The following is a 57,671-nucleotide window of genomic DNA, read 5'->3' on the forward strand; positions in this document are numbered from 1 at the left end:
TATTAGGCCTGCCGCTAGCGTTCATCCTGAGCCAGGATCAAACTCTCCATTGTAAAGTATTTTTCTCGTATCAGACCTACTAAACTCGTGAATGATACGGGCTATATTACTATAGCTTAATGTCTGTTTGACCGCGTGACTACTCTTTTTTAATTTCTCAAAAACAAATTGACTTTGTCCTCAAGCGGTTCGCTATTCATTTCAATATTCTCAAAGAACTTTTTATCTACTCACTCTCTTTTGAGTCTCGATATTCGTCGCTAATTTCTTCTCAATCAGCTTCACTAAACCACTTCACTTAAACCCTCTCTCATTTAGCGGGTGCAAAGGTAAGAAACTTATCAACTCGTGTCAAGAAATTTTAAAAATTTATTTTACAATTCTTAAAACTCTTTATCTATTTCCGAGTTATACTTCCTTCAGTAAAATTCTCAAAAGCCTACTGCTTTTTGATCAACTCCCCACTTCCTTTCAGAAGGGAGTGCAAAGGTATATGGTCAACATCTAATTTCCAAATATCCTCAAGAAAAAAGTTAACAAAAATACAACATTTCCGTATTATACTTTTCAACAAAATGATTATCAGTCCATATAACCCCGTAAACTTTTAACAAATCACTTTTTTGCCGCCTTATAAATCGGAACAGTGCTACAAGGTTCTCCATACATCAAACTTTGTACAAAAGGCCTAAGCATTCTTGTTAATTCTCCATATGCAAATAATGGAACAGGAAAATTACTGCACCCCTTGATAATAACTTTGGCATCTTTGTAAGTAGAGGCGTCAATATTCCGAAGAGCTGCCTGAAATAATGCCTGCTCTAGATGCTCCAAATTTCCAACCATTACATAATTGGCATAAGGTTCAATTTTTGAAATCAAAAGCATATATGCCCAGGATGGCACTATTGCATCTTCACTACAAATAATAGCAACATTTTTTCCGGTATAAACGGACCAATCGTTTTCCTTTACAAAAGCTCTAAACTCCTTTTCTCTCAGAATTAATCCTTGGTAAAGATTATCTTTAATATCACAAACTACTCGTTCTCCTTTATCATAATAATCTTCAAGGTTGAGTAAAACTAAATCGCTGTTTGCGACACGATTCACAATTTCATTTCCGCTATTCTCCATAATTAATTTTGAGTTGAACCAGTCGAAATAAAGTCTTTTAAATAAAAAGGCTCAAAATATGCTACATCTTCAAATAGCCCTTCTAGGTATTTTTCTTCTGCAATTATTCCTACATACTCCGCGGATGGATTTTCATTCTGCAGAAAAATCGCGTTACATCTTGCTGCAACCAATGGAGCAAATTTCCCAGCTCCATCGCCGAGAAAGATAATTTCACTAGAGTTTAAGAAGTTACTAAAAGAGAATTCATTAAGTATAACTGCAGAGACAGGAAAAATAGTTTCATTCTCCTTATTATATAATGCACAATAAACTTCCAACCTTCTGGCATCAATCATTGGACATATTAATGAATTCCTAAGATTATATTTATTGACCTTTCTTGCCATTGCTTCAAGAGTGTCAACAGCAATTAATGGCTTATCCAACCCATAACAAAGTCCCTTTGCTGTAGAAACACCAATTCTAAGACCGGTATAGGAACCTGGCCCCTTTGAAACTGCAATGGCATCAAGGTCTGACATTTTAAGATCCAACCCTTCCATCAAAAAAGAAATGGCCTGAGTAATTAATTTTGAATGAGACCTTTCGACGCGGAATTCATATACCGACAAAAGGTTTCCATCCTTATGTATTGCGACAGAACAAACTTTCGTCGATGTTTCTAGACTTAATATTAATGCCATTAATTAAAATAATTAGAACCTAAAACCCATAAGTAAAATGGGAAGAGATGACAAATATAATTAAATGCAATGGATGATGATAAATTGAATTTTTGAAAAGGAAATTTGAAACAGACTATTCGCAGCTGGCCTATATTCAAGATCCTCAGAATTAGCAAAAAAATATGACCGGACAAGAAATTGCCCGGTCATATTTATACTACATATTTGCCTAATTCAACTATTTGCCTTGCAGCAGTTTATTAAATTCAGTAGGATTATTGAAAATCTTAATAGCTGCAGTCACATCCTCATCATCATCGAATGACGCTTCTACTACCCCTTTCTGAAGGTAGAACCTTGACACGATTTCTTCTTCAAGGTACTCTTTGATTTCATCTTTAAATGTCATCAAATCCTTTTCTTTATTATGTGAAATCTGAGCTTTCAAGGACTCTACTTGAGGTTTGATTGCATCATAATATTTTTCTTTTTTAGAGAAATTCACAAGATCCTCAAGTGTATTTTCAACTTTAGTTGAGTAATCATACTCTTTATTAGCTAACCACTTTATAAAATCCTGATATTCTGCATCTGTCATTTCATACTCTTTCGCACCTTTTATCTTTTTGTGATCCAACACATAAGCTCCGGCATAATCAAACAAAAGACCTTTGCTAATAAGACTGGTAGTGATCGGAGCAATCGTTCTGTCTTCCACTTCAATATCAGGGCTTATTCCGCCTCCGTCATACACAGTTCTTCCATTTTTAGTTTTAAATGCTACTCTCAGAGAATCTGGAATTTTACCAACGCTGCCATCTTCATTTCTGTGACTATAATCAATAGCCTGAATACATCTTCCGCTTGGAGTATAATATTTAGCCGTTGTAATTTTCAACTGACTGTTATAAGTAAGGGGTCTTGTAGCTTGAACCAAACCTTTTCCGTAAGTTCTTTCACCAATCAAAACACCTCTATCATAATCCTGAATAACTCCTGATACAATTTCTGAAGCAGATGCGCTTCTGCTAGAAGTCAATACCACTAATGGCATTTCTGTATCTACAGGAGAATTTAAGGCATTATAAATTTTATTCCATTCAGAAATCTTGCCTTTGGTTCTTACAATCTCCTTATCTTTAGCAATAAACAGGTTACTAATATTAATTGCTTCGCTTAAAAGTCCACCTGGATTATCTCTTAAATCAAGAATAATATTTTTAGCTCCTTTTTCTTTTAGTTCAACAAGCGCTTTTTTAACCTCTTTTGAAGCATTGCTTGTGAAATCGGACAATTTAATATACCCAGTGTTATTATTAACCATGCCATAGTACGGCACATTGTCAATCTTAATTTTTTCTCTGGTAAGAACCACCTCAAATTTATCAGGAGTACCAAGCCTCTTTACCACCACTTTAACCTGAGTGTTAGACTGCCCCTTCAATAATTTACTGATATCAGAAGTAGCTTTACTAGTTACTTCAATACCATCAACCGAAACGATTTCATCTCCAACCATCAGACCAGCCTTGTGTGCTGGAAAACCTTCATAAGGCATTAGTATAATAGGTCTTTCATTCCTCTTACCAATCACTGCGCCAATTCCACCATACTGGCCAGTTGTCATTGTTCTGAAGTCCTCTATTTCATCTTCAGGAATGTAGTTCGTATATGGATCCAATGACTCAAGCATTGCATCAATACCCTTTTTCATCACCTGATTAGGATTAACCTCGTCGACATAATATGCATTTACTTCTTTAAAAAGAGAGGCAAAAATGTCTATGTTCTTTGCTATTTCGAAATATTTATCGTCCGGGCGATTAAAAGCTACAAGCGTTACGGAAGCAATGAGAACAATAAAAAAAGCAATTTTCTTTACGTTTTTCTTCATGATTTTAGCTAAGACTAAATAAAATGGTGGAGTTCAAGTAGACTTTAAACGATTGAGTATTAAAATTAGTTTTTTTTCTATCGTATCAAAGTCTAATTTATCTTTTCCGATATAAATTATCGCAAGATGTGATGGCATAACAATATCCGGAGTAGAAAAGATTCCCGATTTGTTCTTTCTATAAGCTTCTTTTATTCTTCTTTTTAAGAGATTTCTGTCTACTGCCCTTTTAAAACTTTTTTTGGGGACGCTAACCAGAATTTTAGGGGGAACACAATTATCCTTACTGTCTATGAGATAGACAATTTTAAAAGGATGTAAAAAATAAGAAGAACCTTTTTTAAAAAGTTCTTCTATCAACTTAATACTTTTAAGCCTTTCCTCTGAAGGCAATGTAGCCTTCAATATACGACCATTATGTTCCTCATTCATATAATGAAATGAAGGTAGTAAGACATAAAGGTCAATATTTATTAACCTTTATGTCTTTTTTCGTCAGAAACAGTCAATTTCTTTCTGCCTCTCGCTCTTCTGCTAGCAAGCACTCTTCTTCCGTTTGCAGTAGAGTTTCTTTCCATGAAACCGTGTTTGTTTCTTCTTTTTCTTACTGAAGGCTGAAACGTTCTTTTCATTTTGAATTACAATTAAAATTGGCCTGCAAAAATACAGATTGAATTCGTCATTACCAAATCACCTCGCGAAATTATTTAAAGTATCTTACTTTTTTAAATAAAACGAGAATTATTAGACCTCCAACCGACCTTAAACGTTAATTTAGCAACTTAAAAAAATACTATAATCCGTTGATGGAATATTTCATTTCTTATACTGAACCACACAAACACTTTATTACAGTAGAACTTCATTTGGAAGAAGTTAAATCAGATATTATTGATTTACAAATTCCCGCATGGAGGCCGGGTCGATATGAGCTACAGAATTACGCAAAGAACTTCCATCAAGTAAAAGCATATTCGAAAGGCCAAACTACAGCCCTTGAAGTAAGAAAAACAACCAGAAATAGCTGGGCAATAAAAACTAACGGAGAATCAGCTATTATTTTCTCGTTCCAGTATTACTGTGCTCAAATGGATGCTGGTGGATGCTGGCTAGATGAAGATCAACTTTACTTAAACTTTATCTGTTGCCTGCCTCATTTACCAGAAAAAATAAACTCCGCTTGTATAGTAAACTTAAATCTCCCATCCAATTACCAAATAGCATGCGGACTTAAAAAGAAAGGTTTCCAGCTTCTCGCAAAAGATTATTATGAACTGGTTGACAGTCCTATGATTGCGAGCGCCAATCTGAAACACAAGCAATACACAATTGAGTCTACCAATTTTCACATTTGGATTCAGGGAGAATGCCAACCTGACTGGCAGTTGGTACTTTCAGATTTTAAGAAATTTTCCGAAGAGCAAATCAATAGTATGGGCGATTTCCCCGAAAAGGATTATCATTTCTTATATCAAATACTACCTTATAAATATCACCACGGGGTAGAGCATAGGAACTCGACAATTATTTGCCTGGGTCCGGGAGAGCAGTTTAATTCCGAATCATTCTACAATGACTTTCTTAGTATCAGTTCTCACGAGTTATACCACGCCTGGAACATTATAAAAATAAGGCCAGCAGAAATGCTCCCTTATGATTTCACAAGAGAAAATTATTTTAATTCCGGCTTCATTGCGGAAGGTGTTACCACATATTATGGAGATTATTTTCTTGTCCGCTCAAAAGCATATAGTGTCCAGCAATATTTTCTGGAAATAAATCTTTTATTTAAAAGGCATTTTGAAAATTTTGGAGATGCTAATATGTCGGTTGCTGATTCTTCCTTTGATTTATGGGTAGACGGATATGTTTCAGGAATTCCTAATAGAAAAGTTTCCATTTATGTAAAAGGTGCAATGATTGCATTGCTTTTAGACCTTTTTATAAGAAAAGAAACTAATAATAAAAAGAGTCTTGATGATGTGATGAAACAGATGTGGAAGCTTCACGGCAAGAAATCTTTAGGGTATACAACAGACGACTTTCAGAAAATCGCAGAAAATATTTCAGATAAAAAGCTCAAGAATTTTTTCAACGATTTTATATTCGGCACAAAACCGTTAACTGATGCCCTCAAAAAATCATTAACCTATGTCGGATGCCAACTTCAGGTACAGGATGCAAAGCATGAATTTGAGAAGGTTTTCGGGTTCCGAACAAGTACAAAAGAAGGTAGAACATTTGTAGAAATTTTAGAACCAGACTCTCCTGGGGATAAAGTTTTGGCAAGAGAAGATGAGATCATTGCCATTGATGGGACCAATGTCAGCGGAAATCTTAATGATTTATTAAGAGGCAAAAAAACTTCCGAATTGGTTATTCAACGTTTTGGAAAAATCAAACAGGTAACTTTAAATGCAACCGGGACAAAAACTTATTTTAAGCAATACAAAATCGCTAAAAATGAAGATGCTTCAGAGCAGGAGAAAAACAACTTTAAAAAATGGCTGAAGCATGAATTTTAATCGGGATTAATCAATAAATAAATGTTATTTAACCACTTAAAGCTTGATTTTGCAATGGTAATTGCTAATCTGGTAATAAATCCCAATTGTCAAATTAGCCATAATAAGCAAAATTCCTTCTCAGTAAAACCGGAAGGAATTTTGCTTTTATAGTAACTATCATTCTGCTAAAAATCCAACCCCTGGATATCTGCATTAATGACGCCTGTGAATAACATTACGGCTTTCAAAGATTGCTCTGTTAAATAAACATCTTTAGGCAGGACATCCTGAATCTCTCCATTAATTTCCAGATCAGGATGAACCTTATTATGAGTTAAAAATTTTTGAATTTCTTTTTTACTTTCTATTAGATCTTTTTCAAAGCTATATGAAAAGTATGGCTGAATCTTTTTCACAAATAGCTGATGAGAAAGCCAATTTGCCGATTTTAGCAATTTATTTCTGGTATCTATGTCGAAATCAAGAGACTTTACAGAAATAACTTTATTGGCGATATCAAGACTGGGTAATCCTGAAAGATAAATCGTCCCTTTAAGACTTCCGGAAATATCTACCTTCACGACTAACCTCATTTCGCTTCCGTACAGGTCTACATTTTCTATTTTAATTTTTTTCTTTCCCTCGTCAAATTCATATACCTGCCCCACCAGTCTTTTTCGTGCCAGCTCCGTTGCTTTATCGAAAGGGACCTCTGCATTAATAAGGAGTTTAAATTTACCATCATAGTTTTTCTCTTCCCTTTTATTGGGAAGACTAGACAAGGTAAATTGAGGTTTATGGCCTAAAAAGGTTTCTACTGCAGCTTTCATTCCAATAGCTGTGCGGATGATTCCCCCTCTGCCTTCAATGGGAGTCAGGAAAAGATCTTTTGGAGCTATTCTTACCCAGACTTCCGGATCTGTTGAAACAGCCATTGGTTTATGCAACTCTTCCCATGCGCTGAGTACATATTTTCTCACATCCAGATTCTTCTTTGCAAGGTCATCAATCAATACTGCAAGCTTGTTAAGCTGTCCTTTGACAATTTTATCAGCAATAAAAGTAAGTGGAATATCAAGGCCGATAAATTTCAGATCAGGTTCTTTTATCCACTGATGTTCTACAGCACTTGTTTTGGGGGCAAAATTCCAGAATGGATCCAGAGCAAAAAGCGTTTTGAATTTTAGTTTTATGGCGAAATCTGTTTCTCCGGATTCATTAAACGTGATCCCAAATTTATTAAAACCATATCCGGCTTTCAGCCATACCTTTACTGGAACTGTATATAAAATATAAGGACCATCTACTTCAATTTTAATATTCTCATACTTCCACACTTTTACAAGGAGATTGTCGTCAGCATAATCTTTATCTTCAAAGACCAGTCCGTTAATCTCCTTGTTAACTTTTGCTTCCAGGTCTTTAACTTTTAATTCGACAGGCAAAACAAGTTCGGAAACCTCTGGTGGTATTACAACTTTCTCATATGATTCAGTTGGAGCTGTGGTTTTGATTGTTTTACAAGAAAATAGAAAAATCAGTATTCCCAGATACAATGGGAATACTGTTCTACAAAAAGATTTATTAAATAACATTTAAATGAAATAATTCTATGACTCAAATGGGATTTCGAACTGTACAAGTTCCACGAAATCCTGAATTCTTTCTTCCAGTTCTCTTTCAGAAAGATTTACAATTCTTTCTACACCGAATTTTTCCACACAGAAAGATGCAAGGCCTGAGCCATATATAATTGCTCTTTTCATATTATCGAAAGAGATATCATCAGTACTTGCTATGTAACCGATAAATCCTCCTGCAAATGTATCACCTGCACCAGTTGGATCAAAGACTTCTTCTAGTGGCAATGCAGGTGCGAAGAAAACTTGCTCCTTATTAAAGAGTAAAGCACCATGCTCGCCCTTTTTAATGACAAGGACTTTAGGCCCCATAGCCATAATTTTTTTAGCTGCTTTTACAAGAGAATATTCCTTTGAAAGTTGTCTTGCCTCTTCATCATTAATAGAAAGTACATCCACAAGACTTAGTGTTTCTTTCAAATCATCGAGTGCGATGTCCATCCAAAAGTTCATTGTGTCCATTACAATAAGCTTTGGACGTTTTTTCAAACGTTTGATTAAAGTGCTTTGAACTTTTGGAGAAAGGTTGCCAAGCATCAAGTATTCGCAATCCTGATAGGATTCCGGAACGATAGGATCAAAGTCACCCAGCACATTCAGCTCGGTTACCAGAGTATCTCTGGAGTTCATATCATTATGATATTTACCAGACCAGAAGAAAGTTTTTTCACTCTCTTTAATTTGTAAACCCTGGGTATTGATTCCGTGATTCTGAAGCATCTTGATATCAGACTTAGGAAAATCGCCGCCAACAACAGCAATAAGATTTACATTTTTAGTAAAATATGAAGAAGCAATTGAGATATAGGTAGCTGCTCCACCTACGATTTTATCCGTTTTACCAAATGGTGTCTCGATAGCATCAAATGCAACCGAACCTACAACTAATAGACTCATTTCTTTAAGTTAAGATTTTTAAAAAGTTTAATTACTGGTAACCAAATATCGACCAATCAATTACAATTAGCAAATTATCTATTCAATAATAGGCGCTGGCCTGAATTCCTTGGTTGGGTCGAAGATATATCTGTATGTAATATGTGTCTTTAAGATTTTACTTCCAACAGATTCACATATCTTCATCATCTTAGGATTGAAGCTACCAATCCAGTTCATTTCAAAATCAGTATATCTTCCTGAAGGCTGAATGACTTTTGCTGCAGCCATTACAATTGCGCCCTCAAGCCCCCTTCCCTGAAATTCCGGAACTACACCGAACACCACCCCGAACATTTTCTTGCAAGCGCCTGTATATTTGTAATAGAGAAATTTCAATTTACCCAGCAGATCCATTTTGCCATTGACATGTTTGAAAATCTGATTAACCTCAGGAATCATAATGAAGAAAGCTACCGGTTCATTATCATAGTATGCAAACCAGACAAGATCTTCATCCATGACAGGTTTCATCTTATTCATCTGAGCCAAGGCCAAGGCCTTAGAAGTTTCTCTTACACCAGTATGCTTTACCCATGCTTTATTATAGATGATTCTGAAGTCCTCGGCATATTTTTCAAGCTGCTTCTTTTTAATTCGCTCAAATCTATATTTAGGATCTCTGTTTATCCTGTCAGCTTTTTCAGCGTAGAGTTCCGGAAGTGGAGAATCTACAGAACGATGGTAAGTATATTGTTCAAAATATGTCTTCCAACCATAAGCTTCAAAAAGATTTTTGTAGTAAGGAAAATGGTAAGGCATTCCGTAATTGGGTTCTACAAAACCATCCACTAATAATCCCCACCAGTTAAGTCTTTCTCCAAAATTTATAGGACCATCCATGGCTTCCATTCCTCTCTCCTCTAGCCATTTCTTGCAAGTATCAAACAAAGTGAATGCGGCCTTTTCATTGTTTATACATTCAAAAAAGCCCATGCCGCCTGTAACGTAGTCAGTAGCCTTGGCTGTCTTGTTATTAATAAATGCAGCAACCCTTCCCATTGTATTATTATGTTCATCCTTTAAAAGCCAGCGAATGGCTTCTCCATGACGGAAAAATTTATTCACCTCAGGGTCAAAAATTCCCTCAATGTCTTTGTCCAACGGACGGATCCAGTTTTTATCTTCTTTATATAGCCGGACTGGGAACATCAGGAACTCTTTCCTGGTTTGACTATCAGCAACTTCAACAATCTTCATTTTAGAGAAAACTTATTTAGACTCAAATCTACAATAAATTGGTGTTTTTATATCACAATTAAACATGCCAATGAAAGATGCGCCAATTGTGGACTTTTTCAGCAAATGCACAGATAAACTCTATTAAAGTGATGAAAATTTGTAGAAGAGGTGCATAAACGCTCCTTTTTTTCTGAATAAATACCAGAAAAACCATAATTTTACTTTTCTAATACCTACTACAATGAGTGATCTGATCGAACTTAAAGAGATAGAAAGCGCCTATAAAAGGCTGCAGGGAGTGGTAACACACACATCCCTAACCCGGAACAATAACCTTTCGGAAGAATACCAGGCTAATATTTACTTAAAGAGAGAAGATTTACAAATTGTAAGGTCTTATAAATTAAGAGGTGCCTACAACCTAATTAGTAGCCTGAGTCCTGATCAACTTAAGAAGGGTGTAATTTGTGCCAGTGCAGGCAACCACGCACAGGGAGTTGCATATTCCTGCAATCTCTTGAAGATTCAGGGCAAAATATTTATGCCTACGACTACTCCTAAACAAAAGGTAAGTCAGGTAAAACTATTCGGAAGAGAATTTGTGGAAGTTATCCTTACCGGAGACACTTTTGATGATGCCTACTTTGAATCGATGAAATATTGTAAAGACCACGGAATGGTATTCATCCATCCATTTGAAGACCGAAAGGTAATTGAAGGACAGGGCACCGTGGCAATGGAGATCATGGAAGATATTGACACAAAGATAGATTATGTCTTTGTTCCGATAGGCGGTGGCGGACTTTCAGCCGGAGTTTCATCCTACATAAAAAGTAAAAGTCCTGACACGAAAATAATAGGTGCCGAGCCACTTGGCGCACCCTCAATGTCAGAGTCAATCAAGCAAGGCAAAGTTGTAACACTTCAGCAAATAGACAAATTTGTTGATGGCGCCGCAGTGAAGCGAGTTGGAGAACTTAACTTTAATATCTGTAAGAAGCTATTAGATGATGTGGTAGTGATTCCGGAAGGAAAAGTATGTTCATTTATAATTAAGCTATATAATGAAGAAGCTATAGTTGCTGAGCCAGCTGGTGCGCTAAGCATATCTGCACTTGATTACTATCGTGAACAAATAAAGGGAAAGACTGTTGTTTGTATTGTTAGTGGCAGCAATAATGACATTGCCAGGATGGGCGAAATCAAAGAAAGGTCTCTGCTTTACGAAGGCCTAAAACACTATTTTATAGTAACATTTCCGCAACGCGCAGGAGCTTTAAGAGAATTTTTGGATGAAGTGCTAGGCCCTAATGACGATATCACAAGGTTTGAATACACCAAGAAGAATATAAAGGAAGAAGGCCCTGCCTTTGTAGGCATTGAACTCAAACACAGAGAAGATTATACTCAATTGATTGAGAGGATGAATAAGAAGAATATCAGTTATATAGAATTAAACAAAGATCCTAATCTATTTAACTACTTCTTATAAAAGTTATCCGGAATATTCCGGAAACATATTTAATAGGATTATCAGCGATGAAGATAAAGGCTTTACTTATATTAATGTTCTTTACTTTTCAAGGCCTGCGGGCTGAAAAGCTGTCTATGTTTTTCAGCAAAAGCGATAAATTATTTTCAAAATATGTAGAGAAGGGAAAAGTAAATTATCAAAAGCTCAGTCAGAATGACAAATCTCTGATTGAGCTTAGCAATCTTATTGCAAAGGCCGACCTCTCTTCTTCGGACACAACAGAAAAAAAGGCCTTTTATATTAATGCATACAATATCCTTGTTATTAAAGAAATCGCAGATAATTATCCAATTGAATCTCCACAGGATATTGATGATTTCTTTACCACCAAATTTACTGTTGCAGGAGAGAACCTGTCACTAGCTGAAATTGAAAAGAAAAAAATTTTCAGTCAATACAATGACATCAGACTGGTTTTTGTGATTTCATCAGGAATGATCGGCTCTGCTCCAATACTAAATGAGGCATTTACTCCTAAAAATCTGGAGAACCAACTGACTGAGCAAGCCAAACTTGTTTCCAATGACAACAATTACATACGGGTTAAAAAGAATTCAAACCTGATATTACTTGCAGATATCTTTAAAAGATCAGGAGCTAAGTTTAAAGATAAGGACATAGTAAAATATGTTAATGTCTACCGAGATGAAGACCTTCCAGAATCTTATAGTTTTGATTTTTATCCGGGAAACAGAAAACTCAACGACATTGAATATTAATAAAAAAGTCCTTCACAAAATGCGAAGGACTTTTTTTATCAAAGCTTCCAAACGACCTCACTCTAAATCCCTGTTCTGAAGGTTTAGTTACCTCATTACACAAGGTGAATCCTATATTTCATTATACCTGCATTAATCACCAAAATCAAAAAACTTAGGCCCATCATCTTTAGGTTGATTTTCCTCTAAAGGCTCCGGAGCATCCTCTGATATATTCTCTCTTCTTTTTGGTTTGAATATATCCAAGAACTCCCTTTTCTCTTTCTTTATGTCCTCTTTAATCTTGTTCTTAGTCCTTTTAGTATCGTAAGCAATCTTATAGTTATCTGTTGTTCCTTTTACAGTGAGGAATACAACTGACTGCCCTCTCTTGTCATCTTCAATCGCGCCAAATGCTTCATCTTTATCTTTATGCTTTCTTTTGAAGTTTTTCAAAGGCACTGTTAATCTGTAGTCCATTACATGATCAAATGTATGTGTACCAGAAACTGAAATAGTGGAAACGTTTGTAACTATCGTCATTTCTGGAATCGTGATGAGCCTGTTCTCGATGTAGATGGTATTTTTCAATTCAGAGAATCTCACATGCTCCAGCTCTTTTTCTTCAATGAAGCGTGAAAGACTTTGCATAGGTTCAAAATTATTAAGTTCGCCATTCAGGATTTTCACATCGACTTTAGCTACAACGCTTTTATCATCTATAGAAAACTTCTCGTTCATGCTCATGAACAAATCAACATTACCAGTGATTTCACCTTTCAGATTTTTATTTATAATAAATTTCTGATCAAAGTTATCACACATGTAAAAGATACTATCGACCTGAATTCCGTCTAGTACTGTTTCTGAAGTAAGTTCAATATTTGAAGGGCTTGCAAAATTAAGGTTTCCATTTACTACTAGCTTTCCTCCGGCCAATCTGCAGGAAGCTCTTTCCAACGAAATCCAAGGATCTTTCATAGTATAGATACCTTTGACTTTTTTAGCATGGAATTTCTTATAGCTAAACTTCTCTATTTCACAGTTAAGATGGACTTCATATTTTTTGAAGAAAGGAAAGACCTTTTCTTCTTTTTCCTCTCCTTCGTCTTGGGTATTATCAGAAGATTTTTTAGACTCCTTTCCGCCTGCGCTTAAGAGCTCTTCAACATCCAGATAACTTGATACAAAATCGGCATCCACAAATAGCTTTCTCTTTTTATTAAACATCCTTGCCAAGACATTCTTAAATAATCCATTGATAGCAAAATCGCTCCGTCCTATATTTCCTTTAAAGTCATTTACTGCAATATCATTGTTATTGAACAGAAAATCGCCACTGATATTCGAAAGCCTGTATGGCAGATTGTCTATCAGCACATTAATTTTACTGGCAATGATTTGTCCACCTGCATTAAACTGATCAGGATTTTTTCTTAACTCTTCAGAACTGCCTGTAAAGTTGATATCAAAATCCAAATTACCTGTAGCTTCTTTTACTTTCTCTACCGGATAAAAAGAAAATATGGACTCTAATGACAAGGAGCCTTCGGCCTTGAAGCGAATAAAAGGATTTTCAAAATTCTCAAGAAGGAAATCGCCTTTTACAGGTTTATTATTCAGAGTAAAACTGATGTCTGACAGCTTCAGAAAGGAAGTCTTTGCATGATGCTTATTTCCATTAGAAAAATATCCTACAAGGTTTACTTTTTCCAGACGGCCTTTATAATCAGGGTGAAAAATGGATGCATTACTTATCCCAAATTCCACTACTATCAATGGACTTTTAGTTTCGCTGATTTCACCTTTTACTGTTGATTTGAAAAAGATATTTCCTGAACTGGCATATGAAGAAAAATTTTCAGCGATCTTTTTCGGCATCAGGCTTACAAGCGTCTGTATTTGTCCCTGTTTACCTTTAAATTCAAAATCAATGAATTTTTTATCTTTATAGGAGAAAGAACCCGTAAGATCGAATTCCGATTTTTCAACCTTGAGATTAGAAGGGAGTACAATAAACTGATCTCTTTCATTGTCCAGAATTAATTCGCTCAGGATTTCAAGATTTTTTTCTTTGAAATAATCATGACCTGCCGCACGTATTTTATGAGATACTAATTTGCCATCCAGCCCAATGTTATATTTCTTTTGCTCCAGCTTTATTTTAGCAGCTAAATCTTTTGCCAGCAAATAATACCCTTGATTCTTAATTTCATTTACAAAAGACAGTTCAACATTATTGAGCTTTATCTTTTTCAGATTAAATCCAACTTCCTCTGACGCAGAAGACGTATCACTTTTAAATATTTCGTAATTGGCCCTTCCCTGAGCATCTGTGCGGATGGCAATTTTTCCATCTTCAATATAAAGCTGACTGATCACATATCTCTTCTGGAGCAAATCCCAAGGATCGAAAGCAAGAAAGATTTCGCCGGCTTCGGCAAGCTTCAATTCACTCCCTTCTATACTTTCTGCTATTTTAACCTTTTTAAATTCAAGAGTAATCTGAGGAAATTTTTGAAAAATTGAGACATTGACATCAGGATCTACATCAACTTTTGCCGTTAAATAAGTATTTAACTCTTTAATAGTAAGAGCTATAATTTCTTTTTTATAAAAAGCCACAATCCCGGCTACGATTCCAACCAGTAGCAGCAAAACTAGTGCAATGGCGAGCACTACCTTCCCGATTATTCTGAGTACTTTCAATTCAATTATTTGAGACTACAAATCAAAAATTTTTTTTGCGTATTTCTACGAGTATTTCCATTTTTTAGAACTGTTGAAGAAAAATATTTAATTTTTTTTGACAACCGTTTTGCTTTTATGGAAAAACCATTTAGCTTTGCACTCGCAATTCGGGAATAGGAAAAGAGATAGCAAAGAAGTTGCTTTTTCAACCCAGAAAACGAACGAATTCTAGACTTATTGGGAGCTTAGCTCAGCTGGTTCAGAGCACCTGCCTTACAAGCAGGGGGTCACTGGTTCGAACCCAGTAGCTCCCACATACTTTTAAAGTATAAAGCCTCTTCAAATGATGAGGCTTTTTTTATCTCCCAATCAGGGAAAACGAAAGCAAAGTTGTTACTTTCAAAATATCTAAAACAAAAATTCAAAATATTTTGGGAGCTTAGCTCAGCTGGTTCAGAGCACCTGCCTTACAAGCAGGGGGTCACTGGTTCGAACCCAGTAGCTCCCACATTTTCAAAAAGCCTTTAAATTTTAAATTTGAAGGCTTTTTTGTTGATTAAAGTTGGGTTGATTTGTCATTAGGGTGTGAATTCAGAGCCCCAGACATATCTGGTATTATTCTTACTGCCTCCCCTTGCAGCAAACTCCATTCTGCTTCACGTAAGCATTTGCATCTGGGTATGAAATATGAACAACGGGGTGATTCCACCTTCCTTCCAGATTGCTGTTATATATCCTGTGACTTCAACAAACTCCTTGAATTGTAAATTGGTTACTTCTGTTTCATCCATTCAGAATCCATCAACTTTTACAGCATGAGCAGGTCTTTCTGTTGTGTAAGATTTAGGATAATTGGTTCCCACCATTATGAAATCTCCCCCCTGAATCCAAACCATTCCTTTGGGGCATCTCACCACTGCAACGTTTGAAATAATTTCCTCCTTTACCCATCAATATGTTCCTCCTTTTTTCAAGTTCGCAGAAGATATAGGTGTAAGTATGAGAAAAAAAATATAAACAGGATAAAATAATCTCTTTTTTATAAAACTACATATCTACGAGTATTAAATGTTCATTATCATAACCACGTAATTATTGCCCGAGTAGCAAAAGCAAATCTTAATTGCATAACTTCTTTATGTGTTATAGGTTCTCAGGAAATAAAACATTTCGAATTCTTTGAAATTATGTTATAACATAAAATTCAAACCATAACAAACACAAAATTTAAATTAACATGAAAACTCATCTTTCTTTTTGCTGGCTTAAAAGAAAAAGCCTACTAATGAATTGTGCTTTTTTACTCTTTTGTTTTGGTTCAGGATATTCGGTATTTGCACAAAAGGATAAGCAAAAGCCGAATATAGTAGTGATTATGTGTGATGATCTTGGCTGGGGCGACTTTGGCTACATTTCTGGAGGTGGTGCCGCACTGGGACATCCAACACCTAATGTAGATCGATTAGCTAAAGAAGGGACTCATTTTACCAGTTGGTATGGGCAATCAAGCTGTACCGCAGGGCGAAGTTCATTTATTACGGGACGAATTCCAATTCGTACTGCACTTTCAGTTGTGGTAGCTCCAGCCGATAAAAACGGTTTAAAAGCGGAGACGCCAACAATTGCAGAGTTTTTCCAAAAAAATGGCTATAGTACTTATTTTTCTGGAAAATGGCATTTAGGCGACAAACCTGAGATGTACCCAATAGCTCATGGTTTTGATGAGATGAAACAATTTGCAGCCTATTATCCAGGGGTTTATTCTTATAATAATACTTCAAATGATATGCATCCTTGGTTTCCTTCTTATAATCCCGAATTTAATAAAACTTACAATGAGACAGTTAATTTGTATGAATGGGAAGGCGTTGCAGGAAAACCTGCCAACAAAGTGGCTTTAATCACTTATGATTATTTACAAGAGTTTGACATACGTCAGGCTACCAGTGCGGTAGATTACATCAATCAACACGCTAAAGATGGCAAACCTTTTTTTATGGATGTTAATTTCATGAAATTACATAATCCTAATCACCCTGCGAAAGCATTTGTTGGAAAATCACATTTAGGTAATTATTCAGATGCAGTAATGGAATTAGACCATAATATAGGTCGTATAATGGATGCCATCAGAAAAGTAGCACCTAATACAATAGTTGTTTTTACAGCTGATAATGGCGCTTGGCAAGATGCTTGGCCAGATGCGGGTGTAACACCTTTCCGTGGAGAAAAAGGGAGTGCTTTTGAAGGAGCTTTCAGAGTCCCTGGTATTATGTGGTCACCAGGTACTATTCCTGCTGGAGTACAATTGAATGAAATGATGTCACACATGGATGTTTGGCCTACATTGGCAAAAATAGTAGGATTAACTCCTCCTCCGACTGGTGAATGGAAGGATGATAATGGAAAACCCATTTACTTTGATGGAGTGGACAATAGTGAATATGTAACCGGAAAATCAAAACACTCCGCAAGAAATTCATTTATTTATATTGATGGGGAAAATTTTGGAGGTGCACGTGCTGATATTGGCGGTGATCCAAACAATCCGGAACTTAGAATTGCCTGGAAGTATTTATGGACTTCTAAAGATTCTTGGTTAGGATCAACTCAAGATTTAGGAGGAATAGGTTCCGCTTACAACTTGACTTTGGATCCTTATGAAAAATACGATATGACATTTAATGGAGCTGCGTCTATGAGAAACGTATCCACTTCTCCAGGTAAATATGCTGGTCAGGATAATGGTTGGGTTTTGGCATTGATCGAGCCCGTTGTTGTAGCTTTTGATAAATCTATCATGAAATATCCAAGTATCAAACGTATTCCTGGCGGTGCATCTTCTGATATTAGACCAAATCTACAAAGTCCTGAAAGTCCAGTTCCTGCATTGGATCCAAATCCACCTGCAATGAGAGTTGGAGGTAACTAAAAGTTATTGATCAAGAAGTTTAAAAACTAACGTTAAGCAGCAATGTATGACGTTAGTTTTTTATTAACTCACACGAATGAAATTCATAATTTTCTTTCAAAATATTGAAAAAATACAACCAATCTGAATTTAGAGGGTGGTTCTCAAACCAAGCCCCTAGCTCTCGCCACGAGAGCATGTGACATAATATAAGGACCTTTAAATTTTCCCTTTATCACGTTTTCTAACAACATAATTGTAATCGGGTTCAATGGTTTGGAGTGATTAAAATGCCAATCCAAAATATCCCTTTCCAATGAAAGTAGAACTTGTATTTTCATTTTTATGCTTTTTTATATTTAAAGCGAATGCACAGAACAGAATTAAAGAGTATAATAATATAGGCTAGTATTCTTATTTTGGCGATCACCTTTAATAAAAAATTTGGCTTGCATACAGAATACCAATGGAGAAGAATGCATTTTATCACTACCTGGCAACAATTCCTTGCAAGGGCAAGCCTCACCTATAATATTACCAATCGACTTTCTGCTGCATTAGGATATGTTTTTGTAGAGACTTATCCATATGGTGATCACCCATCTACTAAAGAACCTTATCCTGAAAACAGGATCTATGGAGATCTGAAGTTAAAAATTCATATTGGAAATTTGAATTTGAAAATCGAATAAGACTAAAACAAAGATTCGTTACTCAGTTTACTGATAGCACCCATCATAAAATTATCGGATGGGATTATAAAAAAAGGTCAGATATCAGTTGAAATTTGACTTTGCATTTAAAGGAACATACAGTAGATGCAAATGAATCATATCTGAATGCTTATGATGAAATTTTTATACGCTTTGGTGATAATACAGGAAAGAACTTCTTTGATCAAAATAGGCTATTCATCGGAGAGGGCTAAGAGAATGCCCTCCAAAAAGTTGATTTTTGTTTATTCATAAAATGGAGGACTTATGCATTAATTTAGGTAAAATGTTTAATGTTTTTCTTTCGAAAACATTTGGCCTATAAAAATGTTGGATCAATAAACGCCCGTTTTTTTTTAGATAAATCCTATATATGATGTTCCTATACTGGAGAAATGTTTTTATAAAAAGAGGATACTATTCACCTTATAATCTTTTATTAATTCTTCTATTTTTTCACGCATGCAAGCCCGAAAGATCAGATACCGAAATGATTGAATCAACTTTTGATCTCTCACAAAAAAAATCCTGTTGTGAAAAAAAGGCATCTCGATTTGATACTACTAATAGCGACAGTACTAAAGGCATGATATGGGTTCCTGGGGGAGAGTTTACCATGGGAACCAATGATCCACAATCATATGCAACAGAAAGGCCGGCACACAAAGTAAAAGTAGACGGATTCTGGATAGATGAAACAGAAGTTACTAATTTACAATTTAAAGAATTCGTAGATGCCACAGGTTATATAACTGTGGCAGAGAAAAAGCCGGTATGGGAAGAGTTGCAAAAACAATTGCCCCCGGGTACGCCTAAACCAAGCGATGATAAACTAGTGGCAGCATCATTGGTATTCAGCCCTCCAAGTTATAGTATCTCAACATCAGATTATTCACAGTGGTGGAAATGGTTACCTGGCGCCAATTGGAAGCACCCGGAGGGGCCTGAGAGTAATTTAGAAGGGCGGTGGGATCATCCTGTTGTACATATTGCATTTGAAGATGCCAATGCTTATGCAAAATGGGCGGGCAAGCGATTACCTACCGAAGCTGAGTGGGAGTTTGCTGCAAGAGGAGGAAATAATAATAACGCCAGATATGCATGGGGAGCAGTGCTAAGGCCTAATGGTATTTTTATGGCAAATACTTTTCAAGGGAAATTCCCTCATAATAACACCAAAGAAGATGGCTTCTCTTCAACTGCGCCTGTAAAAAGCTTTTGTCCTAATCAATTGGGGGTGTATGATATGATAGGCAATGTTTGGGAACTTACATCCAACTGGTTTGATCTTTATGAATATAAGAATATAGATCAAAACCTTGTACTTATAAACCCTAAAGGTCCTTCAAAGTCAAATGATCCTGAAGAACCATACTCTATTAAACTCGTCACTAAAGGTGGGTCATTTCTGTGTGCAGAGAACTTTTGTATCAATTACAGGCCAAGCGCGAGGCAAGGGACAGCATATGATTCAGGAGCTTCCCATGTAGGTTTTCGTTGTGTGAAAAGTGAGTGATAAATATATAAACGTATTCTTTACTAGTAAAATATCATCAATGATCAATAGGAATTTAATTTTGCAAATTGTGCTCATCAGCTCGTTACTGATCGGATGTAATAATGATGCAAAAGAAGAGGGAACAGCACAAGACTCCACACCTCCTGCTACTGCGCAGCAACCAATTAATGCATCTGATCCACTCCCTTCATGGGCAGATGGCAAAATAAAAGATTCAATTATAAACTTCGTTAAGCTAGTAACCAAAGAAGGACCGTCTTTTGTAAAAGAGGAAGATCGTATTACCGTATTTGATAATGATGGTACGCTATGGGTAGAGCAACCAATGTATTCTCAGGTAGTGTTTGCAATAAATAAGGTTGCACTCGACCACCCTGAATGGAAAAATAAAGAACCATTCAAATCTCTTCTGGCGGGCAATATGGAAGTTCTGGATAAAGGGGGAGAATTGGCAGTTATGGAATTAATCATGGACACACATGCGGGAATGAACACTGAAGAGTTTGAACAAGAAGTGCTTGCCTGGGTCGCTAAGGCAAAGCATCCACGTTTTAATAAGCCATATACCGAGTGTGTTTATCAGCCTATGCTTGAATTAATGACTTATTTAAGAGCAAATGGATTTAAAACCTTTATAGCATCAGGTGGGGGAATAGAGTTTATGCGTCCCTGGACTCAGCGAGTATATGGTGTTTCACCGGAACAGGTAATTGGGAGCAGCATCAAGGCTAAGTACCAAGTAAAAGATGGAAAGCCAGAACTTTTCCGTCAACGCAAAATAGATTTCATTGATGATAAGGCGGGCAAGCCAGAAGGAATTCACTCACATATAGGAAAGAGACCAATTGCAGCTTTCGGTAATTCTGATGGAGATTTTCAAATGCTCGAATGGACTACAAAAGGAAAGGGACCTACATTGGGTCTGATAGTGCATCATGATGATGCAGAACGGGAATGGGCGTATGACCGTAAGTCGCCCGTTGGTAAATTAGATCAGGCACTAGATGCAGCTCCAAAGAATGGTTGGTTAGTTGTAAGCATGAAAGAAAATTGGAAGAAAATATTTTCCTGGGATAAATAAAATTAAATTTTATAGGAAAGTGGTGGTGCTTAGGAAATTTTGTAATAATCTACCAATTAGCAAAGTGACACTATTCTGTCCTAAGTATACTAAAGATTTGAATCTAAGAGGAAAATTTTAACAATAACAGGTACACTCTGTGTAGCACTGTGTAATTCATTATTTTCTCACTAACTGCACTGAGAATTAACATAGCAAACATATATAGTACAAAGTAGGGTTAATTACCGCAGGTAAAATAGAATCTTTGTCATATGCCTTATTGGCAGCAAATCCTGAGGATAAAAGTTCGATAATTTCCTAATTGGCCCCACACAAACAAAAGACAACTTCACAAGAGTTGTCTTTTTTGTTTTAGATAACTTTAAGAATCGATTTTGAAGTGCTGATTCTGCCCCTCCCGACTTAAAGTCGGGGGGCACTGGTTCGAACCTAGTAGCTCCCACACATATAAAAAGAGATGTAGTAAAAACTGCATCTCTTTTTGCTTTTAGCTCAATTGGCTTAGAACATCCTGACATAAAAGTCGGGAGAATCACTGGTTCGGACCCAGTAACTCCCACAAGATTATCAAACAGTTAACTTCATCAGACGATGAGGTTTTCTTGTTTTTGCCCTTTTGAGTTCTTTAGATACGTGTAAAAAAACACGCACATCTTTCACAACTAACTCCAAATCAATAATTCACTGACTGTATCGGACGTTTCGGCTATTAACGGATCAAAGGGAGATGAAAATTCAGAAGCAAAAAAGGTTTTGTATAGCAACAGGAATGTGAAGATGCTTAGTAATACATCCTGATTCATTATAATGCAAAATTAGTTATTGTTGAATATGGTGTAAAAAGAAAAGCCAAGCTAAAACTGACTTTTCTTTTTGTTAAAATTATAGTTCATGTGGAAGGAGGTAGAAGGAAACTCCTTCATAGACGTAGCCAGAAGGATTTTCATTACCGTTCCTTGAGGGATAATGATCTATCCCATTGAAATATCTATGTAGAGGTACAAAATTTGCTTCACCACTATTGGGATATGCGTATCCAATAACACCACGGTCCTCGAATGGATACTTATATTCAGATTTGTATATGGTATAAAGATGATCACCGGTCTGGGTGTTATATAAGTGGTGAATTCCCATTGTATTTGGAACGGGATATTTATATATTTTACCAATAGGCCCTTCTAGGTACTGACCATTATATTCCTGATTACTATATGAGATATAGTGTCTTCCATTGATAAAATACCTATATAGGATTTGTAGCTGATCGCTTACAACACTAGGAGTGGTGGCTGCGCCAGGCTTTAAGTACAAAGCTTCTGCAGCTCTTCTGTCTCCGTTTGTAAAACCTTCCCATGGCTGACTGTACTGGTGCATTACAGACTTTGGATCAAATCCTGCCAAAGGAGTATTGGGGATCTGTGAACCGCTTGAAGCATTATATTGCTGGTTTGAGTGAAGAAAGCCAATTGAATGCCCAAGTTCATGAGTTGCGGTATACAATAAATTGGCTGACCCTAAATATAGATAATAGTTATTTACAATCAATGAGCTCCCCGGCCTTGTGTCAGTGGCTGAATACTGTTGAGGCATTGATGCACTGGCTACATCCGTGATGTTGCCATTATTGATTTCAGATACTATGATATTTGCAGTGGAGGAAGTAGTAACTTCTGAGAAATGGATTTTGGTATTTGTTAAAGTATTCCAATTGTTTATTGCCCCTCTCACAGCAGTTTGCCAGGATGGATTAATAGTGGAAGGAATAAAAACTTTTACATTGCCAATGTACGTATCAGATACAATCCATTTGTATTTTGTCTGGTTTAGCCTAAGCTGAAGACCTTCTCCACTTTGTTCTTTTAGAGATTTAAGTTCTTTTTTAGTAAATATAATATCTCCCTCTACTAAATAGTGGTCGTCCTGTTCAACTGCCTTATTTGGGTCAAATCCTAAGGAGGAAATGATATCTCTATAGGTTGTATTTTCTTCAGGAGGTCTAACATCATCTTTGTTTTTTTTACAGGCAGTAGCCAGTACAGTCAGCATAAAAATTCCAATAAAAATTTTTTTCATGATTAAATATTTAAAGTTAAAATTAATTCCCATTATGAAGTATAGTATGAAATCAGAATTAAGACGCACTAATTACAATTTGTTACATGCTTTGTCTTCAGAAAAAATTGACAAATGCTATTCATCCAGGCTCTGATATTTGTTTTATCGCTGATTCAATTTGCAAAAAGTATTTTCAGGGCTTGTTATTGAAATATTCTATAAGTTCCGCTATTGTGATCAATTTCAGGCTAATATCAATTATTGAGAATTAATTTTTGCACTTCTAAAGCTGATTGAAAAACTAGAAAAACGAAAGGGAGAATTTTATCATACCTATCAACATTTATACAGATAAGGCCAATCAATAAAACTAAATATATTCAAAGAATTACTTCAATATAAATCAAGGTGAAATACTTTTCCATTTAGGATTATATGAAATACCAATGATAATAGGTAAATGCAATTACTCCATTAAAAATCAAAGATCATTTTATATTAAAACAATCATTGATTTAATATTTTCTTTTTGTCTCATTCCAATAAGTCTTGAACATAAAAGTTCGACAATTTCCTAATTGGCCCCACACAAACAAAAGACAACTTCATAAGAATTGTCTTTTTTGTTTTAGATAACTTTAAGAATCGATTTTAAAGTGCTGGTTCGAACCCAATAGCTCCCACATATAGAAAAAGTTAGTCACTTTACTAGCTTTTTCTATTTTTCCCTCCTCTAAAACCCTTTCTACTCTGTATTTATTCAAGAAGAATTTACTTTTGAAATTCGTTAAGCATCATTTTCATGATTATAGCAGATGCCTTCTGGAGGTACCAAATTTTGAATTTCTTCACTTAAGCAATAACTCTTCCTTTCAAAACAAATCCAATAAGCCAAATATTGATGTTAGTTTTATATATTCTTTATGGTTTGATAATTCGAAGTCTACTCCTGCCAATTTTACACTGTATTGAATCTTTTCTTCTCTAAGTTTATTAATTATTTTATTGCAAGTTTCTTCAGCTATCTAACCCAAAGGCTTTATTTCTTCAATTGGTACAGGCATATAAACATCAAAGCCTGGAATATGTCCAGGCTTTGAGACAATGATTGTTTTTTTTAAGTTGACTTTACCTCGTTTAACTATTTACAAAATAAATAGTTAAATCTTACTTTTTGATGATAAAAGATTTAGTTATTGATTTATCACTTCCGTTATTAATTACCAAATGATACAAACCGTTTTCAAGATTTGACAGACTTAAGTGTTTTCTTGCAAAAATGTTGTCAGAATGCTCCCTGTATACAAGGACTCCTTGAGTGTTCAGAATTGAAATGGTACCTGTAAATAGTGTATTATCTAATCCTTCTAGATCGAACGAACCATCATTAGGGTTTGGATATATCAACACGCTTCCATTCATCTCCTCAGAAAGGTTGTTTTCCTGATCAACAGATGCAACTCTATAAGTGGTAGTACATGTAAGACTTGGTATGAGTTTAAAAAGTCTGTTAGCTCCTGTATTAATCCAATAAAATAATAAGTCTGAACCTGCATCCGAGTTAAAGTTTCCTGAGATGATATGACTTGGAAACTCATTGGTAGAACAGGTTTCAACCTTGTTTTTACAGTGAGTGAAAGTGCCATCGTTCTGGGAAAGATGAATTCTATTTCTGCCAGTATTCCCCCAATGAAAGTAAAGATCAGATTTTCCATCTGCATTAAAGTCTGTTGAAAAGGCATGATCTGGGCTTTCATTCGCTGCGGCTTGCGCGATAGGGTTTATATATTCAGTAAAAGAATAAGTTGCGTTTATTACACCATTCGCTACCATCAGCTTATTCGTTCCTGTAGATTTCCAGTGGAAGTACAAATCTTTTTTAGTGTCTCCGGCAAAATCACCAATCAATATATTTTCAGGGCTTCCATTGATCGAGCTCGAAGAAATAGGGTTGGAATATTGAGCAGTGAAGTTTCCATTACCATTGTTAATCAGGATTCTATTGGTTCCGGTAGACTTCCAGTATATGAAAAGATCTTCTTTACTGTTACCTCCAAAGTCTCCTGCTATCACAACATCCGGATAACCATTGATTGCAGCAGCAGGTATTACGGAGTTAGTTTGTATAAAGGAAGTACCATTACTGGTTTGCAAGTTATTCGCACCTGTTGACCTCCATACAAAAAGAAGGTCAGACTTGGCATCTCCGCTAAAATCTCCTGATAGTACAAGATCCGGACTTCCATTGATAGCTACAGGGTTCACTGCAGATGTTGACTGGGAAAATGTACCATTGTCAAGACTTGTAAATAACGTATTTGCCCCTGAAGACTTCCAGTGAAAGAAAATATCAGTTTTGCCACTCCCTCTGAAATCCCCTGCTATTGCATAGTCAGGATAGTTATTGGAAGATGTTGGATTAATAGCAGAAGCAGTTGAAGTGAAACTTCCGGAAGCATTGCTAATATGTAGGTTATTAGCACCACTGGCCCTCCAGTGATAAAGAATATCTGTCCCGGAGTCTCCTGCAAAATCTCCCTTAAGAATGAAACTTGCTTGCTTATTCTGGTCCGGGTTTATGGGACTAAGGGTTTTTGTGAATCCACTACCACCAATTTCGGTCATTTGGTTCAAAGTTAATGGATCGGAGAAGACGATGGCTGTATAATTCTGATAGTTATATTGACTCATATAAACGAAATGAGCTTTGATTTTATAACTACCAGGTCCAAAATGAGGATTATTGTAAGGAATTAAGAAATCGGCCTTAACAGAAGTACTACCATAAGTCAGAGTTGGGGCCGGGACTTCAGAGGTAATATCTACATTATCTTTTATTAATCTAAATCTTATAGGTGTATCATAAGTATCTTGATAAATAGAGCAAGAGCTCGCACTGGCTTCTCCGTGTATATATATGCCGTTGCTGCAAATACTAGGAACATTACTCGTATAACCATTAATACTTATGTACCATTGGGTAGGACATTCCTGTCCATGTACTAAATTAGATAGTAATACTGCTGAAATTACCAGATAAAAAAAAGAACTGATTTTCATAAATTTTTAAGTTTTTGTTGGTAAAAAATTAAACTATTAAGAATACAGCTGTGCACCGCTGAAATTCAAAACTAAAATAACGACAATAGATTTTCAACAGTAAAATGCTGATAGTAAATTTATTACAAAAATACTGAGGCGAAAAGAGCCCGTTAATTTTATTTACATATTCTTGATTAAGATACGCTTATTCAAGTGGCAGCTTTTAAAAGCTAAGGCTTAATAGGGTCGTTTAATTTCTTCGATAGATTAAATTTTTTTTTTTAGCAGAAGCAGAACAATCTTGGTGTATTTGAAGGATACTTTGGAAGATCTATATATCTCTCAGAGCAAAACTATTAGTCAATAATTTATATTTTGAGTTTGGCGACCCTCCATTTAATCAAATTTTCCTACTTTGTCCACAAAGCCATGCTTACATGCCTAGCTTAAAAATTTGAGGTAAATAGGTAGGATGATTAAAAACTAAAGATCTCTCAAATTGAGAGGTTATTATTGCTGTTGTTCCAGCTTAACTAGTGATACAAAATTAGATAGTAAATCTATGGAAAATTTTACATCACTAGTCTTTGATCTGCAAAGATTCTAAGCCCAGTGGTTGCATCGTTAATATCAATTAAAGCAAATTAATACATTCCAGCTAAAATTTATTTCTATAGGATTTCACTTTAAATTCCCAATATATTACTATCGAAAAACCACATTTGAATTTTCTTTTTAGACATCATTTTTAAACAAGTAAAATACGTAAGTTCAATTACTTTCTAATTGCCCCACACACAAATGAAAGAGATGTAGTAAATACTTCATCTCTTTTTTGCTTTTAGCTCAGCTGGTTCAGAGCATCCCGACATAAAAGTCGGAAGGGTCACTGGTTCCAAGCCAGTAGCTCCTTTATAAGGAAAAGATCCCTATTACATTTAGTAGTCAATAGAAATAATGTTGAAACAAAGCTTTTTTATTGCCAATGAATATCTTGAATTACTTTTAAAAATCTACACTAGTTAGAGCCCAGTCACCTTTAAATTCTTTTTTTTTAAAATGAAAAACCTAACGATGCAACTGAAAGGGATAGGATCATTCTTCAAAGATAAATGAGGAATGTAATCACTAAGAAGATTATTATAAATGCAATTTTATATGATTTAACATTGAAAATTTATAACTATTATACATTCCTGCAGGCGACGTTTCATTTTTCTTTCCGGTCCTTATAATAAAGAACCAATCTATCGACAAAAAAACTATGAAAACAAAACTCTACTTGAAGGGATTGCTCACGCTAGCAATTGTTCCTGTCTTTTCAATCAACGTCAATGCTCAAAAAACCGAGCCGCAGGGACTCAAGAGCATGATAAACAGTGTACCTCCCAGCCCATTGGCCAATCCGCATGTACATTCGCATATAAAACAAAATCCTCATACAGAAAGTGATTCGCTTTCGCTTGTAATAGATGCCCCTCTCACATCAATCTTCACTTTGACAATCTCTGATACTGCAAATGTTGTAATTGATACAGTAAGCGTACATGGCGGAGAGAATGCACTTCTTCTTCCAATAGGTCATTATTCCTATACTCTGACAGATGCACAAGGACTTATTGTTTCTAAAGGCAAAATTGATGTAAAGGCTCCGCATGTACATTCACATGTAAAACAAAATCCTCATGCTGAAAGTGATTCGCTTATTCTTGTGGTGGATGCCCCTCTAGCATCAATCTTCACTTTGACAATCTCGGATTCTGCAAATATTGTAATCAATTCATTAAGCGTACATGGTGGAGAGAATGTGCTTCCTGTTCTTCCAATAGGCCGTTATTCCTATACGCTGACAGATACACAAGGACTTGTTGTTTCTAAAGGCAAAATAGATATTAAGGCTCCGCATATACATTCGCATGTAAAACAGAATCCTCATGCAGAGAGCGATTCTCTTACTCTTGTTATAGATGCACCACTATCAGAAATCTTCACTTTGACGATTTCAGATACTGCAGATGTTGTAATCTATACATTAAGCGTACATGGTGGAGAGAATGCACTTCCAGTTCTTCCGATAGGCCAATATTCCTATACGCTGACAGACGCTCAGGGACTTATTGTTTCCAAAGGCAAAATAGACGTTAAGGCTCCACATGTACATTCGCATGTAAAACATAGTCCTCCAGCAGAGAGCGACTCTCTTATTCTTGTTATAGATGCACCACTATCAGAAATCTTCACTTTGACGATTTCAGATACTGCAGATGTTGTAATCAATATATTAAGCGTACATGGTGGAGAGAATGCACTTCCTGTTCTTCCAATAGGACATTATTCCTATACGCTGACAGACGCTCAGGGACTTATTGTTTCCAAAGGCAAAATAGATGTTAAGGCTCCACATGTACATTCACATGTAAAACATAATCCTCCAGCAGAGAGCGACTCTCTTATTCTTGTTATAGATGCACCACTATCAGAAATCTTCACTTTGACGATTTCCGACACTGCCAAGGTTGTTATAAATACTTTAAGCGTGCATGGTGGAGAGAATGCACTTCCTGTTCTTCCAATAGGACATTATTCCTATGCACTCGCAGATGATCAAGGAATTATTGTTTCTAAAGGTAAAATAGATGTAAAAGCTCCGAAAATTAAAAGCTCCATCCGTCCTGGACATGTTCACTCAGGCGACACCTTATCCATCCAGATAGATGCCGATGTAGCACAATCATTTACATTAAATATTTATACAATAAGTGATAGTCTTGTACAGACATTAACTGTCAATGGAGGTTCCAATACATTGCCAACTCTTTCTTCAGGATTTTATCAATATGAACTATTGAACAGTGATGGATACAAAGTATCACAAGGTAAAATAGCTATACATCCTCCAAAAGTTCATACTCTTATAGCTCCAAATCCATCAAATGCGGGAGAAGCAAATATTTCCATTGACGCACCTGCTTCTGAAATATTTACCTTAAATATTTATGATGCAGCAGATCTTGTTTCAACACAACCTATAACTGGTGGTGTTACTTTACTTCCTCCAACACTGGATTCCGGAATTCACTTTTACACTGTTGTGAATGCCAAGGGAGACATAGTATCTAAAGGAAGAATCATGATTTATTAAGTGCAGGTTATAATGAATAAATTGAGCCCATTGGTCGCGAGATCAATGGGCTTTTTATTAAAAATATAAGGCTCATTATAAAAGTCCCATTGCAAACACATTTATAGCAAATCCGGAGATATCCATTATATAACCTCTCAGCCCAGAATCACTCCTCCTATTATATTTCCAAAATTCATACAATACTGAAGATCAAACACTTTTGCGCAACTTGCATTTTTTTAATATTCACAGGCGACGTTTAAAAAAAAGTACCTGTCCATTTTATAGGAGGCCTATTTTAGCTTTAATAAAAAAAGAGTTTCCTGATTTTAAAACTATTTAGTATGAAAAAAACCGCATTTTCCTTTTTCTGCTCAGGCATTTGCAAAAGGGCACTTGTTTGCTTGTTTATACTAATTCATGTTAATGCATTATCCCAGAACGATCTACCAGCTCCTCAGGCAAATTATCAAACCATTCCAGCAGGAAGTTTTATAATTCCCATGGATAATAATTATCAATCCATTGTGCCCGCCGGACAGGCTCCCTTTAACCTGAAGGCATATGGCCTGGTTAATTCATTGCTTCAAAATGGAATACCTGTTAAATGGATCATCAACTCAAATAAACAAAGAGATGATGTTGACCTTACTGCTTTAGCAGAAAGGGTAGCACCGGGATTCATAGCAGGTACCACAATTGATTTCAGAGGAGGTCCTTTTATAGTTCCGGATACAGTTTTGCCTTGTGGACAAACTACAACAGAGATTATAAATGCTTTCGGAAATAATGTAGTAGTCTATAAACTACTTAGCAATACTTCCGCAGATGTTAGATACACAGTCACGCACAGACCTAAAATAGCAGTATTTAATAACGGAGGCAATCAGCAAATACACATGAAAATACTTGATGCAGCAGGCATCAGTTATGATATAATGGATGCCGCACATATTGAAGAACTTAAAAACTGTTACACCTTTGCTTCAGAACCACATGCTGAAGTTTCACAAGTAAGCCAGGCAGTTATTGATGGTGTAAAGGCATTTGTAATGAGTGGAGGAAACTTTCTGGCCCAGTGCCATGCTATAGACACATACGAAAGCAGGGGATTTTTCCAGACAACTGCTGGTATTGAAAGTGTTAATATAAAAGTTTCACATCATTACCCAAATGCCAATATGGCTTTTGCCCAGATCAACGGTCCAGCTATGGAAAATTCCGGTGGTTCCATAGATAACTACAGGCTAAAAGCCGGATCAAGCTGGAGACCTTACACCTACCCCATCATAACCAATTTAAGTTCAGACACCATCATAGCGACAGGAGCACACCTTATTGCTCCTTCTGCTCCTGGTGGAAATGTCTTTTATCTTGGAGGCCACGATTACTCAAAAAGTGGTGGCAAACAAAATACCACCCCCAATCTCACCAATATGGCCAGTGTCAACGATTTACGTTTATATCTCAACGCTTCTTTAATTCCTAGTGGAAACACACACGGAATTTGGGCAAATGCCGGTGAGCCAAGCCATATACTAAGCTGTACAGATAGTGTTAGATTAGGATGCACAGAGGTTGGCCCTCCTGGCTCAACCTTTTTATGGAGCCCGCCTGAAGGTCTTAGCTGCACAACATGCCCAAATCCAGTTGCTAAACCCAAAATCACAACCACTTATAAATTACAGGTAATCAATACCTGTATTGCAATAGATACAGTAAGAGTAATTGTAGCACCTAAGCCTGTTGCCCAGTTCACCAATACAACTGTTTGTCAGGGAGAGGTTACTACGTTTACAAACCAATCTTCCAATTCAAATTATTGGCAATGGAATTTCGGAGACCCGGCATTGGGTGCCGGCAATACATCTTCTGTTAAGAATCCTTCTCTCATTTTCAGTGCTGCAGGAAACTTTACAGTCACTCTTATTTCCGGTACCGATCCAAGCTGTTCTGATACAATTGTAAAGATTATTACAGTAAGGCCTTTACCTGATATTAAAGTAAACTCAGATACTATTTGTCTTGGCGAGTCTATATTATTAACTGCTTCCGGAGCAACCACGTATTCATGGTCTACAGGAGCAACTTCCAGTTCGATTAGTGTTAAACCCACAACCACCACAAGCTATATTGTAAAGGGGGCTAAAGATGGTTGTATTTCAAGAGACACTGCCACAATAACTGTAAGTCCTCTGCTAATACCTGCCGTGATATCTACCAATGTTACTTGTTCTGGAGGATCTGATGGAAGGGCCACCGTTAATTTGAGCGGCGGGATACCTGAATATTCATATAGTTGGAACAGCAATCCTGTACAAACCACCGCCCAAGCTATAGGCTTGCCAGCTGGAAATTATACGGTTAAAATAACTGATATAGCAGGCTGTTCTTCAGTCGCATCTGTTTCAATTAATCAACCGGATCCACTTTCTGCAACTGTCTTAAGCACCAATGCACTTTGCAACAGCAATGATGGATCTGCCACAGTTACTGTTGCAGGAGGCACGCCTTTTTATTCTTATAGTTGGAACACCAATCCAATTCAGACAACTTCTAAGGCAATAAACCTTTCATCAGGTAATTATATAGTAACAATTACTGATACCAATGCTTGTTCAATCATCGCATCAGCATCAATTGCGGAATTTCACACGATGACATTAACCATGACGTCCTCAAATGTATCCTGCAACGGAGGTTCAGATGGTTCTGCTATTGTAAGTCCTTCGGGAGGAATACCTGCATATTCTTATAGTTGGAATACTATTCCTGCTCAAACTACAGCACAAGCGGTAAATCTTCAGGCTGGTGTTTATACTGCAACCGTAACAGATGCTAATGGATGTATTTCTACCGCTACTGCAACAGTCAAAGAGCCGGATCCCTTATCGCTTTATGTGAGTTCTGCAAATCCAACTTGTATTTCGAGTGGAGAGGCCACCGTTACTGCAGCAGGAGGAACACCTTCTTACTCTTATAGATGGAATTCCAGTCCAGAACAGACAACAGCTACAGCAATAAATTTACCTGTAGGAAATTTTGTTGTAACTGTTACAGATATTAATAATTGCCAGATGGATACAACTGTTATTCTGGCTGCTCCACCCGAACCAATTGCTGATTTTAGTTTCAATAGCCCTTGTGTGGGCTCTCCTACCACATACAAAGATCATTCTACGCTGAGCTCAGGAGATATCATTAAAAGAGAATGGGACTTCGGAGATCAGGTCTCGGGGATTCATAATTTCTCCATAGAAGACGCTCCTTCACATACATATGGAACTTTCGGAACATTCAATACAAGATTAATAGTAACATCAAATCTCGGGTGTAAAGATACTATCCTTAAACCGGTAGAAGTTTATCCAATACCAGTAGTTAAATTTGGGCCATTCGAAAAAGGCTGTGGTGCAATCTGTGTGGATTTCAAAGATTCCTCCACTGTTATCAATGGTTTTATTCAAAGCTGGTCTTGGAATTTTGGAGATCCGAATAACCCTAATAATACTTCGAATCAGAAAAACCCAACTCATTGCTACAATCAACCGGGAACCTATGACGCAACTCTTAAGGTAACTTCCAATCATGAATGTTCATCGCAACTGACCATTCCAGATATTGTCAAGGTTTATAAGAAACCTTCTGTCGATTTAGGACCTGATCAGAAAATATGTACTGAGATTGAAATAAACGCATCCAGAATGCTAAATGCAGGTCCAGGAAGGAAATATTTATGGAAGCCTACGGGAGACACTGTACAAACCATATATGTCTACAAACCCGGGACGTATAATGTAACTGTTACAGACGAAAATAACTGTTCAGCATCTGAACTTGTAAACGTAAGAGAGGTCTGTCCGCCACGACTCTTTGTGGGAAATGCATTTAGTCCTGATGGTGATGGAATTAATGACCGGTACATTACACATTACGCACATGTTGGAAAGTTTCAGTTGCTTATCTTTAACCGCTGGGGAGAAATTATTTTTGAATCAAGAGATCCCGATCACTACTGGGATGGAATATACAGAGAAGAACCAATGCCAGTGGGAGTTTATGCATGGATCATCACCTATGAAGGAGATTCCGAGGAATACAGAGGGCCTTATAAACTAGAAGGAAGTGTTACTGTTGTCAGGTAATGAATTATGATAAGAGAGAAATCAACAATAATACTTCTAACATTGGCAAGCCTCCTTTTTACTGCGTGCCAAAGCGAAAGGTATAGAAAAGACAGAAAAAACAAGTTGAGCAAACACACGATTAAAGCAAGTGATTATCTTGCTAAACAAGCTATTGAGCTTACGCAGGGAAATATAGAAAACAGAGAAAACACAGAAAAGAAAGACAGAAAAAGACAGGAAAAGCTACAAAAAGAGCTTAATGAAGCCAATAAAAGAACAAGTAAAGTTGCTCCAGTAAATAAGCACAAAGGCAATTTTAAATTTTATTAAGAATATGTTGCGAGCTCAATTTCCTTTCTTATTGACTACATTTCTGATTTATTGGATATTCAATATAAATAACTGCATTGCACAAGACATTCAATATTCTCAGTTTTATGCAAATGTATTGTACCTGAATCCGGCATTTGCAGGTAATGCTCATGCACTAAGAGGAATGTTCCATCAACGTATTCAATGGCCAGCACTGGATGCAAAATATATTACTTCTCACGTTTCTGTAGACAGTTATTTCACCAAAGCCAACAGTGGAATTGGGTTTATGGTATATAAAGACTGGCAAGGAGCAAATATTATTTCATCAACAGAATCTGCATTGCAATATGCCTATGAACTTCACCTTAGCAATAAACATTCTTTCCGGGCAGGAATACAGACAAGTTATGTATCCCGCAATATCAATTATTCCGGATTGTATTTTCCAGATCAGTATAGTTCAAATGGATACCTTGGTAAACAAACCAATCAACCGACCAACAATGATATCCTTCAATATTGGGACTTTACCTCTGGTGGTATATTTTACTCAGACAACTATTGGGTTGGAGTTACATATGCTCATATGAATCAACCAAATCAATCCTTTTACGGAGAAGAAAGTCGTCTTCCATATAAACTTGATTTTATCGGAGGCTTTCGCATAGACTTTGAAAAGAAAAACGAATTTAAAGAAGGCTATCAGGGAAGAGATATTTATCTGACCCCTACTGCTCATTATAAGCTTCAGGGGAAATCAGATCAGTTTGACCTTGGCCTTTATCTTCTATACGATCACCTGATTACTGGATTCTGGTATAGAGGTATTCCTTTAATGAAGCACTACAGGTGGGGCCTGCAAAATAATGAATCAATTGTATTGCTTGCAGGATGGCGTGTAAATAGTTTGAGCATAAGTTATAGCTATGATTACACAGTATCAAAACTTGCTCTCGCGAAAACAGGAGGATCACATGAACTTAACATAACATACTTATACGATATATCCAGAAAGAAAAAGAAAATCATGAAGAGAATACCTTGTCCCCATTTTTATAAATAAAAAAACTATAAATGTGGGGTTCCTGTATCTAAAATTATTCTTTATTTAAAAAGCAGATATGCCGATTTTTCTTAACAAATCCTGATTTACTATTTATAAAAAATCAGAACTAATTATTAAAGTTTCAGTTTTGTTTTTTCTTGGAAATATGACTATATTCTATTTCGATTTATAAGTATCTCTTGTATACCAAAGCAAAGTGCATTTATGGACAAATCAATAATAACAGCTGCGGCAGAGGGTGATAAACAAGCTTTCAGAACTATATTCAATTATTTTGTGCCAAGATTGAGGCCCATAGCACTGAGATATGCAAGAACGGAATTTGAAGCAGAAGACATCCTTCAGGAAGCGTTTGTAAAAGTTTATCGTAACCTGAAAACATATAAGTTCGAAGGATCCTTTGAAGGCTGGATTAAAAGAATTGTGATCAATACTGCATTAAATCACTACGACAAATATAAAAAAGACTACCAGCTTGATAATATTGAAATCTATGAAGAAGAAGAACTAGGATCTGAAGAGGCCAAAGATATTGATGAAGTTGAATCTTCAGAACTTTTATCCATCTTACAGAAACTCCCCAATGGATACAGACTTGTAATGAATCTGTACGTATTAGAAGAGTATTCACATAAAGAAATCGGGCAAGCCCTTGGTATCTCAGAAGGAAGTGCCCGTTCGCAATATTCAAAAGCTCGTAAACATATAAAAAAATTACTAGCAGGGCTGCGAAATAACAATAAAGCTAATCTTATTAATAAAGACTCTACTATCTAAATAAATGAAAGAGCTCGGAAAAATAGATTCTTTCAAGGATCGAATAAAAAATAAAATGGATGACAGTCCTGTATATAAAGGCTCGGAAGACCTTTTATGGTCAAAGGTGATTGATAACATTGAAGAAAATGAAGCAAAAGAAAAATCTGTTATCATAAAAATTCATCCGTATATCTGGTATGCTTCTGCCGCATTAGTCATGGTCAGTTTATTTATAGGTATGCTCTATTGGAAGGAAAAGCAAGATACCGGAGTGGTAGCTACTAGTAAACAACATCAGAAAGAATCATCTCAAATTATTGAGAATAAGAAAACAGAAATAAGTGTAATCAATTCACCAACTGTTGATAAAAAGATATCTGCGGAATCAGATGTTAATATTAATAATAATAAATCAACAGAACTTACGACTCAGATTGCTTCTGAAGATAAAATTAGTGAATATGATTTACCAGATGGCTCCCATCTTACCTTAAATAAACTAGCTTCTGTAGAGGTTAAACCTAATTTTAAAAAGGAAAGAAGTCTCTCAATGCAAGGAGAAGTATACTTTGAAATTGAGCCAGACAAGACACACCCATTTAACATTTATTTTGGCAATCATCGCTTGCTTGTGGTAGGTACCAAATTCAATGTGCGGAATATAAAAGAAGAAATTTACAAAGAAATTTCAGTGACTGAAGGGATTGTTAAGGTATTTCCTAATAATCAGGGAAAAGGCATAGAAGTAAAAGCCGGAGAACAATTAAAAATAAATCCGGAAGGATTAACCGAATCAGTAAAAACAGATTCCTACAGTTTTATCTTCTGGAAAGTTGGTATTCTTGAATTCAAAAATTCAACTATGGAAGATGTTGCTGTACTTATGTCAAGGCGCTATAACCAAAAAATAAATATTGCACATTCCATTTCAAAATGTACCTTTACAGGAGATTTTACGCAACTCCATCTGGATGAAGCTATTCAAATCTTAAAGATCACAACTTCGTATAAGGTAGAAAAAAGAAAGGATGAAATTTACATTTCGGGAGAAGGATGTAAGTAAGCTGGGATTCTTCCTGGCGTTTTTTTTATTTTCTTTTATTGCTCTTTCTCAAACCCAATCAGAGAATTCACAATTCGTGAACAAATTCTCTGAATCAATCCTGGAAAAAACCATTAACTTCTCCTGGAACGGTGGTAGTTTGGCAGATGCTTTAAATAAAATCGGAGATGAAAATGAAATAAAATTTTCTTTCTCGAACAGTACTATTGCTGATGTTAAAGTAGCACCCTGTAATTTCAGCTCAGCGAAGTTCTCTGATTTGCTTTATCAGATTTTTAAAAATACAGGCTTTAATTATGTGCTGGTTGGGAGAATAGTCGCAGTATATAGGGATGAAAAAAACATACCTTCTAAAGATGTTACTCCCGATTCTACAAAGATCAAATCAAATGAGAAAGATCCAGCGATGAGCCAAGTTTATACTCCGGCAAACACACAAGAGTTACCCAGGCGTGAAAGGAAAATACTCAATCGCATATACAGAAAGGAATTAAGGTGGGCAGCTCGTTACAGAAAACAGAAAGAAAACAGGGACACTGTTAACTCAGAAAAAAACGCGAAGGCTTACAAACCACTAAATAATGATGGAAATTTTCGTTATTTCATTTCCACAGATTTGGCTCTACACACCAATCTTTTAAAGTATCAAAGCAATTCACAACTTCGCTGGAAGGATGATCTTCTTTGGAAAAGTAAATCTGAGATCAGCATCTATCCAACATTTCTTTTCGGAATAAATGTAAAGTCTTTTATGTTTAGTACCGGGCTGGGATTTCAGAATATCAGAATTCATAATACTCTCAGAGATACCAAAAAAGAATCGCCTAAGCCGCCAACTCCGCCTGCTCCAGTACCAGAAAACACTAACTTATATGTAACGGAAAGATATTCCTTGGTTTCTATACCTGTAACAATTATGTACAACAAATGCCGGAAAAACCTTTGGTTTGGTATAGGTGGTGGCGTTCGTTTTAATATCATTAACGGAAATGAAGCCATGAGAAATAAACTTAAGAAATATTATAATGATTCAACCTCAACAAAGGGTTATTTTGATACTTATAAAAAATTGATGCCTGAGTTATTTGCAGATATTGCTATAGGATATAATTGGAGGAAGAGATTTATTTTCAAAGGTGGCTTGACATATATGTATTCCTTAAATCCAATCTATGAAAATGCTCTTTACAATTTAAACGTCAATGCAGTAGTTTTTAAAGTTGGATTCTATTACAGATTTAATATTTACAGAAGAAGTGTAAAGTGAATCTTCACCCATTCTTCTAGTATGAATTTTTATCTTAAAATTTTTCTTAAGAATCATAAAAAATCCAAATCCTAAAAATAACCCTCCCCTTTTCCTTTAATCTCTTACCATTTAACAGAGATCTGTTAAAATGATTTTAAATAATACTATTAACATCCGGAGATGTCAATAGTATTATTGTTTTAAAGGGAAATAAACTTTATAATTTAAACATTATTTAACCACTACCTTCACTACACTATTTAAGCCCTCTTGCTGAATCATCAGAGCATATATCCCGGAGCTCAGATCACCTATTTTAATTTGACCTTCGCTTCTGCCTTGCTGGAGCGTTCTGCCTGAATTATCCAAAATGGTGTATCCAAAATTCCCCTGCAATCCTTGGACCTGGATAAATTCTTCTGCAGGGTTTGGATATATGGCGATATTAAGTTGACTGCTATTCTGTACGCTTGTTATAACCCTTTCTGCCAGAACCGCAGTTCCAAAAAGGGAAGGATCTTGCCATGCATTATCTTCAGCAGCATTCCATGACAGTTTTTTATCCCTTCCACTACCGTCGTCATCATCATTGATCATAAAGTCAATACCAATGTTCTGACCTTTGACTGGCGTACCCTGCAAAGTACTCCATGGAATACTGGCCTCAACGATATATCCGTTTGAGGTGCCTACGCTGTTAAAGGAAATTCCTTCGATTGACCTTCCTGAGGGTAATGCCCCTACCACACCGCCGTCATTCCATCCAAATGAATATTGCACATCGTTAGCTCCATATGCTTTAGCTTTATCATTATTTATATCGAAGTAAAATTCTACTGCGTCATCTTCATAGCTGTTAGGACTGTCGTTGGTTTTTACATTGTCCGTTACAATAGCCAAAACATATACATTTGTATTATCCCACATTATTTTAGCAGTACCGCTTAAATCGTTACTGTTAGAAATAGTTCCGGTAAGAATTTTAGTAGCGCTGATAGATTCGATAAGAGGATCATTCCATACCTCATCTATAGTCCCATCTATTATCGGTGCTATGTTTGTATTAAAGATTTTGTAGGTATAGGTAACGGTAACAGTAATAGCAGCTCTTGGACCTTCGCATCCATTTAATGTTTGGGATACATAATATGTCACACTTCCAGGAGCTGATGTATTTGGTACAGGAGCAGAAGTCAGTGGAGTACCGTCAGTCGCTACCGTATACCACTTAAGGCTTGTACCCGATGCTGTCAATGCAGTAGCGGCATCACCTAGCTCATATGATAAAGTAGCTGTAACTACCGGAGCTGGAGTAGCGCAAGGATTAGCACATGCTGGCTTCCAAACTTTGAAATTTCCAGAAACATTCAATAAGGCAAGCATATACAGCATACCGTCATAGTATCTCCATTGCCCACTAGGAATTGCCATGTTCCAGAATGCTTGCACGAAAGGTGTAGAAAGCGCTGTATTAGAGGTGGCCAGAGATGCTACCGCATTACAGGCAACAAGACCACCGGATTGTCCTCCATTTCCATTGGAGCCATTCCAGTCGTAATGACTATTGTAGTTGGCTCCCTGGTTTTTAAAGAAAGTAAGATAGCGCTCAGCGATCACCGGCTGTTGAGCGTCTGCCTTGAACCAATGGTAGTCCATGCCTATATTCATAATAGAACGCCAAGCGTCATACATAAATTTATGACTATCTCCATTGAAAGACGTCGTTTTAGGAGTTCCGTCAAAGTTAGAGTAGTCAGTAGTTAAGCCGGAGCTGGAATGAGATGCATCGCGAAGCAACTTCCTTGCAGCTGCTGGCGTCTGAGCCCAAAATGTTTTGTTTGTTGTTGACCAACGAGACCACAATTCCCAAAAAGCAGGTAAGTTATAAGAAGGGTCAGTATAATCGTACGACCCTGAATTAGGTCCAAATGTGATTAATTTTGAATTGGCATTGAACAGATTATTGATACCACCTGCACCTGTTTTGCTCTGTATTTTATTTAATATAGATTGGGCTTCAGCATAATAATTGTAAATTCCTGTTCCATTACCCCAACGGTTGGCGGCAAAGAACAAGGCTGTTACAAAATACGCTTCTCCATCTGGAGCTGGATTATTGTCTTTCGCACTTCCACTTGTATTTAGTGACCATCTAAAGTATCCATCAAGGTTTCCGGAGGTATGATGCATATAGGTTTTAGCCCATTTCCATATCTTGTTAAATTCAGTCTGTTTATCGAGCTGAACACAAATCATCAATCCGTAAGACATCCCTTCTGAACGAACATCATTATTGGCTACATCCAGAATATAAGCCATGTCCTGACCTACTTCATAATATAACTGCTGATTTGAGTTTCCGTGGAAAATCTGTTGAAAGGCATTGTTAACCTTGGTATTGATTTCAGTGTCATTTTTATTCAGAAGTTCTTTGAACATGTTCCTGTAAACTCCTGTAAAATAAGCTCCCTGTCCGGTTTCATTACAGAGATCCTGTGCCTGGGTATTCCTATAGGTGCATAGTGCAAGCACCAATAGTAATCCCCTTAGCAAATTAATTTTTCTGGGAAAAAGATTCTTCATAAGCTAATCTGTTTAAATTTTGGGAAATTTTTAATGGTTTATAAAAGCATATAGATTCTCAATTCATAACCTGATTTTCCAGATCATGAAAAATAATTTAAAGCAGGAATGGGAAATTCCGCCTACTAACTATAAACAAAACTCTGGCAGTACACACTTATGAAAAAAAAGTAAACATTTTTTTTCTATAAAGCTTAGGGGATTTTTAAGATAGATATATTTATTAAAATAATATTTTAATATGAAGATACTGCAATGCCTGTTTGGCGGGGATTGTTAGCCAAAATTAATCTCAGTGGATATACTGAATTTTTAGCTAAAGAAATTTACTTCTGAAAGAATGTTGATTATAAAAAGAATATCCATACAAGTGATGCTCACAATCTTAATCATTGATTGTATAAGACAATAATTCTCTTCATAAAAAATATTTCCTGTTTACTTTTCCGGCAAACAAGTGTAGCCATCTCTTCAACTCATTTAATCACTTAAAAAAACCGGAATATGAAAAAACTTATTCTATTGGCATTTTTATTCTTCAACCTTGACTGTTATGGCCAGCAATACTCACAAAAATGGTCTGATATAAATTATGCTGGAGACGGTAAAGGGTACCATAACCTAGACATATATTTACCTAAAACAGTTAAGGACAAATACCCTGTGGTGGTATACATATATGGCAGTGCCTGGTATAGCAATAACTCCAAAGGAGCTGACATGAACACTATAGGTGCCGCATTACTTGATGCTGGCTTTGCAGTAGTGACTCCAAACCATCGATCAAGTAGCGATGCGAAATTTCCTGCTCAGATAAATGATATTAAAGCTGTAATTAGATTTATCAGAGGCAAAAGCACAGAGTTTAAATTTGATACAACTTTTATTGGCATCAGTGGAAGCTCATCCGGAGGACATCTGGCGTCTTTAGCAGGAACAACTAATAACATAATAGATTACACAGTGGGAGCTGTTACCATGAATATAGAGGGGACTTTAGGTAATTATACCCAATATAATAGTTCTGTGGATGCTGTTTGCGATTGGTTTGGCCCTATAGATTTTTTCAAAATGGAAGGTTGTAATACATATAAATCAGGGAATTCTCCGGAGTCTGATATAATAGGAGGACCACTACCATCTAACTTGGACAAGCTTGCACTTTTAGGTCCTATAACCTATGTAGATCCAACAGATCCTCCATTCCTGATTTTTCATGGAGACAAGGACAATGTGGTTCCATATTGCCAGGGGCAGTTTCTTAATACAGCTCTGACAAAAGCAGGTGTAGAAAGCGAATTTGTATTAGTCCCAAATGGCCAGCATGGACCTGGTGTAAATGATGTACAAGCTAATCTGCAGAGAATGGTTACTTTTTTCCTGAAGACAAAAACAGCAGTAGTGACTTCTATCAAGGAACAAGCTGATAACCCTGGAACTACCATAATGCTTTCTGAAAATTCAATAGACATCTCAAACTTAAGTATTGGAAAAATCGAAAAATACGAACTTACTGATATGTCTGGCAAAATGATTCTTTCAGGAATTTCAAACGAAAATCAGATTTATTTTAGCGGGTTAAATAATGGAATTTATATACTTAGTCTTTATACTTCAGGTGGTAAAAAACTGGTTCAACGAATTGCAAGCTCCAGATAAAATTTATGGTATTAGGTCCTCTAAACCATTTTAGTCATTTATCAAAAAGATCAAGATAGTATAAAAAATTTTAATTATACTCAGGTTAAAAGACAAGGTTCGGGAATTTAACAAATCCCCGAACCTTGTCTTTTACTATAAAAACCAAAGGAGTCATTACTACCTTCTCAAAGCTCACACTGCTAAATAGCCAGGACATGATAGCCCCTTTGAGTTGAAAAGCCTATTATGGTTGCTAACTTTTGAAAGATATCTGATTTTACTACCTCATATTTTTAATTACCTTCTGACTACTGCTATGCTCAATAATTTGTGCCACGTTTGTATTGCCAATATCCCAACCAAAGGACATGGCATTAGCCGTTTTCTATGAAGTGGAGAACATTTGGCCCATCGATGCAATCCATATAAAAAGCACTAGCATAAATAAAACGCTATCTTCTTTATGAAAACTCCAGTAAACAACTGATACATGGATGAATTAACAGAGCTTTAAGTTTATCGTTTGTTTAGTTTCATAATCTTGTTCCCTTTCGATCCACTCAGCACTAGAAAATAAATGCCTTGCTGTACATCTGGGCTTAGCGTTGTTCTGCCAATAGCTTTTCCTCTTGTGATTTCACGCCCCGCAACGTCAAGCAATTGGTAATTGTATTCGCCTTCCAAATCCATTGTGAAGAAATGATCGAAAGGATTGGGATAGACAAGGTTGGCATCTGTTTCCAAATCACTTTCTTCGAGCGAAGTGACTATCGCATTGTCAAATCTCACGTAATTGAGGTTGAAGTAATCTGCATCAAAGACAAGTCGTAAAGTATGCTTCCCTGAGGTAAGGGACAGATTTGGAATAGTGACTGTCTGCCATGTTTGAAACCCACCCGTATTAGGGATACTCACGGCACCCGTTATGTCCTGCCCGTCCATTTCAGCATGCATGGTTTTACCTGTTCCGTCTGTTGCCACTCTTAGTAACAAATTATACTTATCAGTTGTCCCGACATTGACGGTGTATTCCAGCCACTCCCCATTTAGAATGTAGCCGACATTGTAAGTTCCGTCCACGTCCCTGGTCATTTCGACATCCACTTCATCGTTTCTATAATTCGCGCCACCTTGGTTGCCGCTGGTATTTGCCTCATGAAAAGCTATTCCCTCACCTCCTATGTCATAATCTTCAGCTTCTATTTTACCGGGAATAGGCCAGGGAGTGCCTCCGAAAGGCATTGTACTATTGTTGTCTCCTTTTATGTTGAGTGAAGCATCAAGCACATATTTTTCACCAGGTTTTGTCAAATAGGTTTTGGTAATATTTCCATACCTCACACGAAGTGTATCACCTAAGAGCGAGGTGACAGTTGTTTGGGTCAGCTTCCCACTGTTCCATGTTATGTCGTCAACCAAAAATCCTTTTCTGGCCCTTAGTCCTTTGATATAGCCTGTTGGCCAAGCCGACGGCAAGGCAGGCAAGAATTGTAGTTCATTATTCTGGCTTTGCAACAGCATCTCGTTAATTCCTGATACAGCTCCAAAATTGCCATCTATCTGGAATGGAGGGTGGGCATCGAACAAGTTATTATACGTCTTATCAGGCGTCAATAACAATTGGATCAATTTAAAGGCGTGATTTCCGTCTTCCATTCGAGCCCAGAAGTTAATTTTCCAAGCCAATGACCAGCCAGTAGCATCATCCCCTCGTTCAGCCAAGGTGATTTTCGCAGCATTGTACAAAGTAGGAGTGCCTCTTACTGAAATCTGGTTACTCGGATACAAGCCATAAAGGTGGGAAATGTGTCGATTCTTGTCATTTGGGTTGTCCCAATCATCAAACCACTCTTGCAACTGACCATATTTACCGACTTTATGAGGGGGTAATTTGGCGATAGCAGCCTTTAGCTGAGTGCGTAAAGTAGCGTCAAGGTTCAAGATTTCAGAGGCTTTAATGGTAGAATTAAACAAATCTCTAATGATCTGGATGTCCATGGTGGGAGCAAAACAAGTCCAGTAGGGACCATGTTGTATTTCTGGAGAAGAACTCGGGCATGTCACTAAATAACCGTTTCCACTCACAGGTTCTGTCACCATACTATTCAAAAAGAACTGGGCTGCCCCCTTCATCGTGGGATATACCTCGGTTAAATAAGTGTTATTTCTTTCGAATTGATAATGTTCCCAAAGGTTATAGCAGAGCCATGCTCCTCCAGTTGGCCAATGCCCCCATGCTCCATCAATTGGAGCTGTTCTATTCCATAAATCGGTGTTATGGTGTAATACCCAACCCGCATTCACTCCCCAATGAGCCAGAGCTGATTGTTGTCCAGGAGCAACTAAGGACTTGGTTTTCTCTATCATTGGAGTGGCACATTCGGGCAAGTTTCCCGTTTCTGTCATCCAATAGTTCATCTGGAAGTTGATATTAGTTGTGTACTTACTTCCCCAAGAAGGATACATGTCTCTGTTCCAAATTCCTTGTAAGTTCGCAGGCTGACTTCCATGTCTTGAACAAGAAATCATCAAATAGCGCCCAAATTGATAATGCAATCTTATCAAACTTGGGTCCTTCGTTGTGGCAAAACCTGCGACGCGTTTGTCTGTACTTTGTGTAGCAGTAGCATTTGGCGTACCCAGATGGAGGTCTACTCTGTTGAATAAGGCCTGATAATCCTGAAGGTGATTTTTTAATAATTGAGTATATGTTTTTCCGTTAATAGCATTGATAACTTTTGTCGCATTCGCAACTTGGTCTCCACTCACATTATTATATGCATTGTAATTGGTACAGATAGTCAGATAGATCGTTGCGCTATTGGCTCCGGTTACTGTTATGCTAGTGCTATTTGCGGAAATTGTCCCACCTTCATTTTCTACTTTTACACGGTTTTGAAATTTGATAGCATCTGCCTGTCCATTCAAAATAAGTATATTGTTACCTTCATTAGAATTTGTTACAGGAGTTTGCTGAGAATCCATGTTCACAGAAAATGAAATTTTACCTGTTTGGCTGGCTGTTAGGCGAACCGCCATTACCTGATCCGGATAGCTTGCAAAATACTCCCGGGTATAGTTCACTCCATTATAGGTATAAGTAGTTTTTGCAATGGCAGTTTTAAGATCGAGCTCCCTGTAATAGTTGGTAGCGACATGCCCCGGGAATGTCAAATACAGGTTGCCAACCGGCAAGAATCTTTCTTGTCCAGAGCCTATCATGTTGGAAACAGTAGCATCGGCTGCTGTGTAGTTGCCTGCAAAAATCTGGCTTCGCGCAGTGGCGAGTGAATTAGCTGCTCCTGATTTATTGTTGTTCCCGGGGTACCCGCTCCAAACAGTACCTTCATTTAAACCAATGACATCTTTTGCCACAATCCCGTACACCATTCCACCCAAACGACCATTTCCTATTGGCAAGGCATCGGTAAATACGTCAGCAGCATCTTTGCTGTACCATAAGGTTAGATCACCGGGAGCTTGAGCATGGCCAAGAATAGTCAAAAGAAAGAGCCCTACCGATGTTAAAAACAAGCTTATTTTTTTCATGATACTTGAGGTTATTTTTTATGGATCTTCGAAAAATGGCTTCTACCATTGCTAATTACTTGAAGCAAATAGACACCGTTTTGCAATTCTTCTCCCACTGACACCGGCTCCTCGGCAGTCCCTTGAAGCATCAGCCTACCCGCAAGATCAACTATATTGTAATTGAATTTACCATGATAGGTCAGCATAAAGCTGTTCTCAAAAGGGTTTGGAATGACTGTTGGGTAGATAGAAGAAGAGCTTTCGTCCATTCCAGTAATGAGAGCACTAAAAGTAAAGTAGTTGATGTTTACATAGCTTGTTGATCCAATGGACAACCGTAGAATGTGCTGCCCCACCGTAAGTGGTACATCGTCTACCGAGGTGGTTGTCCAGGTTTGCCAACCCCCAGTATTCGGGATGGCGACATCTGTTGCCATGTTGTTACCGTCTATAGCGAAAGAGAATTTTCGTCCGTCCCCGTTGCAAGCAACGCGCAAGTCCAGTTTGTAAAATCCGGTTGCCAATACATCTATTGTATATTCCAGCCATTCACCCGAAGTGGCATAGCCAAGGTTATAACCTCCCCCCACATCGGTGCAAGCTTCCAAGTCCACATCCTCATCTGCACGGAAACCCACGGGCACTTCGCTTCCTGGGCTGTCATCAAAATAGGCTGTCCCATTGCCCCCCAAGTCATATTCCTCCACTTGGATTGTTCCCGGAATGGGATGCGCCAATCCGTTGTAAGGCCCTTGGGGAACAGTCACCTTAATATTTATAGTGGCTTCAGCGGTATTCCCTTGATTATCGGTGGCCACCGCTGTTACAATATACTTGCCCGCAGGAACATTTGTCCAGCCAAAGCTGTAAGGAGCCGAGTTGTCGGTAGACAAAAGCGTGCTGCCATTATAGAATTTGACATTACTGATGCTTCCGCTTGTGGTGGTCGCATTTACTGTAAGATTAATTGCGTCTCCTGTCACGAAGGAAGCATTATTTGCGAGAGCGGTAAATGCCGCATTTATACTTGAGTTTCCATATTTGTTTAAGTCTATGTGTATTTTGTCCACATCTGGTGCCCATCCCGATGTGTTTGAAAAGCGTATAGTGTTATAGTCCTTTTTCAATTGGATGGTGTAGCTTGCATTTTTGGATGCAGAAAAACTTCCCGAATTTAAATTGGTCAAAAGTGTGTCTTTCCCGTTGACACTCATTGTGACATTCCGGTTTTCACCACTCAGAAAAGTAAGCGTCAATGTGTATTTCCCTGTTACGCTTGCATACACATCTCTAAATTCCATGTAATTGTCTGCACGGTTGCCTATGTAGCTGGCTTTTGCTCCCCCGGAAGAAGAGCCATCAACGACTGGTCTAGCTTGGTTTGCAAGGACATTGTTATTTTGGGTTAGATTGTAGTTGTTCAACCAAGCATATTCGGCTTCAAATGTTTCCTGCAATTTGGATTTGGACCCCACCACTTTGAGCATGACCACTCCATGAGAAGGTACTGAAACTGAATACATGGAATCTTTTGTGCCTAAATCAATATGCGTCCAAAGGTCTCGTACCTTGGCAGCGCCTAACAAATTCAGGTCTTTCCACTTTATTGTCATTGTGGCTGTAGCTCCTGTTCGATTGAACAACACAACCGCCCGCTCCAGACTTTGCCTTCCGTTCAGGTTCTTAGCCCATACCTGCAATCCATTTCCATTATCGGTTACTATGTGAGCCTGCAACCCTGTTGTGTCCTGATTTACGGCTATCACCTCTGTATTGGTGAGTATAGTTTTGGTTTGTGTAGACATACGAGTCATGTCATTTCCCAATAGCAAAGGAGAAGACATGATGCACCACATGCTGAAATGGCTTTTGTCTTCCTCCATCGTCATGCCCCTTCCTACCTCCAGCATGTCCATGTCATTGTAATGTCCTTTGCTGCAATAAGGCGCCAGGTAATAATTGTTGTCAATGATTCTGGTAACGGCTCCCCATGTATTATTGATATCATTAGAAATTCGCCAAGAGTCTGCAACCGACGTTACCCAAGTCCCGGGAAACTGCCAGCGGCATACATTGTAGTTTACATCTGTGCGACCCGTATTCAAAATAGCATTCTTTATAGCAGTATAGCGCGTTTTTTCATCCAAGCCCTGCACACCTGCTCCACAATAATCTACCTTTAAGAAGTCGTAACCCCAGGTCTTAAAAAACAGATTGGCGTCGATCTGGTCATGATTGTAAATCCCCGCCCCTAACCCACCTGCTTGTCCCACATATGTATATCCACAGGTATTAGAGCCTGCATCTGTATAAATACCTGCCTTTAATCCTTTGGAATGGATATAGTCGGCCACCACTTTCATTCCATTGGGAAATTTGGCTGCATCTATACCAAGAGAACCGTCATTATTGCGGTTTTTAAAATATCCATCGTCTATGTTTATGTATTTGTAACCCGCTGCAGATAATCCTGATGAAACCATGGCATCGGCCTGGCCCTTAATGACAGATTCACTGATGTTAAAAGAATAATTGTTCCAGCTGGCCCAACCCATCAATGGGGGCTTAGGTGTACTGACCTGCGAATAAGCGGTGATAGATAGAAAGACTAAAGATACACTCGAAATCAAACGAAAGTATCGAAGTAAATTAATTGTTCCCATAGGTTTGCTACTTAATTCTTGATAATTTGAAAGACTTGCTTCCGGCGGCAATTATTACCTGCCCCATAAAAACCGGATACATATACTCTGTTTCTGCCCATACCGTAACAGGCGACCATCAATTCAACAATCGCTAAAATAAAAGCTGTATCCCTTGTCCCAATTTATATCGGAGTTATTAATTCCTATGGGATAGACTACAACAAACTAGAGAAGAATAAAGAGGCTGCATCACATTGACTCCAATTGCTCCACACGGCACTGGAAGCACCAAAGCCATCAATGACTGATTTGCTTTCCGCAGATGGACTAAAGCTTGTCCGTATACCTGAAGTGCGATTAAATTAAAAACTGTTAAAATAATTGGTTTACATTTCTCATAACTTTGATTCTTCAAGTAACCTAGGTTGTATCATAAGTCAAGTACCTTTATGTTTATTCTTTTATAATCTTTTGAATTAAAATACCTTCACTATTTTTGATCTTCAGCAAATAAACTCCCTTGCGAAGATTTTCCCCTATAACATCTCCTTCAATGGCAATACCTGTTTCAAGCTCAGAACCACTTAAATCTGAAATGAAGTAATCGGACTCATTTGTAATATTAGAGATCTGAAGACCTTGATCTGTAAATGGATTCGGATAGACCATCACTCCTTTCTCCGGATATGCCTGCAGGGAGGTAATCACATCGCTAAACTCGAAATAATTAATATTCATATAACTGGCATCGAAAGCAATCCTCATAACATGTGGTCCTGTCGCAAGACTAATGTCTTTTAAAGTCACCGTCTGCCAGGATTGCCAACCGCCTGTATTTGGAATGGTAACAGGCCCTGTAACATCTTTTCCATCCATTTCGATATGGAGTATTTTTCCACTTCCATCTGCTGCCACTCTTAGCCCCAGATCATATGTTCCTGAGACGGCAACATTTACAGTATACTCCAACCATTCGCCCTGAAGAATATATGCTACATTGTAAGTGCCCTCTATATCCTGAGTAGCTTCTATATCCACTTCATCATTTCTTAATGTTGCTTTTCCTTCGTTACCATTAGTATTGCTTTCATGATATGCAAGCCCTTCTCCTCCCAGATCATATTCTTCTGCTTCGATTCGTCCAGGAATTAAGTGAGATACTCCATTAAATGGTTCTTGTTTCAGTTCTTTGGTCAGAGAGAAGGAAACATAGTTCAGATTCACATAGTCTGTTGCTCCTATAGTAACACGCATGATCTGTTTACCTGCATTCAGTTTTATATCTTTCAATGTAACAGTAGACCATGTTTGCCACCCTCCGGTATTTGGAATTGTTATATCAGTAGCAACGCTGGCTTCATCCATAGTTACCGATAACTTACGTCCATCACCGTTGCAGGCCACCCTCAGATCAAGGTTATAAGTGCCAGTCTTCTGTACTTCAACTGAATATTCAAGCCATTCACCGGCGGTTGTCCAGCCAATATTGTAGCCACCTCCAACATCAGTGCAGTTTTCTATATCTACATCTTCATCATTCCTGAAGTTGATTACAGGAGTAACCTGACTACCCGGACTGTCATCACTATATGCAAAGCCATTTCCACCAACATCAAACTCCTCTAATTGAATGATACCAGGAATGACATGGGTAATTCCTTTGAATGGACCTTGAGGTAAGTTTACTTTGATTGTTATATTTGCTTCCGCTGTTTTACCCTGATTATCGGTGACCACAGCTTTTACCTGGTAATTCCCTGCTGGTACATTAGGCCAGGTATAAGAATAAGGGATTGTGTTATCAGTATTAAGTAAGGTGGTGTTGTTATAAAACTTCACATTGCTGATACTGCTATTAGGGGAACTTGCTGATACGGAAAGTTCAATATTACTACCTGCAACAAAGACTGCATTATTTGCTGGAGTATTAAATGAAATAGAAGGAGCAGTTACTGCAGGAAGTAAAGTTAGCATCTTCTGAGCATACCTCTGACCCAATGTTCGATATGAAGCCGAGGTAAAATGCAAATTGTCTCCCTTATGAGGAAGTCCCGCAGCAGAAATAACATAGGAGTTGGGAACAACATTCGGCATTGTAGCAATTACACCATTATGTCCACCACAAGCACCGCCTTCAGCAGTTGTAACAAGCTCTCCTACCAGCAATGGAACTTTAGTAGGATCCAAACCTAAATCTTTGATCAGATTGTCATAAATTGCTTTAACCTTTCCCGGCCAGGTATTTTGCATGTTATTAGTTTCGCCCTGATGCAGAAGAATTCCTTTTATAACACCATCTTTCTGTGCAATTTTTGCCACTTCAACCAGACGGGCATATGGGTTTCCTCCATATTGAGCAATTGTCCCCTGCATCCATGAAGGAGCTGTCGCAACATAAGAGCCATAATTATATTTATCAAAAAGAGCAATATCACAACCTCCAATCGCCACTGGCACAACACCAACTTTAATATTTGAAGGAAGATTGGCAACCATGGTCCGTCCAAAATAATCTGAAGGTCCTAAACCGGTATTGCATCTTACCAATGGAGGTGTGGCTGTTTGCCATTTTCCCAGAGTATATGTCTTGCCCCCTGATGAGCAATTGACGGCACCCATCACCTGAAATCTGCTATCAACGGTTTTATCCTGATTCTCAATCGTACCGGCTCCTTCCATATTGGACTGTCCGAAACAGAGATAAATATGAAAGTTCGGATCCTGAGAATATGACCTTTCTGAGATTAATATTAACAGGCTAAAAAGTCCTACATATAATATAGATTTCATTGCTTTATAATTTTACTGACAATAACACCATTAGTATTCTGTACGGACAATAGATATATCCCCGGCTTAAGATCGGAAGCAATAGTAAGTGAATCCTTACCCTCACCCGATTCTATCTTCAAGCCATTGACATGTGAAAGTGTATAAGTAAAATCTCCTCTTAAACTTATCTGCAAGCCCTCATTATAAAATGGGTTTGGAAAGACTTTTATATCTTCACCTTTAAGCTGTCTTGAAAAATTACCAGTAATTACATCCTTAAATTCAACATAGTTCAGATTAAGATAATCAGAATCAAAAACCAGCCTCATCACATGCTCTCCCTCTTTCAGACTGATATCATTGATGGCAATGGTTTCCCAGGATTGCCATCCTCCCGTATTGGGAATATTGATCGGACCAGTTACATCAGAACCATCGATTTCAATATGCATTTGTTTTCCATCTCCATCCGCAGCTACACGCAACTGAAGGACATATGACCCGGCAGAACCAATATCTACAGTATATTCAAGCCATTCGCCTTTCAGGATATAACCTATATTATATCCTCCATCTGAATCCTGAGTAGTTTCTATGTCCACCTCATCATTCCTCAATGATGCTTTTCCCTCATTACCATTAGTATTACTTTCATGGTAAGCAAGACCTTCTCCTCCATGATCATATTCCTCTGCTTCGATTCTCCCCGGTATCAGGTGTGCCTTGCCTTTAAATGGCTCCTGTTTCAGTTCATTTGTCAGAGTAAATGTAAAATAGTTAAGATTTACAAAATCTGTAGCCCCAATAGTGACACGCATGATCTTTTGTCCCGCAGTAAGGTTAATACCTTTTACTGTAACTGTTTGCCAGTTTTGCCAACCTGTTGTGTTTGGAATAGCTACATTGTTTGCAATATTAACTCCATCCATAGTCACCGAAACAGTACGACCTTCACCATTGCAGGCTGCACGAATTGCCAGATCATAGGTTCCTGCTGTTTTCACATCAACAGTATACTCAAGCCATTCTCCAGCTGCTGTCCAGCCAACGTTATATCCAGCTCCCACATCTGTACAATTTTCCAGATCTACATCTTCATCATTTCTGAAGGATACACCAGTTTCACTGGCAGGACTGCTATCCATGTAAGCAAAACCATTACCTCCTACATCATAATGTTCTAATTGAATGGTACCAGGGATAGAATGAAAAGCGCCATCATAAGGGCCCTGGGGCTTGTTTACCTTAACTGTTGTTGACGCTTCTGCGGTTTTCCCCTGACTATCTGTAAGCACAGCACGAATCGTATAGGTACCAGCAGCAACATTTGTCCAACTAAAAGTATATGGAGCAGTATTATCTGTATTAAGCAAGGTAGTTCCATTATAAAAACGTACATTGCTTAAAGTGCCGTTCGGACTAGTAGCAGCTGCAATTAGATTAATAGTAGCTGGAGCCACAAATGTAGCATTGCTAGCGGGAGCTGTCAGGGTAATAGAAGGCCCTGCATTTAAAGAGAATTTTTTCAAAAAATTCCAAAGTTCAATCGTTGTATGAACACCTGCATTGTCATTAGAATGCCAGTGTCCCTTGCCATCAAGAGAGATTAATGAGACCGCACTATTATTGCATGGTCCCCAATATTCCATTACCGATTTAGAGTTAGGTTTATTGACGGGATATGGAGTTGTTCTAGTGCCGGAAGAGGGGCACTGATTCCAGTTTCTCCACTTTTGAAGCATGGCCACTACTCCTTGTTGATTGCCATTAGGTTGGTAATAAACTACGTCATCTGCAGTTCCGTGAACGTGAATGATGGGCATGGATCTTGAACTGGCAACTACATTTGAAAACAAATAACCTGATACCGGTCCTATTGCAGCAACTTTATCTGCAATCTTGTTGGCGGTATGGTAAGTCATCATACCTCCCATAGAAAAACCCGATACATACACCCTGTTCCTATCGATACCGTAACGGGTAACCATAGATTCAATTATGGCTAAAATAAAATCCGTATCTCTGGTTCCGTTTATATCCCAGGAGTTATTAATTCCTGCAGGATAAACTACCACAAATTTTGCCGTATCTGCCACCAATTCCCATTTAGCCTGGCCTTTTTGATAATTAATATCCTGATTAAGCCCATGCATTGAAATCACCAAAGGTCTGTTTTGCTGAAGACCTGAAGGAGCATAAACAAACAAACTTCTGTTGGTACCTCCAACATTAAGTGTAGTCAGCTGCGCACTTGAAATCAAAGGCAACAATAACAGGTAGAATATTGAAAGCAAAAGATTTAATTTGCTACCTCCTGAACTTCTGCCCCATCTTCTTTCAACAATAAATGAAGGTCTCATCAACTCACTATTTGAGGTTATACATATAACGTTTTTCAAAAATTTATTCATAATGTTCCAGAGTTAGACTTGTATGACTTTCCTTACATTAATAGCTTTACTTCTCATTTACTGCTTTATAATCTTTCTTGTAATTACAGAACTGTTGTTCTCAATGGACAATAAATAAACCCCTGACCTAAGAGCAGAACCAATGGTAAGTTCATCTTTTCCGCTACCTGTCTCAATCTCCACTCCGTTGACATTTCTGATCTTATAATTGAATTTGCCAGGAGACCTTATTTGAAAACCCTCGCTGAAAAAAGGATTGGGATAAACTGAATTTCTCAATAGCTCCGTGCTTTCTATGCCTGTAACCAAATCATTGAACTGGATATAATTCAGGTTTATATAATCGGAATCAAAAACCACTCTCACCACATGTTGGCCTTCTTTTAAATTAACATCATTGATGTGTATGGTTTCCCATGTCTGCCAGCCTTTTGTATTGGGAATGTTAATCATACCGGTTGCATCCACTCCATCTACTTCTACATGCATTTTCTTTCCATCTCCATCTGCAGCCACCTTCAGTTGAAGAACATACACCCCGGTAGAAAGTATATCTACAGTATATTCCAGCCATTCGCCGTTTAAGACATAACCAATATTATATTCGCCTTCTGAGTCCTGAGTTACTTCAATATCAACTTCATCGTTTCGAAGATTAGCTCCTCCCTGATTACCATTTTTATTGGCTTCATGATAAGCTATACCCTCACCCCCCAAATCATATTCTTCAGCTTCAATCCTACCGGGAATAAGATGAGCTGTACCTTTATAAGGTTCTTGCTTCAATTCTTTAGTCAGGGAGAAAGTGACGTAGTTCAGGTTCACAAAATCTGTAGCTCCTGTGGTGATTCTCATAATTTTCTGACCTGGAGTAAGATGAACACCTTTCACTAATACAGTCTGCCAGCTTTGCCAGCCGGTGGTATTAGGAATGATTACATTATCAGCTAAGCTTATACCATCCATTTTTACAGAAATAGTACGACCATCTCCATTACATGCTACTCTAATGGCCAGATCATAGGTTCCCGACTTAATTACGTCTACTGAATATTCAAGCCACTCACCAGCAGTAGCCCAACCAATGTTATATCCACCTCCGACATCAGTACAACTTTCTATATCTACATCTTCATCTGTTCGAAAATTAACTATTGGTGTTACCTGGCTTCCAGGTGTTCCATCCATATATGCAAATCCATTACCACCCACATCAAAATTTTCCAATTGAATAGTGCCGGGAATAGAATGTATGATACCATTATATGGCCCTTGTGGCGGATTAACTTTTATAGTTATGGTAGTTTCCGAACTACGATTTTGATTGTCTGTTGCTACCGCTTTTATATTGTATGCACCGGCTGCCACATTTCCCCAGTTAAAGCTATAAGGTAAAGTATTGTCAGTATTAAGCAAGGTTGTTCCGTTGTAGAAACGTACATTAGATATAGTTCCCCCATATGCTATAGCTTCCGCTGTTAATGTAATGGAAGCTGGTGCAGCAAACGAACTATTAGTCAATGGACTGGTGAAATTAACAATAGGCGGACCAGAAGGTGGACATGGAGAATTTATTGTAATACCAGAGGTTGTTTGAGTTATAGGCTTTATTGTACCATCAGCATTGTAACAAAGGTATTCTACACAAACACTGCGCCTTCCTGTCGCTGGCCCTTGACCATTGAGGGTCAATGTAGCATTATGGTAAAACAAATAGGACTGTCCTTTAAATTCTACAATACCCGGATGAATGGTGTAGCTGTTTTTTGCAGTTCCTGTCAAAATACCACGGTATGTCCAGGGCCCGTTTATATTAGTAGCTGTTGCATAGCAAATTTGTTCAGAACCTACCGGAGCAACAAAAGCAGGATAGGTAAGATAATAAATACCGTTTCGTTTATGTAGCCATGGACCTTCAGCATAATTTGGTGGTGTTATCATTTTTATTTCACCGTCAATCTCAGTCATATTAGGCTTGAGTTTAACCAGGTAACAGATCGGATTCCCCCAACATAGGTATGCCTGTCCATCATCGTCAATTAATACTGTAGGATCAATATCATCCCAGACTTTTCCATTGTTGGTCATGTTATCACGAATCAATGGCGTTCCACGTGCATCAACAAAAGGACCGGCAGGACTATCAGAAACAGCAACTCCAATATTTCTGCCACCATAAGGATTTTTACCTGTTACTGTTACATACAAATAAAATTTACCATTTCTCTCAACTACCTGTGCAGCCCAGGCATCTTTATCACCCCAGGTAAAATTACCAGGTGTCATCACAGGACCGTGGTAAGTCCAGTTTTTCATATCCTTAGTAGAATAGCAAAGCCAGGCAGTCATAGTGAACAATTCACCATCTTTGGCTTCATCTTTTCCTACATATATGTATAATCTGCCATTATGAACAAGAGGTGCAGGATCAGCAGTAAAAGAATTACGGAAAATCGGATTATCTCCTGAAACAAATGTCGTCTGTCCATGAGCCAGGCTTGTTAATATAAGAAGGCATAGAATACATGATAACAAAGAAGGAATATTTTTTTCAACAAAATAGATTAAGGTTTTCATTATCTATATATTTCTGGATCCTGACTTAATATTTATCAAAACGTAAAATCTATTTGAGCACTAGTTTAGTACTTCTCTTTTCTTTTCCATCTGTATAGATTAGAATATACACACCCGGAGTGAACATACTTACATCGATGTTTGCTTCATTAGAACCATTCAGCTTTGTGGTACTTAAGGTTTGCCCATAGACAGAATTACAAATAGTTACTGTTCCGTTGGGACTTACATTTTCACCTATTCTCACCCTTATAATATCTGAGGCAGGATTCGGCATAACATGTAAGGTATTGGATGGCATTCTCTTTACCTGTAAGCTGGCAACAACAGTTCCAGACTCATTTTCATCTATCTGAAGCAAATATGCCAGTAGTTGATTGATTTGCTCTTCTGACAGTGAGCTAAGATTTCCATGTTTCTTATCAACATTCCTCTTGATAAGAACATCTCTTAATGTTGACGCAGAGCCATCGTGTAAATAAGGAGCAGTTTCCCAAATTCCTTTTAGAGTTGGAGTTCCGAACCCCGTGAGTTTTTCTGATCTGCGTAATCCTGAAGATGTCTGAATAGTGCCCACGTCATGAAGTACTCCTGATTTACGATCAGTGAAATCCGGGCCCGAATGGCAGGCCTGGCAACCTAATTCTGCAAAAATTAATTTACCTTCCATACCATCAGCAGTAAGACTTCCGTCAGTATTTCTATATGGGCTTGGATTTACTTTGTCAAGAGAATGTACATAAGCTGCAAGCGCATCAAGTTCATAACTCAACCCAGCTTTGTGATCTCCAAGTGGATCTCTTATAGTGCCTGAATTAAATACTGAGTCAGGGAGAAATCCCTTTCCTCTAAAAGCATTTCGTATATCATTTTCAAAATCCTGGATTTCATCAAAATTAGAAGTCCAGTGAACATTACCCATCCCCATCCCTCTTCTTCCTAACAAACTGTGAGTATTGCGCAAACCTTCTCCACGGTCCGTAAAATCCCATACCCTTTCATCACTTCCTCCATCCAGATGGCAGCTGGCACAACTGATGTAACCGGCGAATGTCATACGTTCATCCTGTGCATTATAAAAAATTTGCTTGCCCTTTAACACCTGAGCATTTAAAGAATCCTTAATTACAATAGGAACAGTAGCAACTTTGACAGGATTAAAGTTATTGGAAAGTATAATGTTTTCGGTATTAAAAATCGTTATACTGCGTGACATAAAATTATGAACAAAAAGCCTAGAACCGTCCTTGTTAAAAACTAATCCCTGAGGTGCAAGCCCGGTAGTATCAAGTAAACCCAGTCGCGAATTGGTGGCTGCATCAATCATAGCGATTTTATTATTCCCCTGCAATGCTATAAATGCGATATTGCCATATGGGCTGAATTCCACGGCACAGGCCATGTCCGCATCATTGATGTCAATCCGTGAATCAATATCTTCATTCCCATCAGACAGATTAATCTTTGAAACAATAGTACGGACGGAATTGTCAAACGTGAGTGGTTGGCCATCCCTGAATAGCCCTCTTGCGGTATTATCCTTTTTCGAAGGAATCCAGATCTCAGAACCGTCCGGAGTAATAGTAAGTGAAGA

General features: G+C 37.5%; 36 protein-coding genes and 2 tRNA genes (1 of these 38 running past the window's edge). 18 read left to right on the forward strand and 20 right to left on the reverse strand.

The features are described 5' to 3' along the window. Positions 1-615: 615 nt before the first annotated feature. From K350_RS0102990 to rpmH, 5 genes are all read right to left on the reverse strand, one after another. Positions 616-1,137: a DUF2480 family protein gene (locus K350_RS0102990; protein ID WP_028978648.1), complete on the reverse strand. Its 522-nt coding sequence runs from the start codon at positions 1,135-1,137 to the stop codon at positions 616-618. A gap of 2 nt (positions 1,138-1,139) precedes the next feature. After that, positions 1,140-1,823, reverse strand: coding sequence for a tRNA (adenosine(37)-N6)-threonylcarbamoyltransferase complex dimerization subunit type 1 TsaB (gene tsaB, locus K350_RS0102995; RefSeq protein ID WP_028978649.1), 684 nt, complete (start codon positions 1,821-1,823; stop codon positions 1,140-1,142). Positions 1,824-2,043: 220 nt separating this feature from the next. Then, positions 2,044-3,699 (reverse strand): S41 family peptidase, encoded by a 1,656-nt coding sequence (locus K350_RS0103000; protein WP_028978650.1) that lies wholly within the window; start codon positions 3,697-3,699, stop codon positions 2,044-2,046. Between the two features lie 33 nt (positions 3,700-3,732). Further along, positions 3,733-4,131 (reverse strand): ribonuclease P protein component, encoded by a 399-nt coding sequence (gene rnpA / locus K350_RS0103005; protein WP_081670865.1) that lies wholly within the window; start codon positions 4,129-4,131, stop codon positions 3,733-3,735. Between the two features lie 41 nt (positions 4,132-4,172). Further along, positions 4,173-4,331: a 50S ribosomal protein L34 gene (rpmH, locus tag K350_RS0103010; RefSeq protein ID WP_028978652.1), complete on the reverse strand. Its 159-nt coding sequence runs from the start codon at positions 4,329-4,331 to the stop codon at positions 4,173-4,175. Between the two features lie 174 nt (positions 4,332-4,505). Between rpmH and K350_RS0103015 the strand changes: the two genes are divergently transcribed. Then, complete coding sequence (locus K350_RS0103015; RefSeq protein ID WP_037573871.1) at positions 4,506-6,224, forward strand: M61 family metallopeptidase; 1,719 nt, start codon at positions 4,506-4,508, stop codon at positions 6,222-6,224. Between the two features lie 167 nt (positions 6,225-6,391). Here the strand turns inward: K350_RS0103015 and K350_RS0103025 are convergent, their stop codons facing one another. The 3 genes from K350_RS0103025 to K350_RS0103035 all read right to left on the reverse strand — a co-directional run bounded on the left by K350_RS0103025 (position 6,392) and on the right by K350_RS0103035 (position 9,982). After that, positions 6,392-7,801, reverse strand: coding sequence for a DUF4403 family protein (locus tag K350_RS0103025; protein WP_028978654.1), 1,410 nt, complete (start codon positions 7,799-7,801; stop codon positions 6,392-6,394). A gap of 15 nt (positions 7,802-7,816) precedes the next feature. Next, positions 7,817-8,743 (reverse strand): PfkB family carbohydrate kinase, encoded by a 927-nt coding sequence (locus tag K350_RS0103030; protein WP_028978655.1) that lies wholly within the window; start codon positions 8,741-8,743, stop codon positions 7,817-7,819. A 78-nt stretch (positions 8,744-8,821) separates the two neighbouring features. Next, positions 8,822-9,982 (reverse strand): hypothetical protein, encoded by a 1,161-nt coding sequence (locus K350_RS0103035; protein WP_028978656.1) that lies wholly within the window; start codon positions 9,980-9,982, stop codon positions 8,822-8,824. Positions 9,983-10,205: 223 nt separating this feature from the next. On the opposite strand from K350_RS0103035, the gene ilvA reads away from it, so the two are divergent. Together ilvA and K350_RS27130 are read left to right on the forward strand one after the other, a co-directional pair. Continuing rightward, positions 10,206-11,456: a threonine ammonia-lyase IlvA gene (gene ilvA / locus K350_RS0103040; RefSeq protein WP_051312822.1), complete on the forward strand. Its 1,251-nt coding sequence runs from the start codon at positions 10,206-10,208 to the stop codon at positions 11,454-11,456. A gap of 116 nt (positions 11,457-11,572) precedes the next feature. Beyond that, positions 11,573-12,217: a DUF547 domain-containing protein gene (locus K350_RS27130; RefSeq protein ID WP_162144122.1), complete on the forward strand. Its 645-nt coding sequence runs from the start codon at positions 11,573-11,575 to the stop codon at positions 12,215-12,217. A 132-nt stretch (positions 12,218-12,349) separates the two neighbouring features. Here the strand turns inward: K350_RS27130 and K350_RS0103050 are convergent, their stop codons facing one another. After that, complete coding sequence (locus tag K350_RS0103050) at positions 12,350-14,905, reverse strand: AsmA-like C-terminal region-containing protein (protein WP_028978658.1); 2,556 nt, start codon at positions 14,903-14,905, stop codon at positions 12,350-12,352. A 221-nt stretch (positions 14,906-15,126) separates the two neighbouring features. Here K350_RS0103050 and K350_RS0103055 point away from each other — a divergent pair. Continuing rightward, positions 15,127-15,201, forward strand: a tRNA-Val gene (locus tag K350_RS0103055). 119 nt (positions 15,202-15,320) lie between these two features. After that, a tRNA-Val gene (locus K350_RS0103060) sits at positions 15,321-15,395 on the forward strand. Positions 15,396-15,543: 148 nt separating this feature from the next. Here the strand turns inward: K350_RS0103060 and K350_RS32810 are convergent. Together K350_RS32810 and K350_RS32815 are read right to left on the reverse strand one after the other, a co-directional pair. Beyond that, a complete protein-coding gene (locus K350_RS32810; RefSeq protein WP_245598425.1) occupies positions 15,544-15,678 on the reverse strand; it encodes a formylglycine-generating enzyme family protein in 135 nt (44 codons plus the stop codon). Then, positions 15,679-15,801 carry an SUMF1/EgtB/PvdO family nonheme iron enzyme gene (locus K350_RS32815; RefSeq protein WP_245598427.1) on the reverse strand — a complete coding sequence of 41 codons (123 nt, stop codon included), beginning with the start codon at positions 15,799-15,801 and terminating at the stop codon, positions 15,679-15,681. It lies immediately after the preceding gene. A 371-nt stretch (positions 15,802-16,172) separates the two neighbouring features. On the opposite strand from K350_RS32815, the gene K350_RS27135 reads away from it, so the two are divergent. The 5 genes from K350_RS27135 (at position 16,173) to K350_RS27145 (ending at position 21,111) form a co-directional block, all read left to right on the forward strand. Next, the gene (locus tag K350_RS27135) at positions 16,173-17,819 is read left to right on the forward strand and encodes an arylsulfatase (RefSeq protein WP_081670903.1); all 1,647 of its coding nucleotides are present in this window, start codon (positions 16,173-16,175) and stop codon (positions 17,817-17,819) included. Positions 17,820-18,217: 398 nt separating this feature from the next. Next, entirely contained in the window at positions 18,218-18,490 is a 273-nt protein-coding gene (locus tag K350_RS30710) for a DUF2490 domain-containing protein (RefSeq protein ID WP_281169205.1), read from the forward strand. A 95-nt stretch (positions 18,491-18,585) separates the two neighbouring features. Continuing rightward, complete coding sequence (locus K350_RS32245; RefSeq protein WP_156026891.1) at positions 18,586-18,726, forward strand: DUF2490 domain-containing protein; 141 nt, start codon at positions 18,586-18,588, stop codon at positions 18,724-18,726. Positions 18,727-18,884: 158 nt separating this feature from the next. Further along, entirely contained in the window at positions 18,885-20,027 is a 1,143-nt protein-coding gene (locus K350_RS0103095; RefSeq protein ID WP_245598429.1) for a formylglycine-generating enzyme family protein, read from the forward strand. Between the two features lie 70 nt (positions 20,028-20,097). Then, positions 20,098-21,111 (forward strand): HAD family hydrolase, encoded by a 1,014-nt coding sequence (locus K350_RS27145; protein WP_245598431.1) that lies wholly within the window; start codon positions 20,098-20,100, stop codon positions 21,109-21,111. Between the two features lie 885 nt (positions 21,112-21,996). On the opposite strand, the gene K350_RS0103110 is transcribed toward K350_RS27145, so the two are convergent. After that, a complete protein-coding gene (locus tag K350_RS0103110) occupies positions 21,997-23,190 on the reverse strand; it encodes a M57 family metalloprotease (protein WP_028978662.1) in 1,194 nt (397 codons plus the stop codon). Positions 23,191-24,339: 1,149 nt separating this feature from the next. Further along, positions 24,340-26,232, reverse strand: coding sequence for a T9SS type A sorting domain-containing protein (locus K350_RS0103115; protein ID WP_028978663.1), 1,893 nt, complete (start codon positions 26,230-26,232; stop codon positions 24,340-24,342). 1,246 nt (positions 26,233-27,478) lie between these two features. Between K350_RS0103115 and K350_RS0103120 the strand changes: the two genes are divergently transcribed. From K350_RS0103120 to K350_RS0103150, 7 genes are all read left to right on the forward strand, one after another. Further along, the gene (locus K350_RS0103120; RefSeq protein ID WP_028978664.1) at positions 27,479-29,356 is read left to right on the forward strand and encodes a T9SS type A sorting domain-containing protein; all 1,878 of its coding nucleotides are present in this window, start codon (positions 27,479-27,481) and stop codon (positions 29,354-29,356) included. Between the two features lie 326 nt (positions 29,357-29,682). Next, positions 29,683-33,483, forward strand: coding sequence for a T9SS C-terminal target domain-containing protein (locus tag K350_RS0103125; protein WP_028978665.1), 3,801 nt, complete (start codon positions 29,683-29,685; stop codon positions 33,481-33,483). Between the two features lie 6 nt (positions 33,484-33,489). Then, positions 33,490-33,795, forward strand: a complete 306-nt coding sequence (locus tag K350_RS0103130) for a hypothetical protein (RefSeq protein ID WP_037573878.1) — start codon at positions 33,490-33,492, stop codon at positions 33,793-33,795. 4 nt (positions 33,796-33,799) lie between these two features. Continuing rightward, positions 33,800-34,843: a PorP/SprF family type IX secretion system membrane protein gene (locus tag K350_RS0103135; protein WP_037573881.1), complete on the forward strand. Its 1,044-nt coding sequence runs from the start codon at positions 33,800-33,802 to the stop codon at positions 34,841-34,843. A 207-nt stretch (positions 34,844-35,050) separates the two neighbouring features. Next, on the forward strand, positions 35,051-35,623 hold the full coding sequence (locus K350_RS27150) for an RNA polymerase sigma factor (protein ID WP_051312826.1): 573 nt from the start codon (positions 35,051-35,053) through the stop codon (positions 35,621-35,623). A 4-nt stretch (positions 35,624-35,627) separates the two neighbouring features. After that, the gene (locus K350_RS0103145; RefSeq protein ID WP_028978668.1) at positions 35,628-36,668 is read left to right on the forward strand and encodes a FecR family protein; all 1,041 of its coding nucleotides are present in this window, start codon (positions 35,628-35,630) and stop codon (positions 36,666-36,668) included. Beyond that, on the forward strand, positions 36,634-37,935 hold the full coding sequence (locus K350_RS0103150) for a hypothetical protein (RefSeq protein ID WP_028978669.1): 1,302 nt from the start codon (positions 36,634-36,636) through the stop codon (positions 37,933-37,935). The genes K350_RS0103145 and K350_RS0103150 overlap by 35 nt, the downstream gene beginning before the upstream one ends. Before the next feature lie 213 nt (positions 37,936-38,148). Here the strand turns inward: K350_RS0103150 and K350_RS30715 are convergent, their stop codons facing one another. Beyond that, the gene (locus K350_RS30715; protein ID WP_051312827.1) at positions 38,149-40,500 is read right to left on the reverse strand and encodes a glycosyl hydrolase family 8; all 2,352 of its coding nucleotides are present in this window, start codon (positions 40,498-40,500) and stop codon (positions 38,149-38,151) included. A gap of 504 nt (positions 40,501-41,004) precedes the next feature. Between K350_RS30715 and K350_RS27160 the strand changes: the two genes are divergently transcribed. Then, a complete protein-coding gene (locus tag K350_RS27160) occupies positions 41,005-42,159 on the forward strand; it encodes a prolyl oligopeptidase family serine peptidase (protein ID WP_162144124.1) in 1,155 nt (384 codons plus the stop codon). Positions 42,160-42,657: 498 nt separating this feature from the next. Here K350_RS27160 and K350_RS27165 read toward each other — a convergent pair whose 3' ends face one another. The 6 genes from K350_RS27165 to K350_RS27190 all read right to left on the reverse strand — a co-directional run. Beyond that, complete coding sequence (locus K350_RS27165; protein WP_051312828.1) at positions 42,658-45,690, reverse strand: glycosyl hydrolase family 95 catalytic domain-containing protein; 3,033 nt, start codon at positions 45,688-45,690, stop codon at positions 42,658-42,660. A gap of 11 nt (positions 45,691-45,701) precedes the next feature. Beyond that, the gene (locus K350_RS30720) at positions 45,702-48,227 is read right to left on the reverse strand and encodes a carbohydrate-binding protein (protein ID WP_051312829.1); all 2,526 of its coding nucleotides are present in this window, start codon (positions 48,225-48,227) and stop codon (positions 45,702-45,704) included. 543 nt (positions 48,228-48,770) lie between these two features. Beyond that, positions 48,771-51,107: a carbohydrate-binding protein gene (locus K350_RS31880; RefSeq protein ID WP_081670869.1), complete on the reverse strand. Its 2,337-nt coding sequence runs from the start codon at positions 51,105-51,107 to the stop codon at positions 48,771-48,773. Then, complete coding sequence (locus K350_RS31885; protein ID WP_156026893.1) at positions 51,104-53,449, reverse strand: carbohydrate-binding protein; 2,346 nt, start codon at positions 53,447-53,449, stop codon at positions 51,104-51,106. The genes K350_RS31880 and K350_RS31885 overlap by 4 nt, the downstream gene beginning before the upstream one ends. 108 nt (positions 53,450-53,557) lie before the next feature. Next, a complete protein-coding gene (locus tag K350_RS31890; protein ID WP_081670871.1) occupies positions 53,558-56,077 on the reverse strand; it encodes a family 43 glycosylhydrolase in 2,520 nt (839 codons plus the stop codon). Between the two features lie 49 nt (positions 56,078-56,126). Further along, positions 56,127-57,671: the 3' portion of a T9SS type A sorting domain-containing protein gene (locus K350_RS27190; protein ID WP_051312830.1), read on the reverse strand. It continues 900 nt past the right edge of the window; the window shows 1,545 of its 2,445 coding nt (coding positions 901-2,445); its start codon lies off the right edge, out of view; it ends in the stop codon at positions 56,127-56,129.

This window comes from Sporocytophaga myxococcoides DSM 11118 (assembly GCF_000426725.1).
Classification (GTDB): Bacteria; Bacteroidota; Bacteroidia; order Cytophagales; family Cytophagaceae; genus Sporocytophaga; species Sporocytophaga myxococcoides.

Bases quoted from the DNA above. Each gene is read 5' to 3' on its own strand.
- K350_RS0102990 (WP_028978648.1), bottom strand. From the start codon at position 1,137: ATGGAGAATAGCGGAAATGAAATTGTGAATCGTGTCGCAAACAGCGAT.
- tsaB (WP_028978649.1), bottom strand. From the start codon at position 1,823: ATGGCATTAATATTAAGTCTAGAAACATCGACGAAAGTTTGTTCTGTC.
- K350_RS0103000 (WP_028978650.1), bottom strand. From the start codon at position 3,699: ATGAAGAAAAACGTAAAGAAAATTGCTTTTTTTATTGTTCTCATTGCT.
- rnpA (WP_081670865.1), bottom strand. From the start codon at position 4,131: ATGAATGAGGAACATAATGGTCGTATATTGAAGGCTACATTGCCTTCA.
- rpmH (WP_028978652.1), bottom strand. From the start codon at position 4,331: ATGAAAAGAACGTTTCAGCCTTCAGTAAGAAAAAGAAGAAACAAACAC.
- K350_RS0103015 (WP_037573871.1), top strand. From the start codon at position 4,506: ATGGAATATTTCATTTCTTATACTGAACCACACAAACACTTTATTACA.
- K350_RS0103025 (WP_028978654.1), bottom strand. From the start codon at position 7,801: ATGTTATTTAATAAATCTTTTTGTAGAACAGTATTCCCATTGTATCTG.
- K350_RS0103030 (WP_028978655.1), bottom strand. From the start codon at position 8,743: ATGAGTCTATTAGTTGTAGGTTCGGTTGCATTTGATGCTATCGAGACA.
- K350_RS0103035 (WP_028978656.1), bottom strand. From the start codon at position 9,982: ATGAAGATTGTTGAAGTTGCTGATAGTCAAACCAGGAAAGAGTTCCTG.
- ilvA (WP_051312822.1), top strand. From the start codon at position 10,206: ATGAGTGATCTGATCGAACTTAAAGAGATAGAAAGCGCCTATAAAAGG.
- K350_RS27130 (WP_162144122.1), top strand. From the start codon at position 11,573: ATGTTTTTCAGCAAAAGCGATAAATTATTTTCAAAATATGTAGAGAAG.
- K350_RS32810 (WP_245598425.1), bottom strand. From the start codon at position 15,678: ATGGATGAAACAGAAGTAACCAATTTACAATTCAAGGAGTTTGTTGAA.
- K350_RS27135 (WP_081670903.1), top strand. From the start codon at position 16,173: ATGAATTGTGCTTTTTTACTCTTTTGTTTTGGTTCAGGATATTCGGTA.
- K350_RS0103095 (WP_245598429.1), top strand. From the start codon at position 18,885: ATGATGTTCCTATACTGGAGAAATGTTTTTATAAAAAGAGGATACTAT.
- K350_RS0103110 (WP_028978662.1), bottom strand. From the start codon at position 23,190: ATGAAAAAAATTTTTATTGGAATTTTTATGCTGACTGTACTGGCTACT.
- K350_RS0103115 (WP_028978663.1), bottom strand. From the start codon at position 26,232: ATGAAAATCAGTTCTTTTTTTTATCTGGTAATTTCAGCAGTATTACTA.
- K350_RS0103120 (WP_028978664.1), top strand. From the start codon at position 27,479: ATGAAAACAAAACTCTACTTGAAGGGATTGCTCACGCTAGCAATTGTT.
- K350_RS0103125 (WP_028978665.1), top strand. From the start codon at position 29,683: ATGAAAAAAACCGCATTTTCCTTTTTCTGCTCAGGCATTTGCAAAAGG.
- K350_RS0103130 (WP_037573878.1), top strand. From the start codon at position 33,490: ATGATAAGAGAGAAATCAACAATAATACTTCTAACATTGGCAAGCCTC.
- K350_RS0103135 (WP_037573881.1), top strand. From the start codon at position 33,800: ATGTTGCGAGCTCAATTTCCTTTCTTATTGACTACATTTCTGATTTAT.
- K350_RS27150 (WP_051312826.1), top strand. From the start codon at position 35,051: ATGGACAAATCAATAATAACAGCTGCGGCAGAGGGTGATAAACAAGCT.
- K350_RS0103145 (WP_028978668.1), top strand. From the start codon at position 35,628: ATGAAAGAGCTCGGAAAAATAGATTCTTTCAAGGATCGAATAAAAAAT.
- K350_RS0103150 (WP_028978669.1), top strand. From the start codon at position 36,634: ATGAAATTTACATTTCGGGAGAAGGATGTAAGTAAGCTGGGATTCTTC.
- K350_RS30715 (WP_051312827.1), bottom strand. From the start codon at position 40,500: ATGAAGAATCTTTTTCCCAGAAAAATTAATTTGCTAAGGGGATTACTA.
- K350_RS27160 (WP_162144124.1), top strand. From the start codon at position 41,005: ATGAAAAAACTTATTCTATTGGCATTTTTATTCTTCAACCTTGACTGT.
- K350_RS27165 (WP_051312828.1), bottom strand. From the start codon at position 45,690: ATGAAAAAAATAAGCTTGTTTTTAACATCGGTAGGGCTCTTTCTTTTG.
- K350_RS30720 (WP_051312829.1), bottom strand. From the start codon at position 48,227: ATGGGTTGGGCCAGCTGGAACAATTATTCTTTTAACATCAGTGAATCT.
- K350_RS31880 (WP_081670869.1), bottom strand. From the start codon at position 51,107: ATGAAATCTATATTATATGTAGGACTTTTTAGCCTGTTAATATTAATC.
- K350_RS31885 (WP_156026893.1), bottom strand. From the start codon at position 53,449: ATGAGACCTTCATTTATTGTTGAAAGAAGATGGGGCAGAAGTTCAGGA.
- K350_RS31890 (WP_081670871.1), bottom strand. From the start codon at position 56,077: ATGAAAACCTTAATCTATTTTGTTGAAAAAAATATTCCTTCTTTGTTA.